The 57,671-nt window shown below is 46.8% G+C and carries 51 protein-coding genes and 1 tRNA gene (1 of these 52 running past the window's edge); 30 read left to right on the top strand and 22 right to left on the bottom strand.

The genetic code is table 11. The annotated features are described in order from the left end of the window. The 3 genes from ABV409_RS07420 to ABV409_RS07410 all read left to right on the top strand — a co-directional run. Positions 1-1,841, top strand: the 3' portion of a protein-coding gene (locus tag ABV409_RS07420; protein WP_353876944.1) for a tetratricopeptide repeat-containing sensor histidine kinase. 121 nt of this gene lie to the left of the window's left edge; 1,841 of the gene's 1,962 nt are visible here — the last part of the coding sequence; its start codon lies off the left edge, out of view; it ends in the stop codon at positions 1,839-1,841. 89 nt (positions 1,842-1,930) lie between these two features. Then, positions 1,931-3,880: a sensor histidine kinase gene (locus tag ABV409_RS07415; protein ID WP_353876943.1), complete on the top strand. Its 1,950-nt coding sequence runs from the start codon at positions 1,931-1,933 to the stop codon at positions 3,878-3,880. A gap of 135 nt (positions 3,881-4,015) precedes the next feature. Continuing rightward, positions 4,016-6,106 (top strand): tetratricopeptide repeat-containing sensor histidine kinase, encoded by a 2,091-nt coding sequence (locus tag ABV409_RS07410; RefSeq protein WP_353876942.1) that lies wholly within the window; start codon positions 4,016-4,018, stop codon positions 6,104-6,106. On the opposite strand, the gene bshB1 is transcribed toward ABV409_RS07410, so the two are convergent. The 3 genes from bshB1 to ABV409_RS07395 are packed head-to-tail and all read right to left on the bottom strand — an operon-like array spanning position 6,107 to position 9,437. Next, positions 6,107-6,826 (bottom strand): bacillithiol biosynthesis deacetylase BshB1, encoded by a 720-nt coding sequence (bshB1, locus tag ABV409_RS07405; protein ID WP_353876941.1) that lies wholly within the window; start codon positions 6,824-6,826, stop codon positions 6,107-6,109. Beyond that, a complete protein-coding gene (locus ABV409_RS07400; protein ID WP_353876940.1) occupies positions 6,823-7,995 on the bottom strand; it encodes a trans-sulfuration enzyme family protein in 1,173 nt (390 codons plus the stop codon). The genes bshB1 and ABV409_RS07400 overlap by 4 nt, the downstream gene beginning before the upstream one ends. Before the next feature lie 35 nt (positions 7,996-8,030). Then, complete coding sequence (locus ABV409_RS07395; RefSeq protein ID WP_353876939.1) at positions 8,031-9,437, bottom strand: MATE family efflux transporter; 1,407 nt, start codon at positions 9,435-9,437, stop codon at positions 8,031-8,033. Positions 9,438-9,650: 213 nt separating this feature from the next. On the opposite strand from ABV409_RS07395, the gene ABV409_RS07390 reads away from it, so the two are divergent. Next, positions 9,651-10,928 (top strand): M14 family metallopeptidase, encoded by a 1,278-nt coding sequence (locus ABV409_RS07390; RefSeq protein WP_353876938.1) that lies wholly within the window; start codon positions 9,651-9,653, stop codon positions 10,926-10,928. A gap of 9 nt (positions 10,929-10,937) precedes the next feature. On the opposite strand, the gene ABV409_RS07385 is transcribed toward ABV409_RS07390, so the two are convergent. Then, entirely contained in the window at positions 10,938-14,111 is a 3,174-nt protein-coding gene (locus tag ABV409_RS07385; protein WP_353876937.1) for a cytochrome c biogenesis protein, read from the bottom strand. A 91-nt stretch (positions 14,112-14,202) separates the two neighbouring features. Between ABV409_RS07385 and ABV409_RS07380 the strand changes: the two genes are divergently transcribed. The 6 genes from ABV409_RS07380 (at position 14,203) to ABV409_RS07355 (ending at position 21,511) form a co-directional block, all read left to right on the top strand. After that, on the top strand, positions 14,203-14,988 hold the full coding sequence (locus ABV409_RS07380) for a Rossmann-like and DUF2520 domain-containing protein (protein ID WP_353876936.1): 786 nt from the start codon (positions 14,203-14,205) through the stop codon (positions 14,986-14,988). Beyond that, positions 14,972-15,499: a KdsC family phosphatase gene (locus ABV409_RS07375; protein ID WP_353876935.1), complete on the top strand. Its 528-nt coding sequence runs from the start codon at positions 14,972-14,974 to the stop codon at positions 15,497-15,499. The genes ABV409_RS07380 and ABV409_RS07375 overlap by 17 nt, the downstream gene beginning before the upstream one ends. Then, positions 15,492-16,091: a Maf family nucleotide pyrophosphatase gene (locus tag ABV409_RS07370; protein ID WP_353878152.1), complete on the top strand. Its 600-nt coding sequence runs from the start codon at positions 15,492-15,494 to the stop codon at positions 16,089-16,091. Before ABV409_RS07375 ends, ABV409_RS07370 begins: the two co-directional genes overlap by 8 nt. Before the next feature lie 35 nt (positions 16,092-16,126). Next, the gene (locus ABV409_RS07365; RefSeq protein ID WP_353876934.1) at positions 16,127-17,086 is read left to right on the top strand and encodes a septum formation inhibitor Maf; all 960 of its coding nucleotides are present in this window, start codon (positions 16,127-16,129) and stop codon (positions 17,084-17,086) included. Positions 17,087-17,170: 84 nt separating this feature from the next. After that, positions 17,171-19,702, top strand: coding sequence for a PIG-L family deacetylase (locus ABV409_RS07360; protein WP_353876933.1), 2,532 nt, complete (start codon positions 17,171-17,173; stop codon positions 19,700-19,702). Between the two features lie 102 nt (positions 19,703-19,804). Beyond that, on the top strand, positions 19,805-21,511 hold the full coding sequence (locus ABV409_RS07355; protein WP_353876932.1) for a sodium:solute symporter family protein: 1,707 nt from the start codon (positions 19,805-19,807) through the stop codon (positions 21,509-21,511). Positions 21,512-21,559: 48 nt separating this feature from the next. Here the strand turns inward: ABV409_RS07355 and ABV409_RS07350 are convergent, their stop codons facing one another. Beyond that, positions 21,560-22,408 (bottom strand): DUF2911 domain-containing protein, encoded by an 849-nt coding sequence (locus ABV409_RS07350; RefSeq protein ID WP_353876931.1) that lies wholly within the window; start codon positions 22,406-22,408, stop codon positions 21,560-21,562. Positions 22,409-22,497: 89 nt separating this feature from the next. Continuing rightward, complete coding sequence (locus tag ABV409_RS07345; protein WP_353876930.1) at positions 22,498-23,634, bottom strand: T9SS C-terminal target domain-containing protein; 1,137 nt, start codon at positions 23,632-23,634, stop codon at positions 22,498-22,500. A gap of 169 nt (positions 23,635-23,803) precedes the next feature. On the opposite strand from ABV409_RS07345, the gene ABV409_RS07340 reads away from it, so the two are divergent. From ABV409_RS07340 to ABV409_RS07315, 6 genes are all read left to right on the top strand, one after another. Further along, positions 23,804-24,301 (top strand): SRPBCC family protein, encoded by a 498-nt coding sequence (locus ABV409_RS07340; RefSeq protein ID WP_353876929.1) that lies wholly within the window; start codon positions 23,804-23,806, stop codon positions 24,299-24,301. Position 24,302: 1 nt separating this feature from the next. After that, positions 24,303-24,995, top strand: a complete 693-nt coding sequence (locus ABV409_RS07335) for an SDR family NAD(P)-dependent oxidoreductase (protein WP_353876928.1) — start codon at positions 24,303-24,305, stop codon at positions 24,993-24,995. Continuing rightward, positions 24,995-26,305, top strand: coding sequence for a cryptochrome/photolyase family protein (locus ABV409_RS07330; RefSeq protein WP_353876927.1), 1,311 nt, complete (start codon positions 24,995-24,997; stop codon positions 26,303-26,305). The genes ABV409_RS07335 and ABV409_RS07330 overlap by 1 nt, the downstream gene beginning before the upstream one ends. Before the next feature lie 118 nt (positions 26,306-26,423). Then, positions 26,424-27,788, top strand: a complete 1,365-nt coding sequence (locus ABV409_RS07325; RefSeq protein ID WP_425589997.1) for an amidohydrolase — start codon at positions 26,424-26,426, stop codon at positions 27,786-27,788. A 4-nt stretch (positions 27,789-27,792) separates the two neighbouring features. Beyond that, a complete protein-coding gene (locus ABV409_RS07320; protein ID WP_353876925.1) occupies positions 27,793-28,794 on the top strand; it encodes a pirin family protein in 1,002 nt (333 codons plus the stop codon). Positions 28,795-28,874: 80 nt separating this feature from the next. Further along, positions 28,875-29,309, top strand: coding sequence for a BLUF domain-containing protein (locus tag ABV409_RS07315; RefSeq protein ID WP_353876924.1), 435 nt, complete (start codon positions 28,875-28,877; stop codon positions 29,307-29,309). 13 nt (positions 29,310-29,322) lie between these two features. Here ABV409_RS07315 and murA read toward each other — a convergent pair whose 3' ends face one another. The 3 genes from murA to ABV409_RS07300 all read right to left on the bottom strand — a co-directional run bounded on the left by murA (position 29,323) and on the right by ABV409_RS07300 (position 31,670). After that, positions 29,323-30,630: a UDP-N-acetylglucosamine 1-carboxyvinyltransferase gene (gene murA / locus ABV409_RS07310; protein WP_353876923.1), complete on the bottom strand. Its 1,308-nt coding sequence runs from the start codon at positions 30,628-30,630 to the stop codon at positions 29,323-29,325. A 13-nt stretch (positions 30,631-30,643) separates the two neighbouring features. Then, the gene (locus ABV409_RS07305) at positions 30,644-31,297 is read right to left on the bottom strand and encodes a DUF4290 domain-containing protein (RefSeq protein WP_353876922.1); all 654 of its coding nucleotides are present in this window, start codon (positions 31,295-31,297) and stop codon (positions 30,644-30,646) included. An 85-nt stretch (positions 31,298-31,382) separates the two neighbouring features. Next, a complete protein-coding gene (locus ABV409_RS07300) occupies positions 31,383-31,670 on the bottom strand; it encodes a DUF493 family protein (RefSeq protein ID WP_353876921.1) in 288 nt (95 codons plus the stop codon). Between the two features lie 93 nt (positions 31,671-31,763). Between ABV409_RS07300 and ABV409_RS07295 the strand changes: the two genes are divergently transcribed. The 5 genes from ABV409_RS07295 (at position 31,764) to ABV409_RS07275 (ending at position 36,294) form a co-directional block, all read left to right on the top strand. After that, positions 31,764-32,321, top strand: coding sequence for an AAA family ATPase (locus ABV409_RS07295; protein WP_353876920.1), 558 nt, complete (start codon positions 31,764-31,766; stop codon positions 32,319-32,321). A 2-nt stretch (positions 32,322-32,323) separates the two neighbouring features. Next, entirely contained in the window at positions 32,324-34,222 is a 1,899-nt protein-coding gene (locus ABV409_RS07290; RefSeq protein ID WP_353876919.1) for a RecQ family ATP-dependent DNA helicase, read from the top strand. Next, on the top strand, positions 34,203-35,168 hold the full coding sequence (gene fmt, locus ABV409_RS07285; protein ID WP_353876918.1) for a methionyl-tRNA formyltransferase: 966 nt from the start codon (positions 34,203-34,205) through the stop codon (positions 35,166-35,168). The genes ABV409_RS07290 and fmt overlap by 20 nt, the downstream gene beginning before the upstream one ends. Before the next feature lie 178 nt (positions 35,169-35,346). After that, a complete protein-coding gene (locus tag ABV409_RS07280; RefSeq protein WP_353876917.1) occupies positions 35,347-35,619 on the top strand; it encodes an HU family DNA-binding protein in 273 nt (90 codons plus the stop codon). A 114-nt stretch (positions 35,620-35,733) separates the two neighbouring features. Beyond that, positions 35,734-36,294, top strand: coding sequence for a YqgE/AlgH family protein (locus ABV409_RS07275; protein WP_353878151.1), 561 nt, complete (start codon positions 35,734-35,736; stop codon positions 36,292-36,294). Here the strand turns inward: ABV409_RS07275 and ABV409_RS07270 are convergent. Both ABV409_RS07270 and ABV409_RS07265 read right to left on the bottom strand, forming a co-directional pair. Further along, positions 36,291-37,178, bottom strand: a complete 888-nt coding sequence (locus ABV409_RS07270; RefSeq protein WP_353876916.1) for an aminotransferase class IV — start codon at positions 37,176-37,178, stop codon at positions 36,291-36,293. The two genes, ABV409_RS07275 and ABV409_RS07270, sit on opposite strands and share 4 nt — an antisense overlap. Before the next feature lie 13 nt (positions 37,179-37,191). Then, the gene (locus tag ABV409_RS07265) at positions 37,192-37,575 is read right to left on the bottom strand and encodes an START-like domain-containing protein (protein ID WP_353876915.1); all 384 of its coding nucleotides are present in this window, start codon (positions 37,573-37,575) and stop codon (positions 37,192-37,194) included. Positions 37,576-37,707: 132 nt separating this feature from the next. Here ABV409_RS07265 and ABV409_RS07260 point away from each other — a divergent pair. Beyond that, positions 37,708-37,781 (top strand) — tRNA-Met (locus ABV409_RS07260). Positions 37,782-37,797: 16 nt separating this feature from the next. On the opposite strand, the gene ABV409_RS07255 is transcribed toward ABV409_RS07260, so the two are convergent. The 7 genes from ABV409_RS07255 to ABV409_RS07225 form a co-directional block, all read right to left on the bottom strand. Further along, on the bottom strand, positions 37,798-37,989 hold the full coding sequence (locus tag ABV409_RS07255; RefSeq protein ID WP_353876914.1) for a hypothetical protein: 192 nt from the start codon (positions 37,987-37,989) through the stop codon (positions 37,798-37,800). Positions 37,990-38,130: 141 nt separating this feature from the next. After that, on the bottom strand, positions 38,131-38,322 hold the full coding sequence (locus tag ABV409_RS07250) for a hypothetical protein (protein ID WP_353876913.1): 192 nt from the start codon (positions 38,320-38,322) through the stop codon (positions 38,131-38,133). Positions 38,323-38,498: 176 nt separating this feature from the next. Further along, positions 38,499-40,406, bottom strand: a complete 1,908-nt coding sequence (gene acs / locus ABV409_RS07245) for an acetate--CoA ligase (RefSeq protein ID WP_353876912.1) — start codon at positions 40,404-40,406, stop codon at positions 38,499-38,501. Positions 40,407-40,520: 114 nt separating this feature from the next. Next, positions 40,521-42,296: a sodium:solute symporter family protein gene (locus ABV409_RS07240; protein WP_353876911.1), complete on the bottom strand. Its 1,776-nt coding sequence runs from the start codon at positions 42,294-42,296 to the stop codon at positions 40,521-40,523. Further along, positions 42,296-42,550 carry a DUF4212 domain-containing protein gene (locus ABV409_RS07235; protein WP_353876910.1) on the bottom strand — a complete coding sequence of 85 codons (255 nt, stop codon included), beginning with the start codon at positions 42,548-42,550 and terminating at the stop codon, positions 42,296-42,298. Before ABV409_RS07235 ends, ABV409_RS07240 begins: the two co-directional genes overlap by 1 nt. 29 nt (positions 42,551-42,579) lie before the next feature. Beyond that, positions 42,580-43,533, bottom strand: coding sequence for a phosphoribosylaminoimidazolesuccinocarboxamide synthase (locus ABV409_RS07230; RefSeq protein WP_353876909.1), 954 nt, complete (start codon positions 43,531-43,533; stop codon positions 42,580-42,582). A gap of 5 nt (positions 43,534-43,538) precedes the next feature. Beyond that, positions 43,539-44,492, bottom strand: coding sequence for a PhoH family protein (locus ABV409_RS07225; RefSeq protein ID WP_353876908.1), 954 nt, complete (start codon positions 44,490-44,492; stop codon positions 43,539-43,541). Positions 44,493-44,609: 117 nt separating this feature from the next. Between ABV409_RS07225 and ABV409_RS07220 the strand changes: the two genes are divergently transcribed. The 5 genes from ABV409_RS07220 (at position 44,610) to dnaN (ending at position 49,357) form a co-directional block, all read left to right on the top strand. Next, positions 44,610-45,440 carry an SAM hydrolase/SAM-dependent halogenase family protein gene (locus ABV409_RS07220; protein ID WP_353876907.1) on the top strand — a complete coding sequence of 277 codons (831 nt, stop codon included), beginning with the start codon at positions 44,610-44,612 and terminating at the stop codon, positions 45,438-45,440. Continuing rightward, entirely contained in the window at positions 45,441-45,737 is a 297-nt protein-coding gene (locus ABV409_RS07215; RefSeq protein ID WP_353876906.1) for a putative quinol monooxygenase, read from the top strand. It begins immediately after the preceding gene. Beyond that, the gene (gene gldF / locus ABV409_RS07210; RefSeq protein ID WP_353876905.1) at positions 45,704-46,477 is read left to right on the top strand and encodes a gliding motility-associated ABC transporter permease subunit GldF; all 774 of its coding nucleotides are present in this window, start codon (positions 45,704-45,706) and stop codon (positions 46,475-46,477) included. The genes ABV409_RS07215 and gldF overlap by 34 nt, the downstream gene beginning before the upstream one ends. After that, complete coding sequence (gldG, locus tag ABV409_RS07205; RefSeq protein ID WP_353876904.1) at positions 46,465-48,141, top strand: gliding motility-associated ABC transporter substrate-binding protein GldG; 1,677 nt, start codon at positions 46,465-46,467, stop codon at positions 48,139-48,141. The genes gldF and gldG overlap by 13 nt, the downstream gene beginning before the upstream one ends. 97 nt (positions 48,142-48,238) lie before the next feature. After that, positions 48,239-49,357, top strand: a complete 1,119-nt coding sequence (gene dnaN / locus ABV409_RS07200; protein WP_353876903.1) for a DNA polymerase III subunit beta — start codon at positions 48,239-48,241, stop codon at positions 49,355-49,357. A 36-nt stretch (positions 49,358-49,393) separates the two neighbouring features. On the opposite strand, the gene ABV409_RS07195 is transcribed toward dnaN, so the two are convergent. Continuing rightward, positions 49,394-49,753: a DUF4870 domain-containing protein gene (locus tag ABV409_RS07195; RefSeq protein ID WP_353876902.1), complete on the bottom strand. Its 360-nt coding sequence runs from the start codon at positions 49,751-49,753 to the stop codon at positions 49,394-49,396. A 273-nt stretch (positions 49,754-50,026) separates the two neighbouring features. Between ABV409_RS07195 and ABV409_RS07190 the strand changes: the two genes are divergently transcribed. Continuing rightward, the gene (locus ABV409_RS07190; RefSeq protein WP_353876901.1) at positions 50,027-50,956 is read left to right on the top strand and encodes an SP85-like N-terminal domain-containing protein; all 930 of its coding nucleotides are present in this window, start codon (positions 50,027-50,029) and stop codon (positions 50,954-50,956) included. Between the two features lie 105 nt (positions 50,957-51,061). On the opposite strand, the gene ABV409_RS07185 is transcribed toward ABV409_RS07190, so the two are convergent. Continuing rightward, positions 51,062-52,060: a glycosyltransferase gene (locus ABV409_RS07185; protein WP_353876900.1), complete on the bottom strand. Its 999-nt coding sequence runs from the start codon at positions 52,058-52,060 to the stop codon at positions 51,062-51,064. A 125-nt stretch (positions 52,061-52,185) separates the two neighbouring features. On the opposite strand from ABV409_RS07185, the gene mnmE reads away from it, so the two are divergent. Next, positions 52,186-53,556, top strand: a complete 1,371-nt coding sequence (gene mnmE / locus ABV409_RS07180) for a tRNA uridine-5-carboxymethylaminomethyl(34) synthesis GTPase MnmE (RefSeq protein ID WP_353876899.1) — start codon at positions 52,186-52,188, stop codon at positions 53,554-53,556. A gap of 41 nt (positions 53,557-53,597) precedes the next feature. Here the strand turns inward: mnmE and ABV409_RS07175 are convergent, their stop codons facing one another. Next, the gene (locus ABV409_RS07175; RefSeq protein ID WP_353876898.1) at positions 53,598-56,330 is read right to left on the bottom strand and encodes a hypothetical protein; all 2,733 of its coding nucleotides are present in this window, start codon (positions 56,328-56,330) and stop codon (positions 53,598-53,600) included. A 253-nt stretch (positions 56,331-56,583) separates the two neighbouring features. On the opposite strand from ABV409_RS07175, the gene ABV409_RS07170 reads away from it, so the two are divergent. Then, a complete protein-coding gene (locus tag ABV409_RS07170) occupies positions 56,584-57,327 on the top strand; it encodes a tyrosine-protein phosphatase (RefSeq protein WP_353876897.1) in 744 nt (247 codons plus the stop codon). A gap of 1 nt (position 57,328) precedes the next feature. On the opposite strand, the gene ABV409_RS07165 is transcribed toward ABV409_RS07170, so the two are convergent. Further along, positions 57,329-57,671, bottom strand: a 343-nt coding sequence (locus ABV409_RS07165) for a T9SS type A sorting domain-containing protein (RefSeq protein WP_353876896.1), incomplete at its 5' end; no start/stop codon positions are given.

Here is a 57,671-nt window from a genome sequence, read left to right as displayed (position 1 = left end):
CCACCTATATCAAAAACCTTTACGAACTCGCTAGGGCGTACATCTATCAAAACAAAGACAGTGTACTCCATATGGCGAATCGCGCCTTGGAACTCAGTGATGCCATTGGTTACGACAAGGGCAAGGCGGGGGCCCAGCTGGCATTGGCCAGCTACCATCTGTTCAACGGAAACTTCGATACCGGTTTTGAATTCGCTGATAAAGCGTATCAACTGAGTGCGACGGCCGGTGCCGATAGCATCCATTTAACGGTGATCAATTTAATGGGACTTGGCTATTATGCTAAAAAGGATTTTCCGAAAACCTATTTGCTCTATCAAGAAGGGTTTCAAAAGGCCGAAGCGCAATCGAACCAACAAATGCAGTTGGCGTTCAACATGAACCTGGCCACCACCTTTTCGATCATTAAAGATTATGAACAGGCGTTGACCTATTACGACAAATGCCTTGATATCTTGAAATCGTCTGATGATCGTTTACAGAAAGCGCAAGTCGAAAGTAATCTCGGTTATCTGTACTGGAAAAAGAACGAGTTCGAAAAAGGGAAAAAATATACCTACGCCGCCATACCGGTCTTTCAAGAGAATCGATTCGGGGCTTGGGAGTCTTTTGCCTGCATCACCTTAGGTGGTATCGCCATACAGGAAAAGAACTTCGAAGAGGCACTCAAGCATTATTCCAAGGCCATGGAACTTTTGGAAAACATGAGCGATCAAAAGCGGGAAACCGATGTGTACCTTGGTCTGGCCGAGGCCTATCTCCTCAATGGGGAAGTTGCCCAAGCCGAAGATTATGCCATAAAGGCCCACAGCTTAGCCAAGGCCATTACCTATTTTGAAGGGCAGATCCAGGTATCCGATCTTTTATATCGCATCAACCGCATGATGGATCGTTCAGAAATCGCAATTGAACATTTGGAAGCGGCGCAACGACTTTCCGATTCGATTATGGTCGAAGACAACGCTACCAAACTGCTGATGCTACAGGCCCAAAGCAACTTTGAAAATGAGCAGCAGTTGGCCGAAATTGAAAACGACAAAGTGCTCGAACGCCAACGGGCAATTACCTTAACCTCCTTAGTATTATTATTGGCCTTGACGGCCATCATCCTACTCATTCGAAAAAACATAAGGGAACAAAAAGCCGCTAACCGCAAACTCCAAGAACTGAATGCCGCAAAAGATCGGGTCTTTTCGATCATCGGTCATGATTTGAAGTCACCGATTGGGACCCTTCAAGAGTTGTTGGAATTATACAATGACAGCAGTTTATCGGATGAGCAAATCGCGGCCGTTTTCCCAAGATTAAAGGCCAATGTCGACCATAGTTCCTTTACCCTCAACAATTTGTTGTTCTGGGCCAAATCACAAATGAACGGAATCCAACCCGTTCCTGTCCAGGTACCGATAAAATCAGCGGCATTTGAGGTATGTGCTTTGTTTAACGAGGCGATTAGCAAAAAACGACTGGTCATGTCATGCACTTTTGACCCCTCGACCCGCATCCGAATGGATGAGGAGCACCTGAACATCATTCTCCGAAACTTGATTTCCAATGCCATAAAATACAGCATGGAAGGAGGTGAAATCAAATTTGGAAGCACCACTACAAGCCAGGGAACCGAAGTTTGGATTCGTGATGAAGGGGTCGGAATGGATCAAGTCAAGATCGCTACACTGTTCGAAGGGAATCCGACAGACTCCACCCCCGGAACAGCACAGGAAAAAGGAACCGGTCTCGGATTGGCCATTTGCGACGAACTCATCCGTTTGAATGGAGGAAGCCTGACCGTCGAAAGCCAACGGGGAAGTGGAAGTCGTTTTCGCTTTGTTATTCCATAAGACCTGTCATTTACTTATATTTAACAACATCTTAAGGATGTTTTATGACATTTCATAGGCTTTTGTGGGTGTTTTTCGTATTAGGGTCCATGCCACTGGCAAAGGGTCAATTCCAATCCGAAAAAGACAGTTTATTGATTCAAATCAGGAAGTTGGAATCGGGTTCGGATGCCGGTTTGAACACTTTGGTCGATTGCTACAACGCCCTTGCACGCAAATACCGGTTCAGAAAACCGGACAGCCTTAAATATTATGCGGAAAAGGCTATTGCCCTAAGTGGAAAAATCCAATATACCGATGGCAATATCCTGGGCAACACCCGCTTGGGCGATTACCATTCGGATATTGGTGGGAATGTAGAAGCCATGGCCTTATATGAACAGGCCCAACATCAAATAGAAGGCTCGTCGAATGCTTCATTGAAAGTCCAAGTTTTGAAAAGTTTGGCTTTTCAGCTGTTTTCCGATCTCAATCTAAAAAAAGCGATTACGGTATTCTATGAGGTCATTGACTTAGCTAGGGCGAACGGTTTAGTCGAAGAAGAAGCCCGATTAAGGCATAATCTCGGTTTTCTATATAGTCAAAGCATGCTATTTGAGGAAGCGAACGAAGAATATGCCGTTGCCGATAGTTTGTGGATGGTGGTGGGCACCGACGACCTTGAAGCCATTACAAAATCGAACATGGCCCTGAACCATGTACGCCTTAAAAATTACGAAACGGCACGTCAATATGGTTTTGCCAGTGTTCAAAAACTAAAAAATCGTCAAGATCCTCTTTGGCTTTCACGATGTTATCGAGTCATCTCAAAGTATTACTTGGGCGTCGACTCCTTATCCAAAGCTTTGATCTTTAACCGGCGATCCGATAGCTTGCTTAGACTGTTACGAAATGACCGTGACAATCTAGAGGTGGAGACCCAGTATTCCCATATATACCTCGCACAGTCCGAATTCGACCTTGCTGAAAATCATGCGGCTGAAGCACAGTTCTTGGCAGAGCGATTTCATGATTCGATCGCGTTGGCCGATGCCCATTTGGTGTTGAGCAAAGTGTACAAAGCGCGGGGAGGCATAGACGCTTCCTACCAACATGCGAATGCCTCTTTCGAAATACAGAACACCATTGCCTTAAATGATTCCAGAAGGCATTTGCGCTTGTATCGGGCCAAACTGAATTATGAGAATGAACAGCAATTGGCCCAAATGATCAACATTAGGCGGCTGGAAAAACAAAAAGTAATCACCTATGTCACCGTAGTGGTGCTTCTGGCTTTGGTTGTGATTATTTTATTAGTGCGAAAAAACGCCCGGGAACAAGCGAACACCAACGGACAACTTAAGGCATTGAATCTGGCCAAAGACCGGGTATTTTCGATCATTGGCCACGATTTGAAAGCCCCTATTGGAACCCTACAGGAGTTATTGGCCTTGTATAACGATAAATCGCTTTCAGCAAGTGAGGTTGCGACCATGGTCCCCAGGCTCAAGGCGAATGTCGATCACAGTTCCTTCACCTTGAACAACCTACTTTATTGGGCCAAATCACAAATGAAAGGGGTTGAACCTAAACCCATACCGACGAAAATCAAGGCTGCTGCAAGCGAAGTTTGCGAACTGTACCAGGAAGCCATTGATCGAAAAGCGTTGACCATTGTTTGCAACTTCGATCCCGATATGAGCCTCCTTATCGATCCCGAACATCTGAACATCATTCTTCGCAACCTGATTTCCAATGCCATCAAATACAATCGGAATGGGGGTAGCATACGGTTCGGGGCCGAAAAAGGCGACCGATCGATCGACTTGTTCGTTTGCGATACCGGCATCGGATTATCCATGGAAAAGGTCGTATCATTCAATGAAGGAGGTGCTGTGGTATCGACACCTGGCACCCAAAACGAAAAAGGGACAGGGCTCGGGCTATCGATCTGTAAAGACCTGATCGCTTTGAATGGTGGTCGTATCAAGGTCGAAAGTACCGATGGTGAAGGGAGCTGTTTTAAAATCAACTTCGATTTGGCGAAAATACAGTCCTGAGGCTCAAGGTTATCGTATAAAGGATCGATGAACTACACGTTTTTTACGTTAAAACACACTTTTTTTAAGGTTTTACTACATTATTTCCGGATTTTCTGCGTTATGGGTATAGTTTAGAACAGTATAAACTAGTTGATGCCCAACAACTTGACCTACACAGCGTATAACTACCGTGCCTTTGCTATGGGCGCTTTTTTGGCATTATGTTGTCTCATTGCCCCTATTAGCGCTACTTCCCAAGAAAACAAGCGGGAATCCCTTTTGGCCAAAATCGCCAAGTTGGAAAAGTCGAGCCATACTTTTGCTACTGATACCACTTACATCAACCTACTTATAAAACTCGGTAAGGAATACCGGTTCATTAAGGCCGACAGCCTATTAAAACTTTCGGTAAAAGCAGCTTCGTTAAGCGAATCGGTAGGGTATATCGAAGGTATGAGCAGTGCCTTCAACAATGTTGGCGATTATTATTCCGATAAGGGCAACAGTGAAAATGCGATTTCCTATTACAAACGGACACTCAAACTAGCGGATTCCATTCAACACACGAAGCTGAAGCTTCAGGTAATGAACGACTTGGCATCCGAATACGCCTATTCGGGTGACTATGGAATGGCCTTGAAAGGTTATCTGGAAGGTATTGCTTTGGCAACGGACAGCGGAAATGATCACATGTTGTCCATCCTCAACGAAAACCTGGCGAATCTTTATGCTTCCCAAAAGGAATATTCCCAGGCCTTGGAATTTTATGAAAAGGTCAAGAAAATCAACCAACGTATCGGTGATGAGGTCATTTCGGCCGAAACCATGAGCAATATGGCTTCCTTGTATACGGACACCGGCAACTATGAGTATGCCATGTTCCATGTGAACCAAGCCATCAGCACTTTCGAAAAGTTCGGGGTCTTGGATTGGTTGGCCTTTGCCTATTCGGTAAAAGGGGAAGTCTATTTGGGGCAAGGCAAATACCGTTGGGCCTTATATTGGTTCGATCAGAGCGAAATCGTTCACAATGACCTGGAAGACGAACGCGGTAAAATCGACCTATTGAACGGTACGGCCAAAGCACATTTGGGATTACAAAAAGACTCGATTGCAGGTCGCTACGCAATGGAAGGGTTTGAGATTTCAATGCGTATCAAGTCACTACAAGGTCAAATCGATTGTTCGGAAACCCTTTATGAAGTCAATCGCAATATGAAAGATTACCAAGGAGCCTTGGTCTATCACGAAATATTCCACCGACTTTCAGATTCGCTTTCAAGAGATGAGAACAAACGTAGCCTAACCTTACTGAAAAGCAAACTGAACTACGATCGCCAGCAGCAATTGCTCATGGCCGAAAATGATAAGGTCAGGGCCCGACAACGCACCATCGTCATCGTATCGGTCTTGATCTTGGCCATTTTGTTGGGCACCTTGATACCGTTGTACCTCAACCAGAAAAAACAAAAGAAACTATACCGGCAATTAAAAGTCAAAACCAAGATTTTAAGGGAACGTGAAAGTGAACTCAACGGCATCAACAAGACCAAAGACAAACTTTTCTCCATCATCGGTCATGACCTCAGGGGGCCCATCGGGGCCTTGCAAGGCTTGTTGAAATTGTTCGCAACGGGCGAGATCGCAAAAGAGGATTTCTTTGGGTTCATTCCCAAGTTAAGGGGTGATGTCGATCATATTTCCTTTACCCTGAACAATCTTTTGACCTGGGGTCAAGCCCAGCTCAAGGGTACGGTAACCCGTCCGAAAGTGGTCTCGGCCCAAAAATTGGTCGCCAATAACATCAATCTTTTGGCTGAAATGGCCGCGAACAAGTCCATAAAGATCCTGAACCAGCTTCCAGAAAATCCGATGGTACTGGTCGATGAAGATCAAATCGATATCGTCATCCGTAACCTGATCAGTAATAGCATCAAATTCACACCGAACAATGGCTTGATTACCATTGAAGCTGAAGAAGGACCAGCGGTTTGGAAATTCATGGTCCGCGATACAGGGATCGGAATGAACGAAGAAACCCAACGAAAAATTTTCTCGGATAGTTCGAACGTGACTACCTATGGTACCAATAATGAAAAAGGAACAGGGCTTGGTTTGTCGCTCTGCAAAGAAATGGTCGTGAAAAACAAAGGAGAAATTTGGGTCGAAAGTATTCCTAAAAAAGGATCGACGTTTTACTTTACCTTACCCAAGATCACCAAAAAATATCGCAAGGCCGGATAGTCAGATCAAATCCGTAATACTATCGACGGCAGGAAAACGCTCTACGGTAAAGCCCTCAGCATAGGCAACACCTACCAACCGTCCTAGATCGCGTGCCCTATACGTCACACTATCAATAAAGTTTTTGCTGCTTATCGGCGTTTCGGGCTCATCGCTGTTCGGGTCATAAAACTGCGAGCCATACGACAATATCGCCTCGTTCTTTAGTTCGATGAATCCGCTGATATCGGTTACCACATCGGGTTCCAAATTCAACCATTGAATGTAGTGGTATACGACCTTAGGACGCCATGCTTCCTGCTTCGTTCCATCATCCAAACTTGTTTCCAACTTGGTCAACCCGCTTAGAAAACAGGCGTCACTGACCAATTTGCTGCCTTTACCGTGATCGATATGCCGATCTTCAACGGCATTGCATAGCACGATTTCCGGTCGATACTTCCGAATCATTTTGATGACCTCCATTTGATGGGGTCTGTCGTTTATAAAGAACCCATCGGCGAACTTCAGGTTTTCACGAACGGCAACTCCGAGTACTTCGGCCGCTTTGGCCGCCTCCGCATCCCGAATCTCTGGGGTACCCCGGGTGCCCAATTCTCCCCGGGTCAAATCAATGATCCCTACTCGCTTTCCATTGGCCACTTCTTTGGCGATGGTTCCCCCCGCCCCTAATTCGGCATCATCGGGATGTGCGCCGAACACCAAAATATCTACCTTCATCGTGCCAATACGGATTTGTTTCGCACTAGTTTAACCGCCTGTTCAATATCCGCCATCAAATCTTCTGGCTCTTCGATTCCGACTGAAAAACGTATCAAACCGTCACGGATACCCTGTGCGGCCCGATCTTCAGGTGACATCAAAGAATGTGAAGTCAAGACCGGGGAGGTAACGGTGCTTTCAACCCCCGCCAAACTCATTGATGGTTTGATCAATTGTAAAGAAGCCATAAACGCCTCATAGTCCAATTCCTGATTCAACTCAAATGAAAGCATTGCCCCAAAACCATGCATTTGGGTTTTGGCCAGTTCATGCCCTGGATGCGCTTCAAGTCCCGGATAGTACACGGCGTCAATCGCTTCATGCGCCTGAAGGAAATGCGCCATTCGCAGGGCGTTTTGGGTCTGTCTTTCAACCCGAAGACCCAATGTTTTCAAGCTGCGTTCAAGCATCCAAACGGTTTGATCGCTCAAACTCCCCCCAAAACAAATCGAAGCCTCCCAAATACGATCCATATGGGCCTTCGATGCTGCGACCGCCCCAGCGCACAGATCTGAATGTCCACCCATATACTTGGTGGCACTATGGATTACGATATCGATACCGAAATCGATCGGATTTTGATTGATCGGGCTCGCGAAGGTATTGTCGATCATAGTCACGATCCCCTTTGACTTCGCCAGTTGGGCGATGGCTTCCATGTCGGTAATCGTCAGTAACGGGTTCGACGGTGTCTCGATATAAAGGACCTTGGTATTGGGCTGGATCTCATTTAAAAAGTCTTCGGCTTCCCAACCTGTGGTAAAGGAATAGGAAATACCGTATTTCTCCAACTGCGTAGTCGCGAAATTATAAGTACCTCCATATAAGGTTTGCTGAAATACGATATGGTCTCCAGCCTTCAAAAAAGCCATCAAGGCATGACTAATCGCTGCCATACCACTGCCGAAGATCATTGCCGATTCAGCATGTTCCAAGGCCGCAATTTTCAAGGCTAGCGCTTCCTGGTTCGGGGTATTGTAATACCTCGGATAGCGTTTGACCTCCACATCTTGAAAAGCATAGGAAGAGGCCATGTATATGGGTGATACCGCGCCTTTGAACTGTTCGTCGTCAACGGCACCCACATGGGTGCAGATGGTATTTATCCCTTTAAAGTTTTTTTTCATAACTGGGTTTTAAGCGATGATTAAAGGTACGAAAGTTAAACCTGAACGGTCTTCCAATTTCCTTTTCGAAACCAAACAATGGCGATTATGGCATAAAGTATCTGTGCCGTGGTCACGGTAACGAACACCCCAACTGCCCCGAAATCCAAAACCAGGGCCAAAAAATAGGCCAAAGGAATCTGATACATCCAAAAAGCGATCAGGTTGATCTTGGTCGGGGTCTTGGTATCCCCTGAACCATTGAATGAATTTCCTACCACCATTCCGTACGCGTAAAACACATAACCTGCCGCGAAAATCTGAAGACATAGCGCCCCATATTTTACCACATCCGGTGTCGCATTGAACAAGCTCACGATCTCTTTGGCGAAAACCAAGTACACGATAGAGACCAAGCCCATGAAATAGGCGTTGTATTTCCCTGTTTTCCATACCGACCGTTCGGCTCGATCCGGTTGTTTGGCCCCCAAATTCTGCCCGACCAAAGTGGCTGCGGCATTACTCATACCCCAAGCGGGCATCAAGGTGAACATGATGACCCGAATGGCAATGGTGTATCCTGCCAAGACCTCACTTCCGAACTCCGACATGATGCGCATCAAAAAGACCCAGCTCGACGTGCCGATCAAGAATTGTGCGATCCCACCTAAGGAAACCTTGATCAAATTGAACATTACCTTGACGTTGAGCACCACATCCTTGAGTAGCAGTTTGATCTTGCCCCATCCGAAGAATAAGATACCGATCTGGAACAAAACCGCCGTACCCCGACCGATATTGGTGGCTATGGCGGCCCCCATGACCCCATACTCGGGTACCGGCCCAAGGCCGAAAATGAAAATAGGGTCCAGAATAATGTTTAGTCCATTGGAAAGCACCAAAGTCCACATCGCGATCGATGCGTCCCCTGCCCCACGAAATATGGCATTGATCAAAAACAGTAACATGATGGTCAGGTTACCCCCTATCAACCATTTGGTATATCCTGCGCCTTCAGCGATCAAATCCGGCTCGGCCCCCATCAGGGCCAAAATCTCTTTATGGAACATGAACCCGATCGCCCCGAAAACCACGGCAACCAGTACGCCCAAAAAAATCGCTTGAACCGCAGCTTCACGGGCCCCTTTGATATCCTTTTCGCCTACCCTACGGGCTACAACGGCGGTAGCGGCCATACTAAGGCCTATAGCCACTGCATAAATCAAGGTAATGACCGACTCGGTGAGCCCGATGGTCGCAACGGCATTGACGCTGACTTGTGAAACATAAGCGATATCGACCAAGGCGAATATACTCTCCATGAGCATTTCAAGGATCATTGGAATCGATAGCATGAAAATCGCTTTTCGGATGCTTCCACTGGTAAAATCATGATGTTTACCGCTTACGGCTTCCCAAAAGAGTCTAAAAAAGTTTTTTACTGAAAAATTATGTTGTGTCATAGTTATAGCATTATGCAATTAATGAAAGAAGAAAGAATGTCGGATCCAGGCCCTGCCCAAACCACTACATGGATTTTGCTCCATGGACATCCGTACCGTACATAATTGTTATAACTTCATAGTGGCACAAAAGTGCAAAAAAAATCAGTATTGGAAAATAAAAGTTTCACAAACTGTAAAATTCAATACATTTCCGGTACGAAATCCAACCTTATGAAATCCGTATTCAAACTCTTTCTCGGGATTCCCCTATTGTTGCTTTCCTGTAAAAGTAGCGAACCCGGCACACCGCCTTCCGGATACCAAGGTCAAGGCCCTACCCCTTTGGTTTCGACGAAGACCAAACCGGTACAACGACAATGGAAAGGTACTTGGGCCTTTAAGGACAGTACCGTCTTTTTCAGCAATGCTTTTGATGGAGCCAGACTAAACGGGGTCGCCCACGATGGTGGCAACCGCTTTACCATTTGGATCACCGCCGAGAACACCCCGATAAACGTCAGCCCGTGGTACGCATTCAAGGTTTGGGGTACCCAAGCTTCGGAAATCGAGATCGAGTTCTCTTATCAAGATATCCGCAGTCGGTATTACCCGAAAATCAGTACTGATGGCTTGCACTTCACTCCCCTCGATAGTTTGAGGTATCGAGAAATCAATACAGGCGAAGGGGAATTTGGCATTAAAGCCGCTCCTGAAGCCATCGCCATTACCCTCCCTATCAAAAAAGAGCCGACTTGGGTGAGTGCGCAAGAACTATATCCCTCAAGCCGTGTCAATCAATGGATCGACTCCTTGGCCCAAGCTCCTTTTATAGCACAAGAAATAATCGGGTACAGTAGGGAAGGAAGGGCATTACGGCTGATGGAAATCAATTCGTCCGAAGCCAAGCAGTCCGTCGTGGTGATCTCTAGGCAGCACCCTCCTGAAGTGACCGGTTTTTTGGCGATGAAGTCCTTTGTCGAGACTTTGGCAGGTGACAGCCCGCAGGCCAAGGCTTTCCGTGAACGATATACGGTATACAATGTTCCTTTGGTCAACCCCGATGGCGTCGATAACGGGCATTGGCGCCATAATATGGGTGGAATCGACCTCAACCGGGATTGGTCGGCATTCCATCAACCGGAAACACGGGCCGTTCGCGATTTTCTGATAGCGAAGAAGGCAGAAGGCCAAACGTTCGACTTCGGGGTCGATTTCCATTCGACCTGGGACGACATTTACTATCCGTTGGATACTGTCGTAACCGGCGAACGGGGCAAGATCGTTTTTGATTGGATCACGGCCATCGGTGAACGCCTACCCGGTAAAAAGACCAATGTAAGCGCTTCGACCAAGTTGGAACCTACCATGGTCTCAAGAAACCATTTTTTCAAAGCGCATAATATGCCTTCGATCGTCTTTGAATTGGGTGATAACACCCCTCGCTGGTTTTTGAAAAAAAAAGGCAAGGTGGCGGCTGAAGAATTGATGCGTTTGCTTTTGGCCGAATAAACCCAAAGATCAAGCCTGTTTATAATGCATGCGATAACGCCAAAAACTTAGCGCCCCAAGCACAATCACCCCGAAGACCGTATACCAGACGAAGCTGGGGGTGATCACTTGGTCGCCACTGGCATAACTGTGTAACCCGACCAAGTAAAAATTCACTCCGAAATAGGTCATCATAATGCTGGCAAATGCAATGATGCTAGCGAAATTAAAGGTCCATCTTCCACGAAGACCGGGAACCAAACGCATGTGGAGCACAAAGGCATAGATCATGATCGAAATCAAGGCCCAGGTCTCTTTGGGATCCCATCCCCAATAGCGCCCCCAACTTTCATTGGCCCATTGCCCCCCTAAAAAGTTTCCTATGGTCAGCATGATCAGCCCTACGGTCAAGGCCAATTCATTGATGATGGTCAACTCCTTTAAATTGAGTTCCATACGGGCTTTGTTTTCCTTGGTCGTCAATACGATCAACAATAAGGAAACCACACCTAAGATCATACCCACGGTCAATGGCCCGTAACTGCCTACAATGACCGCCACATGGATCATCAACCAATAACTATCGAGTACCGGAACCAAATTGGCGATGGAGGGATCGACCCAGCTTTGATGGGCGATCCACAAGAGCATTGAGGTTACGAAGGCGCTTGATGCTATAGTCAAATCACTCTTGCGTCCGAAGGCCAGTCCCATGCCGATCGTAGCCCATGAAACATAGAGGATGCTTTCATAAGCATCGCTCCAAGGTGCGTGTCCCGAAATGTACCATCGCAGGATGAGGCCCGCGGTGTGCCATACAAAGAACACCCATATGATGCCCTTTAAAAAATAGGTGGCGGCTTTCCAAATCTCGCGCTCTTTGAAAATCCGTAAGACCAGAACCAAGAAAAGCGAAAGACCGACCATGGCATAATAACGATAGAGCCGGTTGAACAAATCCAGCTTGTTGTACAGGATTTCGGTATTGATTTTTTCTTTTGACGGCAATACCTCTGAACCATGGTTCTCTTGGTTTTGATGAAAGGCCCCCAAAAGCTCATCGGCTTGGGTGTAATCACCGGAATCGATGCCCATTCGTACGGTTCCCAAGTAATACGGTATCCCATTCTGCATGAAGTTGGCGTAGAGGGAATCGGTTACTTGATGTTGTCCGGAACGGAACTCTACCGCCGAAATCCATTTGTTGTTCTCATCATCCAACAACGGGAATATTTTAACGATCTCACCACTTAAGGCGGTACTCAACAGACTGAAACGTTCGTGGGCCTTAATGAAATCCTTTTGGAATTGGTTCGGATTGGTGGTTGAAGTGGCCTCTTGTAAATAGGGCTTCAATTTATACATGCCCGTGGCATCGAAAAAGTCGGTCGCCTTAGCGAACTTCCGATCCTTGGGAAGCGAAAAAATCTCACGGATGCTATCGTTCTCCCGCTTGCCTAAATAAATGAACTCAACATTCAACCAAGCCTGCGGATGGAGCATCATGGATAAAAATACCTGGTTGGCATCCATATCCTCGTACGTATTGCTACCACTCAGCTTGCGCAATAATTCGGAAGAAAAGGTATGTAAAGGTTTCATACGCCCCCCTTCATCTTGGATGACCAAGGCCCCGAAACGTTCGGCATGGTCTTTCGAAACCGTCGTTGCCCGCAATATGGAATCAGTCTGCGCTGCGGTAGGTAGCACCGTATGTCCGGCATGCCCGTTGCCGTTCTGTTGCGCATTCAAAGCTGGAAGTGTTGCCAACAATACGATTAGCGACAAGGTCGCTTTTTTCCGTTTGATCTTTTCGAGTTGGGAGGCCAACTCACCAAAACGGGTCTTTCCGAAAAAGAGGATGCCCATCAAACCAATGTACAACAAGAAATATCCGATATAGGTGATCCAGGTGCCCCAAACATCATGGTTGACCGACAAAATCGTCCCTTTTTCATCTGGATGGAAACTGGATTGGAAAAAGCGATACCCCTGGTGGTCCAGCACGTGGTTCATAAAAATATCGTAATCGAATGGGCGATCATCCTCGACGGTGATCTTGCTCATAAAAGAGGCATAACTATTGGTCGTACCAGGATATTTTTCTGCAATAAAATCGTTGAGGCGTACCCGAAACGGCAACTCGTGTTCTTTGGATCCGTATCGCAATGAAAAGGAAAGTCCACCAATGGATAGGTTTCCGGAAAAATTCGAAGCCCCTTTTCCGCCCAACAAGGTCACTTCTTGCTGGGATCCACCTGATGCGACGGTTACGACCAAGGCATCCCGGGTTTGTTCCGTGCGCTCCGTTTCAGGGACGGGTACAATGCCATAACGTCCCCTTGTCAAAGATTCGGGAATGACGAACTGCATTCCGGCCAAGGAGTATAAACTGCGTAATTGCAAGGGCTGTACACTGTCTTTTACCACCCCGCCTTGAAATTGGTCGGCCATACGCATAAAACCACCTTCGAAAGGCGTCTGCAAGGTATACTCCCCATTTTGGACTCCGATGTTGATGGCCCCTTGTGTCGGTCGGTTCAAAGCAAAAAGTACATTGTGTATACTGGCCACCTGCCCGTCTTGCAAATAATGTTCGTGACGTTGGCCATCGCCCGATTCGACGATCTTCAAAAAAGCGTCCCCTTGCGGGTCGTCGATCAACCCTTCTTTGGCCCCCTTAATGAAATCCGTGTAGGAAATGCTGAATTCCTGTCCGTTGAAATCGGTTTTCCAAGGCAAGCTGCTTCGCAAGCCTTCAGGGGTTACTAGGATATCGTCTTCCAAAATACGGCGCTTGGTCTGTCCATCGATATCACCATCAATGTAGGCGGTCAAAAAGGTCTTGTCGGAATAGAAGACGTTTTCCGCCTGTCCCTCCCGAATGGGCATCATCCCTTCAAAACTAATATAACGCGTAACGAAGGCCCCTATAATGATCAAGATCCAAGAAAGGTGTAGCACCAGAACGGGCCACTTCTTCCACTGTAACAACCGATAACGGTATATATTGCCGGTAAAATTGATTACGAAAAAAACCATGATGGCTTCGAACCAGGTCGCATTGTAAATGTAGATACGTGCCGTTTCAGTGCTATACCAACTCTCAATGAAAGTTCCGAAGGCCATAGCGGTCGCGAAAAGGATGAACAGCACCGCCATTAAGCGGGTTGAAAACAAGGTCTTTTTGAGTAGTTCGAGCATGCCCCGTGATCTTTGGGATGCAAAAATACGGCCTTTTTGGGTTTCCTTTCAGCTCCCCAACGATTAAAACGTTGAACAAAAATGTTAATCCGTGGGCAAGTTCGTACTTTTGACCATGCGCTCAATCGTAATCTTAGGAACGGGCAATCTGGCACAACATCTTTTCACAGCTATCGAGGCATGTAAAGACTTCGAGGTTAGACAGGTGTTCGGGCGCCCAAAGAGCGAGGAGCGATCTCAATTCGACCAGCTGCGCTTTACTTCCGATCCCAAGGCGATCATCGAGGCCGACATCTATTGTATTGCGGTCAGTGACAGGGCCATTGCCGAAGTTTCCGAACATGTGAAAGCAAGAAAAGGCTTGGTCGTACATACCTCGGGCAACACCCCAATGGAAGTGCTACTGCCGCAAAGAAAAGGGGTTTTTTATCCGCTTCAGACTTTTTCAAAGGGTCAACCGATGGTGTTTCAAAACATCCCGATATGCGTCGAAGCCCTGCATCCGAGCGACGAAGATCTTTTGCTTGAATTGGCCCATGCCCTTTCCGATTCGGTGCATAAGGTCGATTCGCAACAACGCCGAAAATTACATCTGGCCGCTGTATTTGCAAATAACTTTACAAACCATTTACTTGGCCTTGGTGAAAAGGTGTTGCGCGAAGCCGAACTGCCTTTTGACCTTTTGGGGCCCTTGGTACAAGAAACCGTACGTAAGGCCTTGGAAATAGGACCTAGAGCAGCTCAGACCGGACCAGCACGTCGTGCGGATTCAGTGACCATTGAGAACCACTTAAACCAATTGCAAGAACCCGAACATCAAAAGATATATCGCATTTTGAGCGAATCGATCAAACAGGAATATGAAAAAAAACTATAAAGAATACCTCAATGGGATTTCAACCTTCATCTTCGACGTCGATGGGGTGTTTACCGATGGTAGTTTGTTGATCACCACAGAAGGCGAAATGCTCCGCAAGATGAACGTTAAAGATGGGTATGCACTGAAAACCGCCCTTATGAAGGGGTATAAAGTCTGCATTATTTCCGGCGGCAGCAATGAAGGGGTCCGAAAACGCCTAGAAGGATTAGGGGTTACCGATATTTATCTCGGGGCCCATCACAAGACCGAACCCCTTCAGGAATTTTTGGCCAAGCATGGGATCGACCCTTCCGAAACGGTCTATATGGGTGACGACCTCCCCGACATTCCCCCAATGCAAAAAGTGGCTTTGGCGACCTGCCCACAAAACGCAGTGGCAGAGGTTAAGGCCATTGCCGACTATGTTTCCCATAAAAACGGTGGTGAAGGTTGTGTGCGCGATATCATCGAACAGGTCTTAAAGGTCAGGGGGGATTGGAACACCAATTTCAGTGCAAAGAATGACTGAGCATCCATTGGTAAAGCGGTTGCATGGGCACCGCATCGTTTTGGCATCCGGATCCCCGAGACGCAAACGCTTTTTCGAAGAATTGGGACTGCCTTTTGAAATTCGCCTCAAGCCAATGGTAGAAGATTTTCCTGAGCAATTAAAAGGCGAAGCTATCGCTAGCTATCTAGCCGAACTCAAGGCATCCGTCCATCTTGCCGACTTGGCAAAGAACGAAATATTGATTACCTCCGATACCGTAGTCTGGCATAAGGGTCGCTCGCTAGCCAAAGCAGCCGACCGTCATGAGGCCGAAGCCATGTTGAAAACACTGTCGAGCGATTGGCACGAAGTCATCACCGCTGTGTGTTTTAGCCGTCAACAGGGGCAAAAAACGGTCAGCGCTACCACCAAGGTCAAATTCGCTACCCTTTCACAAGCCGAAATCGATTACTACATCCAACAATGTGCCCCATTCGATAAGGCGGGGGCCTATGGCATCCAAGAATGGTTGGGGTTGATCGGTATCGAAGCGATTTCAGGTTCGTATACCAACGTTGTGGGCTTACCTACCCAGTTAGTTTACAAAACGTTAATGGATATGGCCCCCTAAAATTTCATAGCTACCTTTACCACAAACCGATCGCTATGAAATTGCTACAATCCTTTCGTTTATCCACTGGTGTTATCGTACTGTTGGGCCTTATTTTGGGCAGTTGCCAAAACAAAACCACAGCAAGTGAAAAAGAACTTGCCCTAAATGGCGCGGATTCCGGTATCGCTGAAGTCAAAGCGGAGCCCAAACCCCTTTCGCGTGAATTCAAAAAATACTGGTATGCCGGCAATGCCGAAATCACTTCGTATAAATTGGAACAGGCGCGATATGGCGAATTACGGGAAGGCACTTCGGTGTTGATATACGTGACTGAACCATTTTTACCCGATGCACAAGTTAAAGCCGATGGAAACAATGCGAACAATGTTCCGGTTCTCAAACTTAACGCTACCAAAAAATACCTGACCGGAATTTACCCCTACTCCATCATGAGCAGTACTTTCTACCCAGTCGGGGATCACCAACATGCTATTAAGACCAGTCTGTCTATGCAAGAATGGTGTGGCCATATCTATGCCCAACTGAACAATCGCGAGCAATTCGATTATACGGCGCATTCCTATTTTGAAGGGGAAGCCGATACCCAAAGTTCCTTACCAAAGGCATTGTTGGAAAACGAGATATGGAACAAAATCCGTATCGACCCTCAAGGATTGCCCACAGGAGCAATAACGATTATTCCCGCTTTGGAGTTCTTTCGCCTTAAACACCGTGAAATCGGTGCCTACGATGCAACGGCCCGATTGACCACGGAAGAAGGCATTTCGACCTATACCTTGGAGTATGAAGGGGGGATACGAAAACTGGAGATCCAATTTACTTCAGCCTTTCCGCATACCATTGAAGGTTGGACGGAAGAATTCATGAGTGGGTATGGCTCCAATGCTAAAGTATTACGTTCGACCGGAACCAAAATGAAGCGCTTGATCAGTCCGTATTGGCGACAGAATTCCAACGAATTCCTTCCGCTGCGCGACAGCTTGGGTCTTTAAACGATCGGCTGTTAAAGAAGTTCTAAATGTGCCGCGTTCCGGGGCTTATCTTTCTATATTTGGGAACAACTAAACGTGCCGACTATGCGAATTTCCTGGGCATTGCTGCTCCTTTTTGTCAGTTCTTACAGCTCCCTGATCGCCCAAAGACCCAAACAACGAAACGCTACCGAAATCCATCATGAGCTGCAAAAGCTCAACTTTTTAGGAACCGCACTCTATGTGGCGGCCCACCCAGACGATGAGAATACACGCCTTATCTCGTACTTATCGAATGAGGTGAAAGCCCAGACCGTGTATCTCTCACTAACCCGGGGTGATGGTGGCCAAAACCTCATCGGCGCCGAACTTCGCGAGTACCTCGGTGTGTTGCGCACCCAAGAATTGTTAGCGGCACGAGGTGTCGATGGTGGTGAACAACGCTTTAGCAGGGCCAATGATTTCGGTTTTTCAAAACATCCGAAAGAAACTTTGGAAATCTGGGATGAAAAAGAAGTACTGGGCGATGTGATTTGGAGCATCCGCCAATTGAAACCCGATATCATCATCAATCGATTTGATCATCGGACCCCAGGCCGTACCCATGGCCATCACACGGCATCGGCCATGCTGAGCCATGAGGCCTTTGATCTTGCGAACGATCCAAAGTCGTATCCAGAACAACTCTCAGCTACATCACCTTGGCAGCCAAGAAGGTTATTCTTCAATACCTCCTGGTGGTTTTATGGTTCGAGGGAAAATTTTGAGAAAGCCGATAAATCACAAATGCTTCAAATGGATATTGGTGTTTATTATCCTAGTCTTGGACTTTCAAACAATGAAATCGCGGCTAAGGCAAGCAGCCAACACCTATGCCAGGGATTCGGAAGATTAACCACCCGAGGCAGCCAATCGGAATACATCGAATTGTTGAAAGGGGATCTACCCAACGACAAGTCCGACCTGTTCGATGGAATCAATACGACTTGGTCTCGAATGGAAGGCGGAAAAGCCATAGGAGCGATTTTGGATAAGGTCGAACGCGATTTCAATTTCGCCGATCCTTCGACCCACGTACCGGATTTAGTGAAGGCTTATGAATTACTACAACAAAGTGAAGATGCGCATTGGAAGGCTTTGAAAAGTCCTCAATTGCAGGAAATCATCCTGGCATGTGCCGGAATGTATCTTGAAGCAAGTGCCGAAAATGCTTCCGTAGTGCCAGGAGAAACCGCAAAAATCAATTTTGAGGTGTTGAACCGTAGTCGTAGTCCATTCGAATTAAAGGATATTACCATTGCGGGGACTGACGCAAAAATAACCCCAGCCAAGAAATTAGGGGAAAACATCAAGGAAAACCTTGATTTGGAATTGCAAGTCGCGACCACGCAGCCCTATTCCAATCCGTATTGGCTCAACCGAAAGGGGACTTTGGGCATGTATGATGTCAGGGATCGGAATCTCATCGGGAAACCAGAGACCCCAGCCGCCTACCAAGCTGTTTTCACACTTGATTTGAACGGCACTACCGTTCGCTTTCAAAAACCCGTCGTGTATAGGTATTCGAAACCTGACAAAGGGGAACTTTACGAACCTTTTGTCGTGCTACCACAAGTAACGGCTGCGATGGAAGACGATGTGGTCATTTTCGCTGATGACCAACCCAAACAGGTCGCCGTCAAGGTCCGAGCAGGCAAAAACGACGTTTCCGGAGTCGCTCGATTGGACCTCCCTTCTGGATGGAAAGTGAATCCCGCTAGCGTTGAGGTCGACATCGCCCAAAAAGGGGAAACCCAAAACGTCTATTTTACGGTTACCCCTCCGCCTTCCGAAAATGAAGGCTTCGTCAGGGCCGTCGTTGAATCAGCAGGTATGACCTATGGAAAACAGTTGATCGAAATCGATTACGATCACATCCCAAAACAATCCGTATTGTCGGATGCCAAAGCCAAAGTCGTCCGATTGAACATCCAAAAAAGCGGGGAGCATATAGGTTATATCGTCGGAGCCGGCGACAAAGTCCCGGAAAGTTTGACACAGATCGGTTACCAAGTCCATCTGATCAACGTCGATGAAATCGAAGCCGGGTCCTTGGCCAAGTACGATGGTATCGTTGTCGGAATTCGGGCCTACAATGTGGTCGAAGCCCTAAAATTCAAACAAAACCATTTGCTTGATTATGTTGAACAAGGGGGCAATTTAATCGTACAATACAACACGGCCAACCGTTGGCGTGGGCAATTCGAAAACATTGCCCCCTACCCGTTGACCATATCAAGGGATCGGGTCACCGATGAGCACGCCGAAGTCTCCATTTTGGCTAAAGACCATGCCTTGGTGAATTTTCCGAACGCCATCAGTAGCTCCGATTTCGATGGTTGGGTGCAGGAACGGGGATTGTATTTTCCGAACGAATGGGGTGATGAATTTACCCCGATTTTAACCATGGCCGATGAAGGGGAATCACAAAAACAAGGTAGCCTGCTTGTGGCGCCTTATGGCAAGGGCAACTACATCTATACGGGTTTAAGTTTTTTCAGGGAACTTCCTGCGGGGGTATCCGGTGCCTATAAACTTTTTGCCAACATGCTTTCGTTGGGTAAGGAAATCAGCAAAGAAGACCAAATCAAAGGATAAATGTCAAAAATCGTTTGGAAAAAAGCCTACACTTTGGTGTTGCTCATGAACGCCCTGTACATTTTGCTGTTTTATTTCATCATGCAATCGAATACCTGACCCATGGCCATACTCGACTGGATCGTTTTAGGATGTACCCTTCTCTTTATCGTAGGCTATGGGGTCTGGAAAACCCAAGGCAGTAAGAACGTTGAAGACTATGTCAAAGGTGGTAAGGATGCCAAATGGTGGACCATCGGTCTTTCGGTTATGGCGACCCAAGCCAGTGCGATCACCTTTCTATCAACGCCAGGGCAAGCCTTTCATGATGGCATGGGGTTCGTTCAATTCTATTTTGGCCTTCCATTGGCCATGATCGTCATCTGTGCGGTTTTCATCCCTATCTACCATAAATTGAAAGTATATACGGCTTATGAACTGCTTGAAAGCCGTTTTGACCTTAAGACCCGAACGCTTACGGCCATTTTGTTCTTGATACAGCGCGGGTTGGCAGCCGGAATCACCATATTCGCTCCTTCGATCATCCTTTCCGCCGTTTTGGGTTGGGACCTGCGAACGCTGAATATCATCATTGGTATTTTGGTCATTGCCTACACGGTAACCGGAGGGACCAAAGCAGTCAGCGTGACCCAGAAACAGCAGATGTTCATCATCATGGTAGGGATGTTTTTCGCGTTTTTTTTCATTCTAGGTAGCCTGCCATCCGATATATCATTCTCCCAAGCGCTCCAAATTGCCGGGGCCAATGGAAAACTTGAAATCCTGAGCTTTGATTTCGATACCCAAAACCGGTATACGTTTTGGAGTGGGATCACCGGAGGGTTCTTTTTAGCACTTGCCTATTTCGGAACGGATCAAAGCCAAGTACAGCGCTATTTATCAGGGAAATCGGTGAAAGAAAGCCAACTCGGGTTGATATTCAATGGGCTCCTCAAGATCCCCATGCAATTCTTTATTCTCTTGGTAGGGGTCATGGTTTTCGTTTTTTACCAGTACAACAGTTCCCCTTTGAATTTCAATCCGGCAGCCACGGAAGCGGTGATGGATTCGGAACAGGGTGAAGCGTATTCAGTACTTCAAGGGGAACATGCTGAATTGGAAGACGAAAAAGTAGCCGCGCAAAATGAGTATGCCACAGCTTTGAAGTTGGGTGAATCGAATGCTTTGGAACTGGCTGAAAGCGAAATGCTTCGAATCAATACCCTTGAAAAAAGCAATCGAATGGCAGCCCGCACGTTGATCCAACAAGCAGACGACAGCATAGAGACCAATGACAAGGATTATGTATTCATCCATTTTATTCTGAACAATCTACCGCGCGGACTCGTAGGCTTGTTGTTGGCAGTGATCTTATCGGCCGCTATGTCGTCTACGGCCTCCGAATTGAACGCTTTAGGGACCACCACCGCCCTTGACCTATACAAACGCAATGTGGGCCGGACATTGACCGAGAAACATTATGTGTGGGCCACCAAAGGCTTTACCTTGCTTTGGGGGATCATTGCCATCATTATTGCCTGTGTGGCGAATTTATTCGACAACTTGATCCAGTTGGTCAATATCATTGGATCCATCTTTTATGGCAATGTACTGGGCATCTTTCTGTTGGCCTTCTTTTTCAAACACGTCAGGGGCAATGCGGTATTCATCGCGGCCTTATTGACCCAGGTCATCGTGATTATCGGATGGAGCCGTGATTGGATGTCGTATTTATGGCTGAACGCCTTCGGATGTGCCTTGGTCATCTTTTTCGCGCTCTTACTTGAAGGGTTCGACCGTTTGTTGGGCAAGCCCCCTATAAAGACATAAAAAAACCCCGATTGCTCGGGGTTTGAAATTGTGCTTGTGCTACATCTTTTACAAAGCGCCCCACTCTTTTAAGGAGTCCTTGTTCATTTTAACATAGTCCATATTACCTGCCTTTTCAGCAGCGGCCAAGGATTTTTTGGCGGCACTGACAGCACCCGACTTATCACCCATTTTGGCATAGATCAGTGATTGGCGACGCATCACCCAGTACATGCGGCCTTCGGTGTCTTTGGCAACCGCTTGGTCGATCCACTCTTTGGCTTTTGCCAAATCCTTGCCTTCAGCAAAGTAGTACGAAGCGGCCGAATAATAATCTCCGGCACTCGGACCCGCCATTACGGCCTCGATACTCTTGACCGCCTTATCAACGGTAGGCACTTCGAATTTTACCCCGACGTACACATTTTCCCACAGCATTCCCAAAGCGGCCCCATTGTTATGGAGGTCATCGATGGTCATTGTGAAGGTCTCGACCGGCATTTCCATTTTCAAAACCTCGGTCTTGACTATGGCAGCGACTTTTGAATCGTCCCATTCCCTTGGGGTACCCCAATTTTCTGTGTCACTGTAGAAGATCACTTCCCAAACGGCCTCTCCCGGTTTGGTAAAGATCGCATAACTACCGGCTTTGAGTTCCTTTCCTTGAACGGTCACGTCGTCGCTAAAGCTGACAACGGTGTTTTTGTTCGCACCGGTTCGCCAAAGCGCATCGTAAGGAACCAAATTACCGAAAACGGCACGACCCCGCATAGAAGGTCTGGAGTATTCTACGGTAACTTCGGTCAAACCGACCTGCTGCTCCATCCTAGAGAAGGGGCTCGGTTGCGGGGTTTGCATTTGCGCCCAAAGGCCTGCACTTAAAAGGCCGACGAAGCAACCTACAAGTAATTTTTTCATTGTAACGGATTTAAATAGGTGTGTTAGACCCACAAAACTACTTATTATGGGTAGCCTGATTTGTTAACGAATACTTAAATATAAGAAGGTCAATCCCTAAAGAACGGGGCTGATAGGATCCCATCCGGAAGCAAAAAGGCGAGGTAATATAACGATTGCTGTAAATCGGAAATATCGATATCATTATCCGTTATCGCTTCCAAGGGCACATAACGTACCAACCGGCCACTTGCATCATAAATCCCCATGGCGATGATCGCCTTATCGGTATTCAATACATAACCCAATTGGGTCGCCCCGAAAGTCTTGAAGACCACCAAACTTTCTTGGGGTACTTCAGGTTCCGGCCCTGGTTGGGGTCCTTCCCCATCCATCCCATCCAATCCAAAAGAAAACAAACGCGCGGCCGTATCGATGATCGGGGCGTTGACAAAGGCTTCGCTAGTAGCATAAAAACGAGGGCCTATCAAGGCTAAGGCTTCCATCTGAGCCGGTACGATGTTGAGATCGGTTTTGGTGAATTGTCCATCGAACAAAGCGTTGGATGTTACATCGGTGAAAGTCGCGAAAAAAGGAACCAATAATTGGGAATAACCCAATAGATATAAGGTATTGGAAGCGGCATCAAATGTCGCTGCCGTCACCAAACCATTGATAGGGAACGCCCCTATTCGTTCAGCTACGAACGTCCCGGGTGTCTTGGGAATCCGGTAGGCCACGGTACCCAATTGCTGCCATTGTTTCGTCAATACAATCAAATCATCCCCTAACACGATCAGGGCCTCGGCATCGAAATCACTGTTCTCGGAACCTGAAAAATCCAGCTGGTCACCATAAGCGAATTCGATACGTTCGGCAGCAACGGTATCGGAGGCATTATAATCGGTTTTTGCGATTCGGAGAATGGCCAAATCCCTGCGGGATCCATTATTGTTTCCGAAATCACCGATATAGATATAGTCGTCATCTTGAGCAAGATCCTCCCAATCGATATTGCCTTGATTTGAGAGGGATACGGTGCGAACGACCGCTAAGGAAGTGGTGTCCAATTCGTACAATCGGGCCTCCCCTCCCGAATCATTGTGCGTTATGAGGTTACCGTTGTAGAATAGCAATCCGGAACTTTCGACCAAGGATTCAGGCAACTCACCCAATACACGGATATCGCTTTGGGAAAAGGACCAAGCCCCGAAGAGTGCACAAAAAACAAAAAGGACGGTTCTCAAGAATGATCGGTTTGAACGCAAAATACGATTTTGTAGGACCCCTTTACGAAAAGCACGTTAAAGCCCCAAATTCCAGGACGAACGCCATTTCCTAGCTCAACTTTAGTTTTGTTTAACTTTTTTGATTTTTATTTAAACATAGTTGGATTATCTTTGTAAAAAATACCCAATGAAATTATATCAGCTTCACGCAAAGCAGTCCTTTCCCATTACGAAGAAAGAAGCCTGGGATTTTCTTTCAGACCCCAAAAACCTCAAAGTCATCACCCCGGACCATATGGGTTTCATCATCTTATCGGGAGCTGACCGCCCGATGTTCCAAGGGCAGATCATTCAATATATCGTGAAGCCCTTCGCGGGTATTTCAACCAAATGGGTCACTGAAATCACCCATGTGAAGGAAGGGGACTATTTTGTTGACGAACAACGTTTCGGGCCCTACGCCCTATGGCATCACAAACACTTCATCAAAGAGACGCCGGAAGGGGTCGAAATGGAAGATATCATCGACTATAAATTGCCATTCGGAATCTTAGGCCGTTTGGCCCACCCCCTGTTGGTTAAAAAACAATTGAAACGCATTTTTGAATATCGTGAAACTAGGTTGACCGAATTGTTCGGCTCGGTACCTGGAGCGCAGCATTCATTAACCCTAAAAGCGATTTGATATGAAAAAGCACATCCTTCTTATCGGAGGGTCCCATGGTATTGGGCATGAACTCATACAAAAACTTGTGGGTGAACACCAAATTACCGTTGCTTCACGCACACGACCTGAGCTGGAATCGGAAGATCTGACATACATTCCTTTCGATGCGACCACTGATGTATTGGACCCTACGCAATTGCCCGAAACCATCCATGGTTTCGCCTTTCTGCCAGGAAGTATCAATCTGAAACCTTTCAAGATGTTGTCTACAGAGTCTTTTTACGAGGCTATGGAACTCAATTTCTTTGCTATGGTCAAAGTGCTGAAAACGGTGCTCCCTAGAATGGCCGAAGGTTCTAGCATGCTCTTTTTCAGCACGGTCGCAGTAACTACCGGGATGCCTTTCCACAGCAGTATCGCTGCCGCTAAAGGCGCGGTAGAAGGCTTTGTAAAATCAATGGCGGCAGAATACGCGCCTAAAATTCGATTTAACGCCATCGCCCCCTCATTGGTCGATACCCCTTTGGCATCACGTTTGCTCGGCAACGATCGTAAAAAGGAATTGATGGCTGCCCGGCACCCGATGAAACGCTATGGGCACCCTGAAGAAATCGCCGAATTGGCCAGCTTCTTGTTAAGGGACCAAAGCAGCTGGGTCACCGGACAGATCATCGGAATCGATGGCGGTATGTCGACCTTAAACGTCAATTAATGGGAAAACGGGTTGCGGTATTTTGGTTCCGTAGGGATTTAAGACTGGATGACAATGTCGGTTTCTACAACGCTTTGAAAGGGGATGTTCCGGTCATTCCGCTTTTCATTTTCGATCCGGAATTGTTGGCCAAACTCCCGAAAGACGACCCCCGGGTATACTTTATTTTCAGGGCCTTGAACACCATGCAGGCTGAACTCAAGGCACATCAAAGTGGTGGTATGTACATCGCTTACGGAAAACCGGAAGCTATTTTCGAACAACTGATGACCGATTACCAGCTCGAAACGGTCTACACCAATCACGACTATGAGCCGTATGCTAATAAGCGTGACGGGCATATCGCAGCCTTACTTTCGGAAAACAAGGTAGGTTTTAAGACCTTTAAAGACCAAGTAATCTTCGAGAAAGGGGAAGTCACCAAGGACGACGGGGCGCCCTACGTGGTGTACACCCCATACAAAAACCGTTGGAAATCACAGTTCAACCCCGCGCTGCAATTGATCGAATACGATACGCTTTCGATACTCGGCAATTGTTATTCAGGACCATTGCCTTCTCCAGTCTCCCTGGCCGAAATGGGGTTTCAAGATGCATCGATCAGCGTTCCCGATTTCGTAGCGACCAAGGAGCTTATCGAAAATTATGAGGCTACCCGGAATTTTCCGGCCAAGGAAAAGGGCACTTCCCGGTTGGGCCCCCACCTCCGATTCGGAACGGTTTCTATCCGTAAAATGATGCGTAAGGCCATCGCTTCAAAGAACGAGGTCTTTTGGAGTGAGTTGATTTGGAGGGAATTTTTCATGCAGATCCTTTGGCACTTTCCGCATACCGTCGATCGTGCGTTCAAACCCAAATATGACCGCATCGCTTGGCGCAACGACCCAGACGATTTCGAACGTTGGAAAACGGGCATGACCGGCTACCATTTGGTCGATGCCGGAATGCGTGAATTGAATGCGACGGGGTATATGCACAATAGGGTGCGCATGCTGGTCGCCAGTTTCCTTTGTAAGCATTTATTGATCGATTGGCGGTGGGGCGAGGCTTACTTTGCCGAAAAATTGCTTGATTTTGAATTAGCCAGTAATGTGGGTAACTGGCAATGGGCCGCTGGCAGTGGGGTCGATGCCGCCCCTTATTTCCGGATTTTCAATCCCACGACCCAAGTGCAGAAATTCGATAAGCAGCAAACCTATATCCAAAAATGGGTGCCTGAATTGAATGAACTCACCTACCCTTTGCCCATGGTCGACCATAAGTTCGCCCGTGAACGCTGCCTCGAAACCTACAAAGCCGCGGTGGGTTGATTTCTTTCGGTTTTTTGGGTTATCTTATACTCGAAACCAATTATTCCATCCGAAAATGAAAACCATCTACATCTCCCTGTGTTGTTTGCTGTGTAGCATCCCTTTAATGGGACAAAAAATGACATCGAGCAAAAAGAAGGTCATCAGTTCCATCGAAAACCACGAAAGCGATTTGATCGCGATCAGCGATTCCATTTGGGAGTTGGCTGAAACAGCCTTCAATGAGAGCGGATCTTCAAGAATTTTAGCCGACTATGCCGAAAAGAACGGATTTAACGTCAAACGAGGTGTGGCCGATATTCCGACGGCCTTTACCGCGGTATACGGTTCAGGTAGCCCCGTAATCAGTATTTTGGGGGAGTTTGATGCCCTACCTGGACTTTCACAAAAAAGAAGTCCGGAAAAAGACCCTTTGGTACCGGGCGGATCCGGTCACGGCTGCGGCCATAACATGTTCGGAACCGCAAGTCTTGGTGCCGCCATTGCTATTAAAGAGTTGATGCAGGAAGGGAAAATCAAGGGAACCATCAAATTTTTAGGAACGCCTGCCGAGGAAAAATACTTTGCCAAAGTCTGGATGGTCGAAGCGGGCCTTTGGGATGATGTGGATGTGAACATCAGTTGGCACCCCGGTGCGAATATAGAAGCCGATGTACAAAGCGGGTTATCCTTGATCGATTTCATCGTCGAGTTTTATGGACAAGCCGCCCATGCATCCGCCGATCCCTGGAACGGACGTAGTGCCTCCGATGCCTTGGAACTCTATACCACGGGGATCAATTATTACCGAGAACATATCAAGCCGACATCGAGGATCCATTACCACATCCAAGATGGGGGCCAGGTGGTCAATGTCGTACCCGACTATTCTAAAATCTGGGTACGGGTCAGGGACCCAAAACGTAAAGTCATGCTCCCGACCTATGAGCAGGTGAAAAAGATGGCCGAAGGTGCGGCGATCATGGCCAATGTCGACTACAAAATATCGCTGGTTTCAGGCATTTACGAGATGTTGGTCAATCGCAGAGGAGGTGAGATCATGCAGGGCAATCTCGAACTCCTTGGGCCGATAGCTTACACCAAAGAAGAGGTAGCTTTTGGGAAGGCCATTCAGCGAGCAACGGGCAAACCGGAGGTCGGAATGGACAGCAACATCAATCCTTTACGGGCTACGGAGGAGTTTCCTGGAGGGGGATCGACCGATGTCGCCGATGTGAGCTGGAACGTACCTAACATCAATTTAAGCGTGACCACCGCTCCCAAAGACACCCCGTGGCATTCTTGGGCCGTAGTAGCCTGTGGGGCCATGAGCATCGGCCATAAGGGCATGAGCTATGCCTCAAAAGCCATGGCCATGACCATGGTCGATCTTTTCGAGAACGAAAAGCTGGTGGCCGAAGTCAAAGAGGAATTCAAAATGCGAAAAGGGGATGAGGTCTATGAAGCCATGATCGACGGCCCACCTCCAATCGGAGAAAACTAAGCCCATGAGTGACCCCGTATTGCAAAGTTTTGACCTGGGTTTCCCTTGGCAAACCCAAGATCCCTTTTTGTTCAGCGTATACCATTTGGATCATTACCCTAAAGGGAACGGGCAATTGGGTGTCGACGAAGCATCCTTGGCAGAAAGGAACCTCGGTAACGATTTTACCCTAAAAGACGGATGGCGTATGTATCACGGTACCAGCATACCGGGGTTTCCGTACCACCCCCACCGGGGTTTCGAGACCATTACCATTGTGAACAAGGGGTTCTGTGACCATTCCGATTCCCTCGGGGCGGCAGGTAGGTTCGGGGAAGGCGATGTGCAATGGATGACCGCTGGCAGTGGGGTACAACACTCCGAAATGTTTCCTTTGATCCATACCGACAAACCCAATCCGTTAGAACTCTTCCAAATATGGTTGAACCTTCCGAAGGCCAGTAAGTTCGTCGCACCACATTTCAAGATGCTTTGGCATGAAGATATTCCCTTGGTAGCGGAAGACGGTGGACAAGTCAAAGTCATCGCGGGCAGTTACAAGGGGCAAGAGGCGGTTGCACCTGCCCCGGACTCATGGGCCGCTATAGCGGAAAACGAAGTGGCCATATGGAATTTGAAGATCGATGCCCTGGCAAGCATAACCCTACCCAAAGCCTCGAAAACGGTGAATCGCACCCTATATTTTTACCAGGGGTCTTCACTAAAAATAGGGGCTAAGGAATACGGACCCAATCAAGGTATTGTTTTGGACCCTACCGTTGAAACTTCCCTCGTCAATGGTAATGAGCAAGGGCATTTCATACTCTTACAAGGCAAGCCTATTGCCGAACCCGTTGCCAAATACGGGCCGTTCGTCATGAATACCCAAGCCGAGATCGAACAAGCCATGCAAGAATATCGGTTGACCCAGTTCGGAGGGTGGCCCTGGCCTTACCCCGACAACGTGCATGCTGTCGAACGGGGTCGTTTTGCCAAATATCCTGATGGATGCCTTGTCGAAAAATAGTCCGGAAGTACCCGTTGCGTTGTAAAACCGCGCTCAATCGCCTATATTTGAGTAACAACCAATAAACAATAAATAGATTTATGATTTCGCTTGTATACCGATCGGTAGCCAGTGAATCTTTTGAGGTGTCGCAAATCTACCACATGCTTAGCGATGCCAGAGATCGTAACGTGTACAATGATATCACGGGCTGCTTGTTGTTTCACAACAACCAATTTTTACAACTGCTTGAAGGCGAAGACGACAAGGTCAAGACTTTGTTCGAGAAAATCAGTAATGATGACAGACATCATGAAATCACCGTGATCTGTGAGGAACAGCGGAATGATCGCTTGTTCAAGGATTGGAGCATGGCATTTCATGATTATGGTCAAAACGGTACTTCGGCCAACATCAAGTTGAAACAGATCGATACGATTTTCAATGCTTCAGGCGTATTTATGGAACCTAACAAAATCGCCATTCCTTTTTTCGAAAACGTCAAGGAAATCCTATTCTCGAAGGCGGACCACTAACTGGAAAGCCTACTTAAACCCGGGTAATCTTCGCTCCGATCGCGCGCAAACGCTCGTCAATATTCTCATATCCGCGATCGATTTGTTCGATATTGTGGATGGTAGACACCCCTTTAGCGGATAGCGCGGCAATCAGCAAGGAAACCCCTGCCCGAATGTCGGGTGAGGTCATGGTCGTTGCCTTGAGGCTCGATTTGAAGTCATGACCGATCACGGTCGCCCTGTGTGGATCACAGAGAATGATCTTGGCCCCCATATCCAACAGTTTATCTACAAAGAACAGCCGGCTTTCGAACATTTTTTGATGGATGACCACCTCTCCCCTTGCCTGGATGGCCGTAACCAGTAAGATACTCAAGAGATCAGGGGTCAAGCCCGGCCAAGGGGCATCGGCAATGGTCAGGATGGACCCATCGATGTAATTTTGGACCTCATAGCCCGATTCGTGTGCCGGAATGTAGATATCATCGTTCCGTTTTTCGATCGTGATACCCAATTTTTGAAAAGCGTTCGGAATCTGTCCCAGATTATCCCAGCTAACGTTCTTAATGGTCAATTCACTTTGGGTCATGGCCGCCAAACCGATCCAACTTCCGATCTCGATCATATCCGGAAGCATGGCGTGTTCGGTACCCCCTAACTCCTGAACTCCCTCTATGGTCAACAAATTTGAACCGATGCCTGATATTTTCGCACCCATGCGAACGAGCATTTTGCAAAGTTGTTGTAGGTAGGGTTCGCAAGCGGCATTGTAAATAGTGGTCGTACCTTCGGCCAACACGGCAGCCATCACGATATTGGCCGTTCCTGTTACCGAGGCTTCGTCCAATAGCATGTAGGTACCCTGTAGTTTCTCGGCCTCTACGCCATAAAAATACTCTTCCCTGTTGTAGCGAAAACGGGCCCCCAACTTGATAAAGCCTTCAAAATGGGTATCCAAACGACGCCTTCCGATCTTATCGCCCCCGGGTTTTGGTATGTATCCTTTTCCGAAACGTCCCAAGAGTGGTCCGACCAACATGATCGAACCGCGCAGCCCGCGCCCGTCTTGTTTGAATTTATCTGATTGGAGGTAGTCGAGGTTAACGTCATCGGCCTTAAAAGTATAACTGCCCTTTCCCTTTTTCTGGATCTTCACCCCAAGGTCTTCCAATAGGGCGATCAGTTTGTTGACGTCGACAATGTCCGGAATGTTGGTGATGCTTACTTCCTCGGCCGTCAGTAATACGGCGCATAGAATCTGTAGTGCTTCATTCTTGGCACCTTGGGGCATGATCTCGCCTTGCAGCCGTTGCCCTCCTTCAATTCGAAATGTACCCATGTGGATTCGTTTCCTAGTAACGTTTTTTATTGCGGTTGTTCCGTTGCTTTTTGTTGTTGTTATTGTTGCTACGGTTCGACTTTTGAATACGGTTTTTCAAGAATTGGGTGCTCTCGGTCAGGCTTTCACCGTCGGGTGCCAAATCGATTTGACCATCACTCAACTCCTTGAGATGACCGAAGATGGCCGAATCTTCAACGGAATCCTTGTTCCAATTGAGATAACATTTTTTCATGTGATTGGCAATGGCATATTCAAGCCCGTCACGCATATCCCCTTTTTCCCAGGACACTGCAACATCGATCATTCGCTTGATGTTGTTTCCATAAAATCGGTATTTCGGAAAATTCTGCGGGTATTCCAAAGGATCGGGGCGTTGTTGCAACACCTCTTTCGAAGTGATCGGAAAGGGCGAATCGACATCCAATTTAAAGTCGGACATGATAAACAGTTGATCCCACAACTTATGCTGGAAATCGGGTACATCACGTAAGTGCGGTTGCAAATTGCCCATTACACTGATGATGGATTGGGCGACCTTATTCCGTTCTTCACGGTCGGCTATAGAGACCGCATGATCGACCATTTTTTGAAAGTGACGGCCGTATTCAGGTATAAAAAGCTTTGACCGCTCTGTATTGTATTCGAGGTTGTCTACTAAATTCAATCTGGAAAGTTTATAGGTGATACAAAAATCTGGAAGTATCGTATTTACGTACGCAAATTACTAAAATTATGGCATTCCACTGCCATTAAAGGGAAATTACACCCTCGATAACAGCGACTTCCTTATACTTTTCGATAATCGCATCGGGGTCTTTGGCCTTCAGGGTAATCGACACGCTGGTATAGGTCCCTTTTTTCGATTGTTTGGATTCAATGACCGCTCCCGGAACGTCGAAAATCGCTTGTATCCGTCCGATCTTTTCGGTATCCGTGGGTACTATGAACTTGTAGAGGTAGGTGGAAGGCCAGGTACTGTCTTCCAAGAGCTGTTCGCGTAAACGATTGTAAAATTCATCGGACTTTTGGGTATCCATGCTTAATTTTTTACAAATATAACTTCTAAAAAGTCAATTTTTTTCTCGCTGGGGGATTTCATTACTTTGTGAAGGAACTCGAATTGGGAATGCATGAGGAAAATTGTGGTAACCGGCGCACCCGGCACTGGAAAAACAGTGGTCATCGAGGCCTTGGAAGCCGCGGGATATCCCTGCTTCCATGAGATAATCCGCAGTATGACCGCCGAAGCCAAATCGGCTGGAACGATCAAGGAACAGGTAAGCAACCCTTTGGCTTTCGTCGATGATCCTTATGCCTTCAACCGCAGTCTGCTTCAAGGTCGTATCGATCACTTTCTAAAAGCCGACAAACAGCCGGACGCGTTGTGTTTTTTCGACCGTGGTATACCGGATGTTTTGGCTTACATGGATTATTTCGATCAAGCCTACGAACCTGATTTTACGGAAGCTTGCGAAACCCATCGCTACGATGCCGTGTACATTTTACCCCCTTGGAAAGCCATATACGTTTCCGATAATGAGCGACTTGAGACGTTCGAAGAGGCCGAGGCCCTTCATGAATATCTGATGGCGACCTACACCCGCTTTGGGTATACGCCCGTTACCGTTCCAAAAACTACGATTGAAAATAGGACGGATTTCGTTTTGAAAGACCTTAATCTGAAGTAGCCGTGCATCCTGATCCGCTATCCATCTTGAAAACCTATTGGAATTATGATTCCTTTTTGGGGTCTCAAGGGAAAATCATCGCCTCGTCCATTTCGGGTCATGACGTACTTGCACTTTTGCCTACTGGCGGGGGCAAGTCGATATGCTATCAAGTACCTGCCATGGCCAAAGATGGGATCTGCATCGTTGTTTCGCCCTTGGTGGCCTTGATCCATGATCAGGTGGCACGACTAAAAGCGATGGATATCAAGGCCGTAGCCTTGGTCGGTGGACAAAAAGAAGAACGGGTCGATCAGTTGTTGGACAATTGTGTGTATGGCGATTATAAGTTTCTTTACCTGTCACCTGAACGCTTGCAGCAGCGATTGGTACAAGAACGTATTGAAAAAATGAAGGTCAACTTAATAGCCATCGATGAAGCCCATTGTATATCGCAGTGGGGGCATGACTTCAGACCTGCCTATTTAAAGTGCGATGTTTTGCGGAGCTTGCATCCCCAGGTCCCGATCATCGCTTTGACCGCTACGGCTACCGAACAGGTCATTGGTGATATTGCCACTACCCTTCAACTCAAGATCGATAGACCGATAAAAGATTCCTTCAAAAGGGCCAACCTCCAATTCGCCGTAAGGCAAACCGAAGACCTGCAGCACCAGATCATCGATGCCGTCAAACGGGCCCAAGGAAGTGCGATCGTATATGTCAGCACCCGCAGGCACACCCAGGAATACGCCAAACTCCTGGCATCCCATGGGATTGAAAGTGATTTTTTTCATGGGGGACTGACATCGGATCAAAAAAAATCAAAAATCGATGCCTGGTTGCTGCATGGGCAATGCACCATGGTGGCCACCAATGCCTTTGGTATGGGCATTGACAAATCGAATGTGCGCCTCGTACTCCATCTCGATCTGCCCGAAAGCATTGAAAACTATTACCAAGAAGCCGGACGTGCCGGACGCGATGGAAAAACGGCCAAGGCGATGTTACTACTTCGGCCCGACTTTCAAAAAACCGCAACACGTCGCTTTCTGAGATCACTGCCCGATGTGGCTTTCATCAAGACGCTATATGCCAAATTGAACGCTCATTTTCAAATTGCTTATGGCGAAGGGGAACAAACCCGTCACGGGTTACATTTCGAACGATTTTGCGCACATTATGGTTTTAATCCCGCACTTGCGTATAACGGACTACGGGTTCTAGATCGTAACGGTGTCATTGCCATGGCCGAACAATTCAAGCGGCAGACAACGATCCAATTTCTGGTCGACAACAAGTCCCTCTTCCACTACATGGAACGACACCCGGGCCATGTGGACCTAATACAAACCATTTTAAGGACTTATGCCGGAGTATTCGACTACGAGACAAGTATCAACTTGTACCGTTTGGGAAAACGTTTGCAACGACCCGAAAGCCAGCTCACCGAGGCCCTAGGGATTTTGGCCAAAGAGGGATTGATTTCCCATAGCAAGAACGATAGTGATCTCGATATCACGTTTTTAGTTCCAAGGGAAGACGATCGGACCATTAATGTCTTTGCGAAATCGATCACCCGGTTGAACCAATTAAAAAAAGGACGGCTCCAATCGGTGTTGGATTATGGTGACCCGGGTTTGGCCTGTCGCACCAACTTTTTGCTTGACTACTTCGGGGAGAACCCTTCGGCTCCATGTGGCCAATGTGACCGCTGTCTTGAAAGACGGCAAGAAACGGACCCAGAAAGTACAAAGCAACGTATTTTAGCACTTTTAAAAGAAGGTGGCGCTTCATCGAAAGTGTTGGTGCATCGCCTTGACAGGCGACCACAACTTGTTTTAAAAGGATTGCAAGAGCTCTTGGAAGATGGCATTGTAATCCTGAACACCAATTCGGAATATGAAATCAAAACAAACTGAGCGGGAACTCAGGATCATTTTTATGGGTACGCCCGAATTCGCGGTCGAAGGACTACGCCGTTTGCTGTTAGCGGGCCAAACGGTTGTCGGGGTGATTACCGCCCCTGACCGACCTGCCGGTCGCGGCAGAAAACTACGGCCTTCGGCAGTTAAACAATTCGCCCAAGCCCACGGACTGCCCGTTTTACAGCCCACCAATCTAAAAGACCCGGACTTTTTGGATGATTTGAGGGCCCTTGGTGCTAACCTCCAGGTCGTGGTGGCATTTCGGATGTTGCCCAAAGAGGTCTGGCAAATGCCGGAGTACGGAACCTTTAACCTGCACGCTTCATTGCTTCCCCAATACCGGGGTGCCGCCCCTATCAACTGGGCGATCATCAATGGGGAGACGGAAACAGGGGTCACCACTTTTTTCATCGATGAAAAAATCGATACGGGAGCCATGATATTGCAAGAACATTGTTCCATAGGTCCTGAGGAAACCGTAGGGGAACTGCACGATCGACTGATGGAGCTCGGCGCCGATCTTATCGTTCGAACGGTCGAACGCATCGCCCAAGGCCCGGTGCCCACCCAAATACAACCCCAAGCAGAAGATTTGAAACCCGCGCCGAAACTCAACAAGGAGAACACCCGAATCGATTGGTCACAACCTTTGCAGGCCATATTCGACCAAATTCGGGGGTTGGACCCCTACCCTGCCGCATGGACCGTTTTAAACAATGTGGGCGATGAATTGGTCTTGAAAATTTATACTTGCAGTATCGAGCCGGGGACCCACGGTTATGAACCCTTACAATTGGTGACCTCCAAAAAAGAGATCAAAGTAGCCTTGCCCGATGGGTTTTTGAACCTACATGAAATCCAGTTACCGGGAAAACGTCGGATGGAGGCCAAAGCGGTGTTAAACGGATTTTCATTCGAGAAAACTGCCAATGTCGTCTAAAGCCGCACTATGACTAGGCTCACGAAAATTGGGGCAAAACGTCCACATTTATCAACAAACGTTTCAAGTTATCAACAAAAACCCTGATTTCCCTTGATTTTACTTGCGTCGGTGGCAAATCCATATAAATTTGCTCCAGCATTAAAGTTATTTTAACAACAATTAATTTAAGTCAATTATGAACAAAACAGAGTTAATCGATGCAATGGCAGCTGATGCTGGCATCACTAAGGCAGCAGCCAAAAAAGCATTGGAATCTTTCTTGGGAAATGTTGAAGGCTCTCTTAAAAAAGGAGGAAGAGTTTCATTGGTAGGATTTGGTTCTTGGTCTGTTTCTAAAAGAAATGCAAGAGAAGGTAGAAATCCCCAAACTGGGCAGACTATCAAAATTGCAGCCAAAAATGTTGTAAAGTTTAAAGCTGGCGCTGAATTGGGCAAAGCGGTAAACTAATATCATACATACGATATTCGAAAAGCACTTCCTCACCGAAGTGCTTTTTTTGTTTTGGGCAAATTTTTGTCAAATCGACATAATAGCTTACATTTAAGTAACTCCAATCGCATGATGTTGAACACTACACCGGAAAAAGGCAAGCTTCTTATCGCCGAACCAGCATTGACAGGTGATGTTTCCTTCAATCGTTCGGTGGTCCTTCTGGCCGAACATAACGACGAAGGGTCGGTCGGGTTTATTTTGAACAAACCGTTGGAATACGACATCAGTGATCTGGTCACTGAAATCAAAATGCCGTTCAAGGTATTCAACGGCGGGCCGGTAGAACAAGACAACCTCTATTTCATCCACAAGGTGCCGGAGCTGATCGAAGACAGTATCGAAATCTCAGACGGTATTTATTGGGGTGGGAATTTTGAAAAGACCATTGCCTTGATCAATGACCAGACGATTACGGAAACCGATATCCGATTCTTTTTGGGGTATTCCGGATGGGCTTCATTGCAGCTCGACCAAGAGCTTTCCTCGAAATCATGGGTGATCGTGAGCAATGAGTACCAGAGCGATATCATCCAGAAATCATCTACTGCCTTTTGGAAAGAAAAAATGGTCGAATTGGGCGGTGATTACCTGATTTGGTCGAATGCCCCTGAAAACCCAATCCTCAATTAGGTCAAGCGGGCCAAGGTGTTCAGTTTGGCGGCCATTGCTTTGGCAACCTTGTTTTCAAACGATTTTTTACGGTATTTGGTAACGGGGATAACCCCTGAAATGCTATTGGTGATAAACAGTTCATCCGCTTTTTGCAGTTCAAAAGGGGAAATGGAGACCGCTTCGATTTCAAATTCCTCCAATTTGCCGACAATTTCGATCAGCTTCTTCCTGACGATGCCGTTCAAACAACCATCGGTAAGTGGTGGGGTTTTTATCTTGTTCCCAAAAACCAAGAAGAGGTTTCCATTAATGGCCTCGACCAGCTGCTTATCGGTATTCACCAAGAGGCAATTTTCGTAATCGTTCTCTTGGGCAAAAACCCCTGCAACGATATTCAAAAGTTTGTTGGTCGACTTGAGGTTTGAAAGCATGCCCGGGTTCACATAATGATCACGAAAAAGTTCGACTTCGTAGGCTGCCTCATCGATAACATAAAAAGCATCGGCCATCGGGGAGACCTCGATCAGGTATCCGATTTGGTTGTCTTTTGGCACATATTTGCCCCCATAATTCCGGAATACGGTGATGCGAACGCGACAAGGACTGTCGGTCAAGCCATTGGCTTCGACGGCTCTTTGGATTTCAGCAGCGAGGTATTCCATGGTGAATTCCATGGGGATTTCCATACGAAGCACCCGCATTCCGGCCATTAATCGAAAATAATGGTCTTCCCAAAACATCAACTTCGAATGGATCGATCGTAGGGTTTCAAAAAGGGCGTCCCCATACTGAAATCCTCGATTTTGATGTGAAAGTACCGTGGCATCGGAAGCGATGATAGTGCCGTTGAAATTGACCATAAAAAAAGTCCCGTTAAAATCGGGACCAAAGATACGTTTCAAAAAGGGAACAGCCTTATTTGGAGCCCAACACCTGCTTTAAATCGGCAATTTGGTTGCCCCATAACATTTTGGCTTCATCCAGTTCGTCCTCTTCGGCGAAATCGGTAATGAACAATGAAACGTCTTTCGTGATTTCATCAACGATGATCCGCATTTCGAAAAAACTGCCATCCTCGTTTTCATCCCAAGCGAATTTGACGAATTCATCGGTCTTACGCTTTAGCATTTTCGCCAACTCCTCGGCACCGTCCCAAATAAAGGTGAAGGTCTCCCCCCTGGAGTTTACGTTGTCAGCGAACCATTCTGAAAGTCCTGAAGGTGTTGAAATATATTGGTATAGCAGTTGCGGTGATGACTGGATCACGAACTCTATCTCAAATTTGGTTTTATCACCCATGTATTGGCTATTAAGCGTTGTTCAATTCTATAATTCGGTAATATAAAAAAATAAATATCAAATAATAAAATAAATCTGTTTTTTGACAGGCTGAAATTAACCTTTATATTTGCACCCGCTTAAAGGAATCATGGCGAGGTAGCTCAGCTGGTTAGAGCGTCGGATTCATAACCCGGAGGCCGGGGGTTCAAGTCCCCCTCTCGCTACGAAAAAGCCCGTTTTTCATTGAAAACGGGCTTTTTTTTGATTCGGTTTGATAACTAAACGAACTACCCTTAGAAATCCGTCAAATTCTGAAAACGTAAATTCAAAAGGGTCGGGCAGTTCGTTATCTTTTTTCAGTGCAAGGCGTTTTAGCCATATTTCAGTGGGCAGGTAATCAATTGGCGGCTTGCCCCAGGTATGTTCGACCATGCCTGATGGCGTTTCGTTGTGAAAGCGACCGCACTTCCATTTCGATAAATCGGTATTGAAAAAAGCGGAAAGCCTACACCTAAAACACTGTGCCCAATGCCCGGCACATACCAAAAACTTGAAAGGACAATCCGCTTTATGTCATTCGAATAGCACCGCCATTAACTTTTCATGCTCCATAGAAAGTATCATGATGCTGTTTCCATCGGTTAAGTGGAGTTCGCTCACTCCCTCGATATTTTGGATATAGGTGATTTGTGATGGGTTCAACTGTACCTCGACCGGTTCCAGTTCTTCCCCTAGTAATCCCCTAACCGATATAAAATTTGGCATTTGGCTATCATTCAAGAACAAACCTATCCCATACCACCATCAAAAAACGATGGTGGTTAATTAAAAGCCATAAAATTTCGGTATTAACCCAAGTTTTGACACGGTGCCATAACATATCAATCCATACAAACGGGAAGTAACGAAATGCCCCCTTTGAATGTTAAAGGTGATTCGTTTTAGAGGGCATTTTCGATGATTTCTTGAACGATATCGGGGTTGAGCAGGGTGGAGGTGTCACCCAGGTTCGAAACGTCTTTACCGGCGATTTTACGTAAGATCCTACGCATGATCTTTCCACTTCGGGTTTTCGGAAGCCCTGAAACGAATTGTATCTTGTCCAATTTCGCGATCGGACCGATATGCTCGGTAATCACTTGATTGATCTCTTTTTTCAGATTCTCGCGGTCGCGAGACTCCCCCGTCTCCTTTAATATCACGTAGCCATACAATGCATTGCCCTTGATGTCATGCGGAAACCCAACTATGGCCGATTCGGCCACGGCGGGGTGTTCATTGATCGCATCTTCAATCGGGGCCGTACCCAGATTATGGCCTGAAACGATGATCACGTCATCGACCCTTCCGGTAATACGGTAATACCCCACCTCATCACGCAAGGCCCCGTCACCGGTAAAATACATGTTTTGGAAGGCCGAGAAATAGGTATCCTTATAGCGTTGATGATCACCCCAAATGGTGCGGGCGATCGATGGCCAGGGGTATTTGATACACAAACGGCCATCGACTTGGTTTCCGTGGATCTCCTTCCCGTTCTCGTCCATAAGGGCCGGTTGGATCCCTGGCATGGGCAAAGTGGCATACGTCGGTTTGGTCGGTGTGGCGAATGGAATCGGTGAAATCAGGATCCCACCGGTCTCCGTCTGCCACCAGGTATCGACAATCGGGCATTTCTTCTCACCGACATGATCGTTATACCAGTGCCAGGCTTCCTCGTTAATGGGTTCTCCTACCGTGCCCAAGATCTTAAGGCTCGAGAGGTCATATTTGGTGACATGATCGAGGTGCTCTTTCGCTAAAGCGCGGATTGCGGTAGGTGCCGTATAAAATTGGGTCACCCCATGCTTCGCTACGATTTGCCAAAACCTTCCAAAATCAGGAAAAGAGGGCACCCCTTCGAACATGACCGTGGTCGCTCCATTGGCCAAAGGTCCGTACACGATATACGAATGGCCGGTGATCCAGCCAATATCGGCCGTACACCAATAAATATCCTCTTCCTTATACTGGAACACGTTTTTGAACGTATACGATGTATAGACCATATAACCGGCAGTGGTATGCATCATGCCTTTTGGTTTACCTGTGGATCCCGAGGTATACAAAATGAAGAGTGGATCTTCGGCATCCATAATTTCCGGGGGGCAATCCGTATCGGCTGCATCCAACAAAGACCGCAACCATAGGTCGCGCCCTTCGACCATTGTGATGGTCGCCCCGGTGCGTTCGGCGACCAAGACCGTGTCTACATCAGGGCAATCGTTCATTGCTTCATCAACGATCCCCTTGAGATCGATCGTCTTGTTGCCCCTGAACGATCCGTCAGAGGTTATGACCATTTTGGCACCACAATCATTGACCCGCGTTGCCAAGGCAGTGGCCGAAAACCCTGCGAATACCACGGAGTGTATGGCACCGATCCGCGCACAGGCCAGCACCGAAACCGCCAATTCAGGGATCATGGGCAGATAGATGACCACCCGATCTCCTTTCGTAATCCCCTGGGCCTTCAAAACATTGGCGAATCTGCCGACCCGCTCGTGCAATTGACGGTAGGTGATATGCTCCGCCTCCCCATCGGGGTCGTTGGGCTCGAAAAGTATGGCGGTCTTATCCCCACGAATGTGCAAATGCCGATCGATACAGTTCTCCGTGATATTGAGTTTACCTCCTGAAAACCATTTGATCTCAGGTTTGGTAAAATCCCATTCCAAGACCGAATCCCATCGTTTGCGCCAAACAAAGTGTTCTTCGGCGATCTCTTCCCAAAACGATTCCGGATTCCGGACCGATTTGCGATAGACTTGAAAATACTCTTCGAGATGTTTGATATGATAATTGCTCATTCGTTTGTTTGTTTGTGGTCGAAGCAATTAAAATTAGAAAAATCCGGATGAAAATACCCTATAGAAAATACTCAATTATTGGTATTATCGATTCAATGAAAGGGAGGTAACCGTTTAATGCCTTTGGGCATCGCCCGCGCCTGACGGGATGCGAATGCGATCGACCAATTCACGAATCGCTTGAGGGGGCTTCGGAGTAAAGCGGCAAACGATCAAGGCCACGGCGAAGTTCGTCAACATACCGACAGTACCGAAACCTTCGGGTGATATTCCGAACCACCAGTTGTCGGCCGTGTTGGAAGTCGCATCGCCGATCCACCCCAGTTTGAACCTTGCGATGTAATAGGTGGTCAATAGCAGTCCACAAACCATTCCGGCAATCGCTCCTTGGCTGTTCATGCGCTTGCTGAATATCCCCATGACAATGGCCGGAAAAAAGGAAGAGGCCGCAAGACCGAAGGCCAAGGCCACAACCGAGGCGACGAAACCTGGGGGATTGATGCCAAAATAACCGGCAACCACAACAGCAAAAAGGGCCGAGAGCCGCGCGATCCGCAATTCGTTTTTGTCGGATAGGTCTTTGATAAACTGTTTTTTGATGATATCGTGCGAAATCGAGGTCGATATCACCAACAACAATCCCGCAGCGGTCGAAAGGGCGGCCGCTAGGCCCCCAGCAGCAACCAAAGCGATTACCCAATTCGGGAGGTTGGCGATCTCGGGATTCGCCAGAACGGTGATATCGGGGTCGACATACAGCTCATTGGCGGATTGGCTGGGATTGGCGATCAGGCGTTGCCCTTCGGAGCCCCTCGCCTCGGTAAATTCAGGTTTTTTCCCAACAATTGAAGTGCCCGGTAAATATTGGATACGACCATCCCCGTTCTTATCCGTCCAAGAAATCAAACCCGTATCTTCCCATTTGGTAAACCATTGCGGTACGTCGGTATACGCGGTGTTTTGAACGGTTTCCATCAAATTGGTACGGGCGAACACGGCTATGGCAGGAGCCGTAGTATATAGGATGGCAATGAACAAAAGGGCGTAGCCGGCCGATTTTCTAGCGTCTTTGACCTTAGGGACGGTAAAGAAGCGAATGATCACATGGGGCAAACCCGCGGTACCCAACATTAAGGCGGCAGTGATAAAGAAAACGTCTATTTTGGATTTCGATCCGTCGGTATAGGCCGTAAAGCCGAGCTCGGTCATCAGTCCGTCCAATTTGTCCAACAGGTAGACCCCATCGCTTCCCGCATCACCAAAACCCAATTGTGGAATCGGATTGCCCGTTGCGAGTATCGAAATGAAAATCGCCGGAACCATGAATGCGAAGATCAAAACGCAATACTGGGCCACTTGGGTATAGGTAATCCCTTTCATCCCTCCTAAGAAAGCATAGAACAAGACCACGGCCATTCCGATATAGACCCCGGTATTGACCTCAACGTCCAAAAACCTGGAAAAGACCACCCCTACCCCACGCATCTGCCCAGCGACATAGGTAAAGGACACGAACAGAGCGGCCACAACGGCAACCGTTCTGGCCACGTTCGAATAGTACCGATCCCCGATAAAGTCGGGTACGGTGAATTTTCCGAATTTTCGCAAATAAGGCGCCAGAAGTAGTGCCAACAGCACATAACCTCCCGTCCAGCCCATTAAATACACCGAGCCGTCATAGCCTGAAAACGCAATAATCCCGGCCATACCAAGAAAGGACGCGGCCGACATCCAATCGGCTGCGGTAGCAAGACCGTTCGCCAAGGGTGAAACCCCACCACCGGCCACATAAAAATCCTTGGTCGTAGCGGCACGTGACCAAATAGCGATACCGATATAAAGGGCAAAGGTGAGACCGACGATCAAAAATGTCCACGTTTGAATCGTCATTATTCGTCTAGATTAAATTTTTTGTCCAAACGGTTCATCAAACGTACATAGACGAAAATCAAAATGACGAATACGTAAATCGAGCCTTGCTGGGCAAACCAGAAGCCTAATTTAAAACCGCCTAGGCGAATTGCGTTCAATTCATCGACCAAAAGGATTCCGAAACCATAGGACACCATGAACCATATGGATAAAAGCAGGGCAACATAGCGCAGATTGGTCTTCCAATATTTTTGGCGGTCTTGTTTCTCCATGGCGGTCCTCCGACCTGAAAGATAGTAAATCAGCGGGAACCGAGGTAAGCCGCCACCGCCAAACCGATACGTTCATGGATGTTCGAAGTGTCCGATTTTTCGAAGCCCTCGCCGGTAATGCTCTCGTAAAGCTCGATGTAGCGTGCCGAAACCGAATCGATATAGGCGGTGTCCATGGCCGGCACTTGTTGTCCTTCGAGGCCTTGAAATCCGTTTGCTATCAACCATTGCCGTACGAATTCTTTGGAGAGTTGTTTTTGGGCCTCCCCTTTTTCTTGGCGCTCCTGATACCCCTCGGCATAAAAGTACCTTGACGAATCAGGGGTATGGATCTCATCGATCAACACGATTTCGCCACTTTTGGTCTTGCCGAACTCGTATTTGGTATCGACCAGGATCAACCCTTGTTCGGCCGCAATGGCCTTACCCCTGGCAAAAAGTGCCCGGGTATAGTCTTCCAATACGGTATAATCGGCCTCAGAGACGATTCCCCGTTCCAAGATCGCTTCACGCGAAATATCTTCATCATGATCGCCTTTTTCGGCCTTGGTTGCCGGGGTGATGATCGGTTCTGGAAACGGATCGTTTTCGCGCATTCCGTCGGGCATGGGTACACCACATAGCATCCGCTTGCCGGCCTTGTATTCCCTAGCGGCATGCCCTGAAAGATAACCGCGTATGACCATTTCGACTTTAAACGGATCGCAGGCCCTACCAATTGCTACATTGGGGTCTGGTGTGGCCAGGAGCCAGTTGGGTACCAAATCCTCGGTGGCCTTCATCATCTTGGTGGCGATTTGGTTGAGTATCTGGCCTTTGAACGGAATGCCTTTGGGCATGACTACATCAAACGCCGAGAGTCTGTCGGTGGCGACCATGACCAACAAATCGTCTTCAAGCGTGTAGACTTCACGCACTTTGCCGCGGTAAACCGATCGTTGCCCTTTGAAATGAAAGTCAGTGGCCATCAAGGTGTTCGACATGGGCCTTAGTTTTGGTGTTCGATATTCTTATACGCATCGATGACCTTTTTGACCAATCGATGACGGATGACATCCTTGTCATCCAAATAGATGATGCTGATGCCCTTCACGTTCTTCAGAATCAACAAGGCCTCTTTCAAACCCGAGATGACCCGTCTCGGTAAATCGATCTGCCCAGGGTCTCCGGTCAACAGGAACTTGGCGTTCTTACCCATACGTGTCAAGAACATCTTCATTTGGGCGTGGGTGGTATTCTGGGCCTCATCGAGGATCACAAAGGCGTTGTCGAGGGTTCGGCCACGCATGAAGGCCATTGGGGCGATCTGTATGGTACCGTCTTCGATGAATTTTTCCAACTTTTCAGGAGGGATCATATCACGTAGCGCGTCATACAAGGGTTGCATGTAAGGGTCCAACTTCTCTTTCAGGTCTCCGGGTAAGAACCCCAGGTTTTCGCCTGCCTCGACCGCTGGTCGCGTTAAAATGATTCGTCGTACTTGTTTTTCCTTCAACGCCTTCACCGCCAAAGCCACGCCCGTATACGTTTTGCCCGTACCGGCAGGACCGATGGCGAATACCATATCGTTTTTCATACAGGCATCGACCATTCTGCGCTGGTTGGCCGTCTGTGCCTTGATCAATCGACCGCTTACACCATGGACCAACACTTCACCACTGGCTTGTGAAGATTCATAGTCTTCCTTGCCATTGCTGGTGAGCACACGTTCTATCGAATTTTCATCAAGCTTGTTGTATTTGGCGAAGTGTGCGGTGATCATATCGAAACGCCGGTCGAATTCCTCAAGCAATTCTTCATCCCCATACACTTTTATCTTGCTGCCCCTGGCAACTATTTTAAGCTTGGGGAAATACTTTTTCAGTAAGTCGATGTTCTCGTTCCGCTGTCCGAAAAAATCCCTTGGACTGATCTCGGTAAGTTCTATAATTAGTTCGTTCAAAGAAAATGTACTGTTAGGGTTGTGGGATGGATAAAATACGTTTCTCCTTTTGTACTTTTACAGGCAAACTTAACCAAAAAACGGTTTTAAAGACCAAAAACATATCAACAGCGCTTCATGGCAATCATAACATTGACGACCGATTTCGGATACAAAGACCATTTTGTCGCTGCGATAAAAGGAACCATACTCCGCGAGGTTCCCGATGCCCGGATCGTTGATATTTCGCATGGCATTTCACCCTTCCATATCCAAGAATGCGCTTACATTTTAAAGAACGCCTATCCCTCCTTTCCCGAAGGAAGCATCCATATTATCGGTCTTGATTCAGAGCTTTCTCCAGAAAACGAGCATTTGGTCGCCCTGATCGACGGCCATTATTTCATAGGATCCAACAATGGGGTCATTTCAATGCTTGCCTCTGGTACGGTGCCAGAACGTATCGCCAAGATCGACATCCCCAATCCGGTGAACGGCGCGTTTCCGACTTTCGACGTTTTGGTGGTCGTGGCCTGTCATTTGGCCCGTGGCGGAAAGCTTGAGGTGGTGAGCAAACCGTATTCCGAATTGCGCGAACTACGCGATTTCGAACCCAGGGTGACCAACGACGGCAAGACCATTATCGGCAACGTCATCTATATCGATAACTACGGCAATGTGGTGACCAACATCCAAAAAACCCTTTTCGAAGCCTACCGAAATGGACGGGCTTTTGAAATCAGTGCCCGTACCGAAAAGGTGAGGCATATCCACCATACCTACAATGGGTTCATCAACTATGAACTGCCGCCGGATAAGCGAAAGGGACCCGGTGATCTTTTGGCCCTTTTCAACTCTTCAGGTTATATCGAATTGGCCATTTATAAAAGTGATCAGCACTCCGTGGGCTCGGCATCGAGTCTTTTAGGCCTTGAATACAGGGACACGATAACCATCAACTTTACCTAAATGTTGGTTCGCATCGTAAAATTGACCTTGGCAAAGGAAAATATTTCTAGTTTTGAACAAATATTCGAAGAGACCAAGCACCATATCCGCAATTTTGAGGGTTGCCTGTTTCTTGAACTGTATCGCGATTTGAACGAGACTAACGTATTTTTCACCTATAGTTATTGGGCCGATGAAGAGGCGCTTGAGGCCTATCGCAGTTCCGGGTTCTTCAAAGCCGTTTGGGAACGAACCAAGGTATTGTTCGCCGACAAGCCCCAAGCTTGGAGCGTATCGAAAATGGAAACCTTGAATTGAACGGTATGCTTGCGATCTTTCGAAAAGAATTCCAATCCTTTTTCTCCTCCTTGTCCGGTATTTTGATCGGATGCGGCTTTTTGTTGTTGAGTGGACTCTTCCTATGGGTCTTCAAAGGGCCTTTCAATGTGTTCGATTATGGTTTCGCAGACCTTAGCCAGTTCTTTTATTTGGCCCCGTGGGTGTTCTTGTTCCTGATTCCGGCACTTTCAATGAAAAGCCTTTCGGAAGAACGGAAACTGGGGACCATGGAATTGTTATTGATCAAACCCTTCGGAACCCTTGGGCTCTTAACGGGCAAGTTCCTTGCGGTTTTCGCCATAGCCCTGATGACCTTGATACCCACTGTCGTTTATATCTGGTCACTATCCGAATTGGGGAGTACCGAAGCAAATTACGATGCAGGGGTACTCCTGGGGTCTTATCTTGGTTTGTGCTTGCTTTGTTTGCTTTATGCAGCAATAGGCGTCTTCGCCTCTGCCCTTTCCGAAAACCAGATCGTTTCCTTTCTCTTGGCCGTATTCCTTTGTTTTTCGGTGTATTTCGGATTCGAGGCCGTTGCCTCGATAGCTACCGACGGGGCTTGGCAACGTGCGATCGGTTTGTTGGGGGCCAAAGCCCATTTTGAAAGGATCGGTCGTGGAGTCCTTGATGTTAAGGATGTCGTCTATTTTATTTCAATGACCTTGTTTTTCTTGTACTCGACCCACCTCAAATTGAATAATTTATGGCAACGATGAAGCGCGTGGGTATACCGATTCTCAAAGGGGTCGTACTCCTTTTGGCCCTGAATTATTTGGCGGGATGGTTGCCTTTGCGTCTCGATTTGACCGAAGACGGTCGGTACACGCTTTCAAATGCAGCGAAAAACACCTTGAAGGATTTTGAGGCACCCATAACCGTCGACGTATTACTCGAAGGGGAATTACCTGCTGAATTTCTAAAACTACAGGCCGAAACCGAACAGATCTTGGAAGAATTCGAGTCGGAAAACAGCCGATTACGAGTCGAATTCGTGGATCCCCTTGAAGGGGTCGATGACCGCGAAACCACCATCAATGAATTGCAGCAAATCGGGTTGACCCCGGCCAGTGTGACCATCGAGCAAGACGGAAAAGTCTCCCAAGAACTGGTTTTCCCTTGGGCCATGGTCAATTACAACGACAAGACGGTCAAAGTACCGCTTTTGAAAAACAAGCTTGGTGCTACCTCTGAAGAACGCGTCAACCTATCCGTTCAACAGCTTGAATATGCTTTTGCCGACGCTTTTACGAAGGTGGGATTGACCACTAAAAAGAAAGTAGCCGTCATCAAGGGCAACAACGAATTGGATGACCTGTATTTGGCCGATTTCCTTGGGGAGATCAAGGCTTACTATAACATCGGGGCGATAACCTTGGACTCGGTCGCCAGCAATCCCCAGCAGCTGTTGGATCAATTGAAGACCTTTGATCTTGCCCTAATCGCCAAACCTACCCAACCCTTCAGCGACCCTGAAAAATACGTATTGGATCAATATATCGTGAATGGAGGCCGATCGCTATGGTTGATCGATCAGGTCGCTATGGAACTTGATAGCCTGTTCAACCCAACCGGAAGTAATTTGGCCATCAACCGCGATTTGAACCTGAACGATTTCTTTTTCAAGTTCGGCATTCGCCTCAATACCGATTTGGTCAGTGATCTGTACAACACCCCCATCGTCTTGGCAACGGGTGAAGCGGACGCTTCACAATACGACCCCCTACCTTGGGTCTACCACCCCATGGTTTTTTCAAGAAACGATCATCCGATCAACAACAACATCGAAGCACTGCGTTTACAATTCACGGGCAGCATCGATACCCTTGGAAATGCGTACGACAAAACGGTGTTGCTGTCATCGTCACCGCTGTCCAAATCGGAAGGTATACCGAGACAAATCGCCTTATCGGGTATTTCGAACAAACCCGATCAGCAGGCCTATGCGGGCAATGGCAACCTTCCGTTGGCGGTCTTGGTCGAAGGTGATTTCAATTCGGCGTTCACCAACAGGGTCAAACCCCTGCGGTTGAAGGGTGCTATCGAGCAAGGCGAATCGAACAAAATGTTGGTCATCGCCGATGGGGATCTGATCAAAAACCAAATACGTCAAGGACGCCCATTGCCATTGGGATATGACAAATGGACCAATGGTTCTTTCGGCAACAAAGCGTTTCTGATCAATTCGATGAACTACCTCTTAGACGATACGGGACTTATAAACATTCGGAATAAAAAGGTTGCAATTGCCTTGTTGGACCAAAAGAAAATAGCCGATCAAAAAATGAAATGGCAATTGCTCAATGTCTTGCTGCCCGTGGGTTTACTGCTGATTTTCGGAATAACCGCCAACCAGTTGAGAAAGCGCAAATTCGCATCCTGAATGTTGATAAATTAGTTTCTTCCACAATCACATTTAAGATATCTTTGCGATTATGCACTTTGGAAGGCTTGCCCAAGTGCCATCAAAACAAGCATCAATGAAATTCATCGTATCCAGCACCTATCTCCTCAAACAACTGCAGGTACTTGGTGGCGTCATCAACAATAGCAATACGCTTCCCATCCTCGATAACTTTTTGTTCGATTTGAACAAAAACACCTTGACCGTATCGGCATCCGACCTCGAAACCACCATGAGCTCGGTCTTGCAGGTAGATTCCGATTCTGAAGGAGTCATCGCGGTACCCGCCCGTTTGTTATTGGATACTTTAAAAACGTTTCCCGAACAACCCTTGACCTTTGTGGTTGAGGACAACAACACGGTCGAGATCAGTTCGAACCATGGCAAATACGGATTGGCCTATGCCGATGGCAATGAGTTCCCAAAAGCCGTCGAATTATCGAATCCGAGTTCCACTACCCTCTTGGGTGACGTGCTGGCCACAGCGATTTCGAAAACCATTTTCGCTGCGGGTAATGACGACCTGAGACCGGTAATGAGCGGGGTATTCTTCCAATTTTCATCGGAAAAGCTAACGTTCGTGGCCACGGATGCCCACAAGCTTGTGAAATACGTCCGCAATGATGTTAGTGCCTCTGAGGTCGCTGAATTCATCATGCCCAAGAAACCCTTGAACTTGTTGAAAGGGATTTTGGCCGGTTCGGAATCCGAGGTAAAGATCGAATACAACGAAAGCAATGCCAAATTCACCTTTGATGATACGGAGCTGATCTGTCGCTTGATCGATGGTAAATATCCTAATTATGAAGCGGTCATTCCGAAAGAAAATCCAAATGTCCTGTCCATTGCAAGAAACCAATTGTTAAGTTCAGTGCGTCGGGTCTCCATTTTCTCTAACAAGACCACCCACCAGATCCGGTTGCGGATCGCTGGAGCGGAATTGAATATTTCAGCCGAGGATGTCGATTACAGTAATAAGGCCGAAGAACGCTTGTCTTGTTCTTATCAGGGTGATGACATGCAAATCGGGTTTAACTCGAGGTTTTTGGTCGAAATGCTGAACAACCTGTCCTCCGAGGACGTAACCCTCGAAATGAGCCTGCCGAACCGTGCCGGTCTACTGACCCCTTCCGACGGCCTTGATGAAGGCGAAGCCGTGACCATGCTGGTCATGCCGGTCATGCTCAACAACTGATTAAAAAACTAAAAAGCCGGTCTAGACCGGCTTTTTTTATATGAATTTAATCGTTAGAAAATACGATGGAGGTTCGCCATTGGCTGCTTTTACAGCATTTACGATGGGCAGCACGAAGGCCACGATAACCGAACCGATCAGGGTAATGATCCCCAAGCCCAAGAACAAGATGGCCGGTATGCTCAAGATAATATACAAGAGTAAACTCAATTGCAAATTGATGATCGAACGACCGTGAGCGTCCATACCCTCTACGGAATTCTTGGAACTGGCCCAGATGATCAGGGGAACCAAGAAACCACCGAAACCGGTTACGAAATGCAACAATTGGGTCAAATGGGTGACCGCTAAAAGGGTATTGTCTTTGCGCAGCGCGCTGTGATTTACTAATTCCATTTTTCGATTGATATGATGTTATACACTATGGGTCTCCATTTTTAGCATTTTGTTACATCACGGGCGAACTACCCTTACTGGAGTCTTCGATTAGGGTTTTACCTACAAACATGTAATCCACTGTTTATCAATTCAATGTAAGAATATTCAAGCTGAATTCCGGGGAGTACGACTTTTTATACCGACCATCCGAAAAAAGTGCAGTTCGTCTAAAATGTTAAAGGAAATGGGAAGCTTGCCGTACTTTGTTAAATATTTCACAAAACATACCTAATGAAAAAAATCAACATTTTAGCCATTGCGGCTTTGTTTGCCCTGGCCAGTTGCGAAAACGACGCAGTGACTACCACTGACGGAACCATCGATGCCGCTTCTGACACTGAATTGGTAACTACCCAAGAGTCTGCCGACCTTGACTCTGAGGAGGTCGACCTATCGATCGAGGATTTTGAACAAATCCAAACTGAGTTCTTCAATGAGGTCAATGATCTTGATTTGAGCCAAGTAGGCGACTTGAATTTGGAAATGGTCGATTTCCAAAATTCGGATTTGGGATCTGATGGTGAAGAAATCAACATGGGACGTCACCACCATCGCCCACGCGTTACTTCATTGTGTCTTGTCAAAGACGCCGACAGGTGTCCTTTCTCTGACAGACAACCAAAAGCCAACATGTGGTGGCCAGAAAACGAAACGGATTACTTCAACCCGACCACCTATTTTTCATCTCGCAGACACAAGCGATTGATTTTCGCTGAGTTCAGCAATGGTACCGCACTTATCCGCGGAATCACCAGCATGAACGAAGGAAATTGTAAGGTCTACGTCAACGTATGGTTGCGTGACAAGAAAAATTATGACGAGTTTACAGCTGAAGGTGGTGAATTCAAATTGGAGCCTGGATGTGCCTCTCAAGAAGCTGATCCTTCGGAACTCCACTACTACGAAATCGACAATCGCTACAGCTGGTTGTACGCTTGGGGTGGCGACTGTGTCGGTCAAGGATGTTTCGGTCTAGAACAACGCGGTGAGAACCTAAACGGTCAATTAGGACCTAACGGTGCCGGATTCGATTCAAACATCGGAGCACATGGTTTCAGCGATTGGGGATGGATCACCGATCGTCATACCGGCGAGCGTCTTTGGGTGATGGATTTCGATTTCAGACTGCGATGCTGCAAGTATTATGGAAAAAAGCACTAAATCGACCATGATTTAGTACTTCGCTACGAACATATTGTAAAAAGACCAGATACATTCTGGTCTTTTTTTATATATGGGGTTTACGGCATTTTGTTCTTGTATGTCTTAGCGAAGCTGCTTGCAAATCGTGGTGCCCACGCGCAAAAATAACCGGTTGTTCATTAACTGTACCAATAGCCGTGTTTTCAATTTCATACGCTCGAATACCCGTTTGTCAAAAGGGTAGATTTCCCTGAATTCCAATGAACTTATCCGCTGTTGTATGTCTTCAAAAGCCATTCCGATGCGAACCATATTGGCCATGTTAAAGAGGGCGAAATGACTGACACGATCGTTTACGATACGTAAAACGGAGGCCTCGATATCCTCATGGGCCTGTCTGTTTACGAAATCGTCTAATGACAACACCATATCGTGCATGGAGTGGACTACTTCCATTCGTTTTTTGAATTGGTTGGCACGCATGATCGAATTCTCCGATAAGCAATAGTGATGGTTCACACAATCGAAAAAAGCCATCTTACCGCAATTGAACAACACCGAATACGTAAAAACCACATCGGCATTGTTAGCGTTGTCTTGGAATCGGATAGCGTTCTCGACCAAAAATCCTTTTCGAACCAGGTACCACCATACTTCAACCCGGTGATAGGGAAAGGATTGGATAAAGTCCCTGCCCGAATCGAATTCCATAGGATTACATAAAGGAAGTTGCGTCCCGTTTTCTCCGATTTCGGCTATGGTCGATGATCTGAACCCCACCATATCCAACTGTCGTTCCTCCGCATGGTCAAGGATTCGCAGCAGGTTGTTTCCTACCAAGAGGTCATCGATATCGAAGTTATAAATGTAGTCCCCTTGGGCGAGTTCCAAAAGTCGGTTTCGGGTGGCGTAGGCCCCTTGGTTCTGTTGTGAAAATAACCGGATGTTCGGGTGCTTGTCGACAAAAGATCTAGCGATGGTGAGCGAATCGTCGGTCGAACCATCGTCGATCAGGATGATTTCATAGGCGTCACTTGGAATACCTTGGTCAAGAATCCCATTAAGGCATCGATCGATAAAATCCTGCCCGTTGAAAACCGGAATCAAAATGCTCAGTCTCATCTATGCCAATTCAAAGCGCACAAGTATACAAATTCGCAAACGAATCGTAGACGATTGTTTGGGGCAATCGATCATATGCCTCCAAATACCCACAGGAGTGGTCTTCTCTTCGTACTTTTGTAGCCATGTCAACAGATGATAACATCATTGCTTTGGCCAGTGCACCGGGTACAGGCGCCATCGCGGTCATTCGGGTGTCGGGTGAAGACGCCATAAACATAGTCGCACAAAAGTTCGAATCGATACGTGCAAAAAACTTAAACGAACAAAAAAGCCATACCGTACATCTTGGGCATATCGTTCACCGAAAAAAGGAAATCGATAAGGTTTTGGTTAGTATTTTCAGAGGGCCCAATTCCTATACGGGTGAAAACGTTGCGGAAATCTCCTGCCATGGTTCTTCTTTCATTCAGCAAGAGATCATTCGGGTATTTTTGGAATCAGGATGCCGGATGGCTTCTGAAGGGGAGTTTACCTTACGGGCCTTCCTCAATGGTAAAATGGATCTCAGTCAAGCTGAAGCGGTTGCCGATTTGATCGCGAGTGATAGTGCGGGCGCCCACGAACTGGCTATGCAGCAAATGCGCGGTGGGTTCAGCAATCAAATCGAGCAGCTACGGCAAGAACTGTTGAACTTCGCGTCCTTGATCGAATTGGAACTTGATTTTTCGCAAGAAGACGTCGAGTTCGCAGATCGTTCGCAATTCAACCAACTGTTGGATACGATAACCGGTGTGCTGAAGCGATTGATCGATTCCTTTGCTTTGGGGAATGTGATCAAAAACGGTATCCCGGTCGCAATTATCGGAGAACCCAATGTGGGCAAATCAACACTTTTGAACGCTTTGTTGAACGAAGAGCGTGCCATCGTTAGCGATATACCCGGTACCACAAGGGATACCATAGAAGATCAACTCAATATCGGAGGGGTGCAGTTTCGATTCATCGATACTGCCGGATTGCGTAAAACGGAAGATTATGTTGAAAAAATCGGCATTGAAAAAGCCTTGCAAAAAATCGAGGAGGCACGTTTGGTACTGTATCTTTTTGATGCCCAACGTCCGGTGCCCGACGACTTGGAGACCCTAAGAAGTACCTACCCCCAAAAAGAGATCATCGTGGTCGCCAACAAAACCGATATGACCCCTCCAGAAACCATTAAGGACTTGCAAGAACGGTTCAAAGGGTTGTTTCTCCTTTCGGCCAAAAACGAGCATGGCATCGAAGGTCTCAAGGAGGCGTTATTGACCCGTTCGAAAACAGGGGCCCTTGGGAAAAACGATGTCATCATCTCGAATGGCCGGCACTATGACGCGCTCCATAAGGCCATGATCGCCATCGACAAGGTCAAAGAGGGGATGGAAGAAGGGTTGCCGGCCGATTTGTTGGCCATCGATATCCGTGAAGCATTACATCATCTCGGTGAAATTACCGGAGCGGTAAATACCGAAGACCTATTGGGCAATATATTTTCTAATTTCTGTATCGGTAAATAACGCTTACGAATTTTTGGTTCCATGAATCCGTTTAGATCAAATTAGGGATCATCAACCTCGTAAAATACCTCTGAATACCCAACTTTTCCATTGTGTGTTATGCCTTCACAGATGAGAACCATCTTTCCTAAAACATCACTATTAAAAAAAGTCGTGACAGCCCTGCCATTCTTATCAGTGATGATATTTGGATTCCAATACAACAATGTACGTCTGTCAGGAACACTCCAATCCATATTTTCCGAATGGTATTCAGGGGCGTAAAATTCCCGTATTGGGGAGAACTGTGGTGCCGTATCGTTAATAAGACCTGTTATCTTGGTTTTAGGAAAAGCTCCTGACAAACCCTCTCCTGAAAAGGTATAAATGGCTAGAATCGCCGGAAAAGCCGGTGGGGGACAAATTGGAGCGCAATCAAAAACCTGGGTGTGGTATGTATTGGCGGTACTTGTGTTTCGAATAATTTCGGCACTTTTGACCGCACTTACCGGAATACTACCGATAAGTCCGTAATCGCGTTCATGTACCGGAATACCATCGATAACCACATAAGTCCATTCGGCACCATAAACATAGGCTATCTCAAAACTTGTTCCATTGCTGACCCTAGTTACTTTAATATCCCGTGGATAATTATAGAGTAACCACCTGTACAAACCCCTGGTCCATTTCTTTCGTTTTTTTATCAACTCTTCGCTAGCGATCACAACATCGGGTATGCCATGTAGTTCGACCATTTCGGCACGCTCTGGAGTTACGCTATAATCACTTACTTCAACACCTTCGAGGGCTATGGTATTTGGTAGTAGGAAAGGGTCGATTCGAATATCCGTTGCTATCTTTTGAATCATTGTCTTTTCAACAATACTATCCACCGGAGTAATAATTTTATTGATGTTATAGGAAATATCGGGAACTTCATACCTTTTGATTTCTACCTTTAGATTACCTCTTTTATTGCTCGCAGCCGTAGGTTGTATCACAAACTTTCTGCCCAGGCCATAGCTATCTTTCAAGCTTAGTTTAAAATTGCCCCTATCGTCGGTGTCTATGGAATAAGCCTCGATAGGCTTTCCCATAAGAAGCACACTTAATTCATGTTGACTTTTATTTTGATTGTCAAGCTCACTTACGATACCCCTGATTTCCAAACCGGTTTCAGCACCAAACGACTTGGCCCTTTTCTTCTCTTTGTATTTGTAATTGGTCCAACCCTGGGTCAACATCAAGAAATCCAATTCCGCAAGCTTCGCCTCATCCTCAAAATAATAAGACGGATTCTCAACGGTTCCCTTGATATCGGATTGGAGTAAGAAATAAGAAACGATATCGTTTCTTTTGAGATTGGTACCGTTAAAGTAACTGGAGTCTACTGCCATAACGGAAATCGATGCCGGTATGGCTTGGCCGTTATACTTGGTTGAAATGGAAACCTGGACACTATCACGAGCGATATAGCGCTCATCATCCGTTTTCAACTCGATATCAAGGGTTTCTTGCTTGAGATAATTGAAAAAATGACGTTCCGCAACTGGCGAAAGGTTTTTATCGAAGACCGTGAGCCCGATAACACCTTGAGGGAGGTCGTTAGGCTGTATTTTGAAAGAGAACATTCCATTTTTGAAGCATGCTTTTAGAAAGAAGAGATTCTTGCCCCGATGGTAAAACTTTACAAATAGGCTATCCTTGTTCCTTTCTTTATTCCAAATTCTAAGTGCTTTATTCCTTCCTCTTTGAATTAAACTCAAAATCAGGCCATCCCTCTTTGCCTTCGGAAGTTCATACTTAAAGGTATTTCCACTTTTGGTTTTCAGAACACCGAAATAGGTTTGTCCTAGCTTGGGTGTCAAGACTACACTACCCATACCTAAAGCGTTACTTCTGAATTGGCCTATTACGACTTGATTTTGATCTTCAATGGTCCCTACGATTTCGGCACCCCTTCCCTTGTAATCGAGATACTTGAATCCTACAACACTTTGCATTCCCTCAACTAAGGCACCTCCTTCTGGAAAGAATCGGAGTGCACCATATTCTTGATCAAGTACTACGGACTTTGTGAATACCTCATTATTGGTTTTTAACTGGTAATTGACCATTGGAACCTCAAGCGGAATTTTATGCCGTACTTTGATTGCAGCTTCCTTTTTTTTGTATTCCAATGCAATCGAGTCCTTGCCTCCATTCCAATTTATTAGTAGCATGGCGTCATCATAATGAAGACTATCCAAATCCTTAACCCATATGGAAGCCGATACTAAAAACTCATTTGAAGCAGGGTCTTTGGTAAAAACCATATTTCTAATCGGATTAGGTTTTTTATCCATCTCTTGGATCCGAAATAGCGATATGGGAACGGAATATGTAAAATCTTGGTCGAAATTTTTGTTCCATTCCGTGTAAGCCCTAATGATATAGTTTCCTTCCCTATAGCTTGAATGCATCTGAAAAAAACCGCTTGAGATCCCTTTATGGAGTTTTAGAAGGCTTTTGTCCACTACACGATTGTCCAAAGGGTCGATCAGCTCGACATGAAGTACACCACTTTTTGTAGTAGGCTTGTGGTCTAAAACATCTGTCACAATCGCTTTAAACCAGATGGTTTCCGAGGTATTAAAGGTCGTTCCTGAAAGTTGAAGGTATATTTTTTCAGCATCCGTAGCATGTGAAAAAAGCTCCGCTTCCAGCTCTAAAGAATTCTGGGAAAGGCAATTTTCCGAAAGCAAAAGAGCATGAATGACCACAACAAAAGAAGCAAAACCCCTAAAGTCCATAATTGTTGCTTTTCTTTACAACCATCTTAAATCGAGGTTTTCCATAGTAATGGGTTGGCAAAAATCCATGTCATTGATTTTGGATACGTTCTTAGTTTACGTAAGATTTTGATAATTTGCGTTCCCTTTAAAATTATTAATTCTTAAGTTAACGGAAATGGAGGCATTTAGTAGCTATTAAGCGATTTTTGTACCTGAACTGCTTCCCAAAACCAATGCTGTTTAAAAATTTCCGTTTCGGTAAATAACGACCATGCTCTCATTTTTTTCAAAGAAAGCGTTCTTGATGGATCAATTCGAAGGATTCGTTGACATCCACAACCATTTGCTCCCAGGTATCGATGATGGTGCCGAGACCGTGACCGATTCCTTGGCCATGATCAAGGGATTTGGCGAGATAGGGATCGAGCACTTTGTGTGTACCCCCCACATCATGCACAATTACCACGACAATACCCCTGAGACTATTACCAGCGCTTTTGAAGTACTTCAAGCGGCCCTTCGACAGCACGCAATGGACTCCGTCCATCTCGATTTCGCGGCAGAGCATATGATCGATGACAACTTCGAGAACCTATTGGCCACAACCAGTGTGGTCCCATTACGGAAATACTACCTTTTGATCGAAATGTCATTTCTGCAACCCCCCTTGAACTTTAAGAGTGCCGTTAGTGCCATCATTGACAAAAAATTGTTCCCGATTTTAGCCCATCCCGAGCGGTACCAGTTCCTAGGGGGTAAAACTGTAAAATTCAAGAGCTATAAAGATCTTGGCCTCTTGTTTCAATCCAATATCCTATCCGTTGCCGGGTACTATGGTTCGGAAGTACAGAAAACGGCTTTTGAGCTCATTAAGGCGAATCTTATTGACTTCTTCGGTTCCGATGTGCATTCGATGCGCCAATTGAACTTCCTTAAAGAGGCCCAACTCGAACCCAAGAAAATCCAATTGTTGCGGCCCATCATCGAGCGTACGATAGAAAATTTTCGGAATTGATTTAATTCCGAATGACCAATTCAAGCCGATCTTGACTTCCCTTTTCACCTTGAAGTATCAAAATGTACAAGCCGTCTTCCATACCGGTTAGGTCCGTTCGAACGGTATTACCGTCGCGTTCCATTTTATCCGAAGGAAGGTGACGGACCAGGCGACCAGCCATATCGAATATGAAAATCGATTCGATATTGTCTTCTTTTGACCAAATTATGGACACGTCCTTATTTGTAGGGTTAGGGAAAGCCTTTACCGATGTCACGGATGGTTCTTGGGTAGATGTAGCGGTCAAAACCTCAAATTCATCAGGGACTATATTGGACCCTAAGCCCTCATTGAATAGCTCC

This window comes from Flagellimonas algarum, assembly GCF_040513375.1.
In the GTDB taxonomy this organism is placed as follows: Bacteria; Bacteroidota; Bacteroidia; order Flavobacteriales; family Flavobacteriaceae; genus Flagellimonas_B; species Flagellimonas_B algarum.
The sequence above is the reverse complement of the archived record's forward strand: the minus strand, read 5'-3'. Positions and strand labels throughout refer to the sequence as shown.

Excerpts from the sequence above, each read along its gene's own strand:
- ABV409_RS07240 (WP_353876911.1), bottom strand. The coding sequence starts at position 42,296 with ATGACGATTCAAACGTGGACATTTTTGATCGTCGGTCTCACCTTTGCC.
- ABV409_RS07355 (WP_353876932.1), top strand. The coding sequence starts at position 19,805 with ATGGCCATACTCGACTGGATCGTTTTAGGATGTACCCTTCTCTTTATC.
- ABV409_RS07170 (WP_353876897.1), top strand. The coding sequence starts at position 56,584 with ATGCTCTCATTTTTTTCAAAGAAAGCGTTCTTGATGGATCAATTCGAA.
- ABV409_RS07280 (WP_353876917.1), top strand. The coding sequence starts at position 35,347 with ATGAACAAAACAGAGTTAATCGATGCAATGGCAGCTGATGCTGGCATC.
- ABV409_RS07330 (WP_353876927.1), top strand. The coding sequence starts at position 24,995 with ATGGGAAAACGGGTTGCGGTATTTTGGTTCCGTAGGGATTTAAGACTG.
- ABV409_RS07215 (WP_353876906.1), top strand. The coding sequence starts at position 45,441 with ATGTTGGTTCGCATCGTAAAATTGACCTTGGCAAAGGAAAATATTTCT.
- ABV409_RS07385 (WP_353876937.1), bottom strand. The coding sequence starts at position 14,111 with ATGCTCGAACTACTCAAAAAGACCTTGTTTTCAACCCGCTTAATGGCG.
- bshB1 (WP_353876941.1), bottom strand. The coding sequence starts at position 6,826 with ATGAAGGTAGATATTTTGGTGTTCGGCGCACATCCCGATGATGCCGAA.
- ABV409_RS07295 (WP_353876920.1), top strand. The coding sequence starts at position 31,764 with ATGAGGAAAATTGTGGTAACCGGCGCACCCGGCACTGGAAAAACAGTG.
- ABV409_RS07195 (WP_353876902.1), bottom strand. The coding sequence starts at position 49,753 with ATGGAATTAGTAAATCACAGCGCGCTGCGCAAAGACAATACCCTTTTA.
- ABV409_RS07375 (WP_353876935.1), top strand. The coding sequence starts at position 14,972 with ATGAAAAAAAACTATAAAGAATACCTCAATGGGATTTCAACCTTCATC.
- ABV409_RS07250 (WP_353876913.1), bottom strand. The coding sequence starts at position 38,322 with ATGCCAAATTTTATATCGGTTAGGGGATTACTAGGGGAAGAACTGGAA.
- ABV409_RS07315 (WP_353876924.1), top strand. The coding sequence starts at position 28,875 with ATGATTTCGCTTGTATACCGATCGGTAGCCAGTGAATCTTTTGAGGTG.
- ABV409_RS07275 (WP_353878151.1), top strand. The coding sequence starts at position 35,734 with ATGTTGAACACTACACCGGAAAAAGGCAAGCTTCTTATCGCCGAACCA.
- ABV409_RS07350 (WP_353876931.1), bottom strand. The coding sequence starts at position 22,408 with ATGAAAAAATTACTTGTAGGTTGCTTCGTCGGCCTTTTAAGTGCAGGC.
- ABV409_RS07255 (WP_353876914.1), bottom strand. The coding sequence starts at position 37,989 with ATGGTCGAACATACCTGGGGCAAGCCGCCAATTGATTACCTGCCCACT.
- ABV409_RS07335 (WP_353876928.1), top strand. The coding sequence starts at position 24,303 with ATGAAAAAGCACATCCTTCTTATCGGAGGGTCCCATGGTATTGGGCAT.
- ABV409_RS07415 (WP_353876943.1), top strand. The coding sequence starts at position 1,931 with ATGCCACTGGCAAAGGGTCAATTCCAATCCGAAAAAGACAGTTTATTG.
- ABV409_RS07340 (WP_353876929.1), top strand. The coding sequence starts at position 23,804 with ATGAAATTATATCAGCTTCACGCAAAGCAGTCCTTTCCCATTACGAAG.
- ABV409_RS07320 (WP_353876925.1), top strand. The coding sequence starts at position 27,793 with ATGAGTGACCCCGTATTGCAAAGTTTTGACCTGGGTTTCCCTTGGCAA.
- ABV409_RS07265 (WP_353876915.1), bottom strand. The coding sequence starts at position 37,575 with ATGGGTGATAAAACCAAATTTGAGATAGAGTTCGTGATCCAGTCATCA.
- ABV409_RS07220 (WP_353876907.1), top strand. The coding sequence starts at position 44,610 with ATGGCAATCATAACATTGACGACCGATTTCGGATACAAAGACCATTTT.
- dnaN (WP_353876903.1), top strand. The coding sequence starts at position 48,239 with ATGAAATTCATCGTATCCAGCACCTATCTCCTCAAACAACTGCAGGTA.
- ABV409_RS07230 (WP_353876909.1), bottom strand. The coding sequence starts at position 43,533 with ATGTCGAACACCTTGATGGCCACTGACTTTCATTTCAAAGGGCAACGA.
- ABV409_RS07370 (WP_353878152.1), top strand. The coding sequence starts at position 15,492 with ATGACTGAGCATCCATTGGTAAAGCGGTTGCATGGGCACCGCATCGTT.
- ABV409_RS07410 (WP_353876942.1), top strand. The coding sequence starts at position 4,016 with ATGCCCAACAACTTGACCTACACAGCGTATAACTACCGTGCCTTTGCT.
- murA (WP_353876923.1), bottom strand. The coding sequence starts at position 30,630 with ATGGGTACATTTCGAATTGAAGGAGGGCAACGGCTGCAAGGCGAGATC.
- ABV409_RS07190 (WP_353876901.1), top strand. The coding sequence starts at position 50,027 with ATGAAAAAAATCAACATTTTAGCCATTGCGGCTTTGTTTGCCCTGGCC.
- fmt (WP_353876918.1), top strand. The coding sequence starts at position 34,203 with ATGAAATCAAAACAAACTGAGCGGGAACTCAGGATCATTTTTATGGGT.
- ABV409_RS07390 (WP_353876938.1), top strand. The coding sequence starts at position 9,651 with ATGAAATCCGTATTCAAACTCTTTCTCGGGATTCCCCTATTGTTGCTT.
- gldG (WP_353876904.1), top strand. The coding sequence starts at position 46,465 with ATGGCAACGATGAAGCGCGTGGGTATACCGATTCTCAAAGGGGTCGTA.
- ABV409_RS07395 (WP_353876939.1), bottom strand. The coding sequence starts at position 9,437 with ATGACACAACATAATTTTTCAGTAAAAAACTTTTTTAGACTCTTTTGG.
- ABV409_RS07300 (WP_353876921.1), bottom strand. The coding sequence starts at position 31,670 with ATGGATACCCAAAAGTCCGATGAATTTTACAATCGTTTACGCGAACAG.
- ABV409_RS07235 (WP_353876910.1), bottom strand. The coding sequence starts at position 42,550 with ATGGAGAAACAAGACCGCCAAAAATATTGGAAGACCAATCTGCGCTAT.
- ABV409_RS07365 (WP_353876934.1), top strand. The coding sequence starts at position 16,127 with ATGAAATTGCTACAATCCTTTCGTTTATCCACTGGTGTTATCGTACTG.
- ABV409_RS07175 (WP_353876898.1), bottom strand. The coding sequence starts at position 56,330 with ATGGACTTTAGGGGTTTTGCTTCTTTTGTTGTGGTCATTCATGCTCTT.
- ABV409_RS07400 (WP_353876940.1), bottom strand. The coding sequence starts at position 7,995 with ATGAAAAAAAACTTTAAAGGGATAAATACCATCTGCACCCATGTGGGT.
- ABV409_RS07325 (WP_425589997.1), top strand. The coding sequence starts at position 26,424 with ATGACATCGAGCAAAAAGAAGGTCATCAGTTCCATCGAAAACCACGAA.
- acs (WP_353876912.1), bottom strand. The coding sequence starts at position 40,406 with ATGAGCAATTATCATATCAAACATCTCGAAGAGTATTTTCAAGTCTAT.
- ABV409_RS07360 (WP_353876933.1), top strand. The coding sequence starts at position 17,171 with ATGCGAATTTCCTGGGCATTGCTGCTCCTTTTTGTCAGTTCTTACAGC.
- mnmE (WP_353876899.1), top strand. The coding sequence starts at position 52,186 with ATGTCAACAGATGATAACATCATTGCTTTGGCCAGTGCACCGGGTACA.
- ABV409_RS07185 (WP_353876900.1), bottom strand. The coding sequence starts at position 52,060 with ATGAGACTGAGCATTTTGATTCCGGTTTTCAACGGGCAGGATTTTATC.